This is a genomic window from Accumulibacter sp. (assembly GCF_023806625.1).
Classification (GTDB): domain Bacteria; phylum Pseudomonadota; class Gammaproteobacteria; order Burkholderiales; family Rhodocyclaceae; genus Accumulibacter.
Genome location: NZ_JAMTDX010000083.1, coordinates 1 through 57,671 on the forward strand (window position 1 = coordinate 1; position 57,671 = coordinate 57,671).

The 57,671-nt window shown below is 64.5% G+C and carries 48 protein-coding genes and 1 pseudogene (1 of these 49 running past the window's edge); 35 read left to right on the top strand and 14 right to left on the bottom strand.

What is annotated here, in order from left to right:
• Positions 1-248 precede the first annotated feature (248 nt).
• The 3 genes and pseudogenes from NFW05_RS13640 to ppk1 all read right to left on the bottom strand — a co-directional run.
• Positions 249-1,302: pseudogene (locus NFW05_RS13640) on the bottom strand (class I SAM-dependent DNA methyltransferase); the annotation flags it as partial.
• On the bottom strand, positions 1,272-1,667 hold the full coding sequence (locus NFW05_RS13645; protein ID WP_295307847.1) for a type II toxin-antitoxin system RelE/ParE family toxin: 396 nt from the start codon (positions 1,665-1,667) through the stop codon (positions 1,272-1,274). The pseudogene NFW05_RS13640 and the gene NFW05_RS13645, both read right to left, overlap by 31 nt.
• Positions 1,668-1,832: 165 nt before the next feature.
• Positions 1,833-3,953 carry a polyphosphate kinase 1 gene (ppk1, locus tag NFW05_RS13650; RefSeq protein ID WP_295307850.1) on the bottom strand — a complete coding sequence of 707 codons (2,121 nt, stop codon included), beginning with the start codon at positions 3,951-3,953 and terminating at the stop codon, positions 1,833-1,835.
• 220 nt (positions 3,954-4,173) lie between these two features.
• Here ppk1 and NFW05_RS13655 point away from each other — a divergent pair, with 220 nt between their 5' ends.
• From NFW05_RS13655 to NFW05_RS13685, 7 genes are all read left to right on the top strand, one after another.
• Entirely contained in the window at positions 4,174-5,706 is a 1,533-nt protein-coding gene (locus NFW05_RS13655) for a Ppx/GppA phosphatase family protein (RefSeq protein ID WP_295307853.1), read from the top strand.
• Between the two features lie 11 nt (positions 5,707-5,717).
• Positions 5,718-6,833: an ABC transporter permease gene (locus tag NFW05_RS13660; RefSeq protein WP_295307856.1), complete on the top strand. Its 1,116-nt coding sequence runs from the start codon at positions 5,718-5,720 to the stop codon at positions 6,831-6,833.
• Positions 6,830-7,627 (top strand): ATP-binding cassette domain-containing protein, encoded by a 798-nt coding sequence (locus NFW05_RS13665; RefSeq protein ID WP_295307859.1) that lies wholly within the window; start codon positions 6,830-6,832, stop codon positions 7,625-7,627. Before NFW05_RS13660 ends, NFW05_RS13665 begins: the two co-directional genes overlap by 4 nt.
• Before the next feature lie 2 nt (positions 7,628-7,629).
• Complete coding sequence (locus NFW05_RS13670; RefSeq protein ID WP_295307862.1) at positions 7,630-8,565, top strand: MlaD family protein; 936 nt, start codon at positions 7,630-7,632, stop codon at positions 8,563-8,565.
• Positions 8,562-9,197: an ABC-type transport auxiliary lipoprotein family protein gene (locus NFW05_RS13675; RefSeq protein ID WP_295307865.1), complete on the top strand. Its 636-nt coding sequence runs from the start codon at positions 8,562-8,564 to the stop codon at positions 9,195-9,197. Before NFW05_RS13670 ends, NFW05_RS13675 begins: the two co-directional genes overlap by 4 nt.
• A 14-nt stretch (positions 9,198-9,211) precedes the next feature.
• Positions 9,212-10,849, top strand: coding sequence for an acyl-CoA synthetase (locus NFW05_RS13680; protein WP_295307868.1), 1,638 nt, complete (start codon positions 9,212-9,214; stop codon positions 10,847-10,849).
• 120 nt (positions 10,850-10,969) lie between these two features.
• On the top strand, positions 10,970-11,770 hold the full coding sequence (locus NFW05_RS13685; protein ID WP_295307871.1) for an enoyl-CoA hydratase: 801 nt from the start codon (positions 10,970-10,972) through the stop codon (positions 11,768-11,770).
• A gap of 117 nt (positions 11,771-11,887) precedes the next feature.
• Here NFW05_RS13685 and NFW05_RS13690 read toward each other — a convergent pair whose 3' ends face one another.
• On the bottom strand, positions 11,888-13,360 hold the full coding sequence (locus NFW05_RS13690; protein WP_295307873.1) for a GGDEF domain-containing protein: 1,473 nt from the start codon (positions 13,358-13,360) through the stop codon (positions 11,888-11,890).
• A gap of 205 nt (positions 13,361-13,565) precedes the next feature.
• Positions 13,566-14,201, bottom strand: coding sequence for a hypothetical protein (locus tag NFW05_RS13695; RefSeq protein ID WP_295307876.1), 636 nt, complete (start codon positions 14,199-14,201; stop codon positions 13,566-13,568).
• A gap of 216 nt (positions 14,202-14,417) precedes the next feature.
• On the opposite strand from NFW05_RS13695, the gene NFW05_RS13700 reads away from it, so the two are divergent.
• The gene (locus NFW05_RS13700) at positions 14,418-15,512 is read left to right on the top strand and encodes a TrkA family potassium uptake protein (RefSeq protein WP_295307879.1); all 1,095 of its coding nucleotides are present in this window, start codon (positions 14,418-14,420) and stop codon (positions 15,510-15,512) included.
• Positions 15,513-15,573: 61 nt separating this feature from the next.
• The gene (locus tag NFW05_RS13705) at positions 15,574-17,043 is read left to right on the top strand and encodes a CYTH and CHAD domain-containing protein (protein ID WP_295307882.1); all 1,470 of its coding nucleotides are present in this window, start codon (positions 15,574-15,576) and stop codon (positions 17,041-17,043) included.
• A gap of 39 nt (positions 17,044-17,082) precedes the next feature.
• Here NFW05_RS13705 and mgtE read toward each other — a convergent pair whose 3' ends face one another.
• The gene (mgtE, locus tag NFW05_RS13710; protein WP_295307885.1) at positions 17,083-18,471 is read right to left on the bottom strand and encodes a magnesium transporter; all 1,389 of its coding nucleotides are present in this window, start codon (positions 18,469-18,471) and stop codon (positions 17,083-17,085) included.
• A gap of 307 nt (positions 18,472-18,778) precedes the next feature.
• Here mgtE and NFW05_RS13715 point away from each other — a divergent pair, with 307 nt between their 5' ends.
• Positions 18,779-20,518 (top strand): SulP family inorganic anion transporter, encoded by a 1,740-nt coding sequence (locus NFW05_RS13715; protein ID WP_295307888.1) that lies wholly within the window; start codon positions 18,779-18,781, stop codon positions 20,516-20,518.
• A 90-nt stretch (positions 20,519-20,608) separates the two neighbouring features.
• Here the strand turns inward: NFW05_RS13715 and NFW05_RS13720 are convergent, their stop codons facing one another.
• The 3 genes from NFW05_RS13720 to NFW05_RS13730 form a co-directional block, all read right to left on the bottom strand.
• The gene (locus NFW05_RS13720) at positions 20,609-21,682 is read right to left on the bottom strand and encodes a 3-deoxy-7-phosphoheptulonate synthase (RefSeq protein WP_295307891.1); all 1,074 of its coding nucleotides are present in this window, start codon (positions 21,680-21,682) and stop codon (positions 20,609-20,611) included.
• The gene (gene mfd / locus NFW05_RS13725) at positions 21,679-25,116 is read right to left on the bottom strand and encodes a transcription-repair coupling factor (protein WP_295307894.1); all 3,438 of its coding nucleotides are present in this window, start codon (positions 25,114-25,116) and stop codon (positions 21,679-21,681) included. Before mfd ends, NFW05_RS13720 begins: the two co-directional genes overlap by 4 nt.
• A gap of 227 nt (positions 25,117-25,343) precedes the next feature.
• The gene (locus NFW05_RS13730; protein WP_295308091.1) at positions 25,344-26,021 is read right to left on the bottom strand and encodes a Sir2 family NAD-dependent protein deacetylase; all 678 of its coding nucleotides are present in this window, start codon (positions 26,019-26,021) and stop codon (positions 25,344-25,346) included.
• A 408-nt stretch (positions 26,022-26,429) separates the two neighbouring features.
• On the opposite strand from NFW05_RS13730, the gene ompA (NFW05_RS13735) reads away from it, so the two are divergent.
• From ompA (NFW05_RS13735) to NFW05_RS13770, 8 genes are all read left to right on the top strand, one after another.
• A complete protein-coding gene (gene ompA / locus NFW05_RS13735; protein ID WP_295307897.1) occupies positions 26,430-27,098 on the top strand; it encodes an outer membrane protein OmpA in 669 nt (222 codons plus the stop codon).
• 70 nt (positions 27,099-27,168) lie between these two features.
• On the top strand, positions 27,169-28,485 hold the full coding sequence (locus NFW05_RS13740) for a TRZ/ATZ family hydrolase (protein WP_295307900.1): 1,317 nt from the start codon (positions 27,169-27,171) through the stop codon (positions 28,483-28,485).
• 77 nt (positions 28,486-28,562) lie between these two features.
• Positions 28,563-29,246: an outer membrane protein OmpA gene (gene ompA / locus NFW05_RS13745; protein WP_295307903.1), complete on the top strand. Its 684-nt coding sequence runs from the start codon at positions 28,563-28,565 to the stop codon at positions 29,244-29,246.
• A 212-nt stretch (positions 29,247-29,458) separates the two neighbouring features.
• Entirely contained in the window at positions 29,459-30,157 is a 699-nt protein-coding gene (ubiG, locus tag NFW05_RS13750) for a bifunctional 2-polyprenyl-6-hydroxyphenol methylase/3-demethylubiquinol 3-O-methyltransferase UbiG (protein ID WP_295308096.1), read from the top strand.
• A gap of 4 nt (positions 30,158-30,161) precedes the next feature.
• Entirely contained in the window at positions 30,162-30,803 is a 642-nt protein-coding gene (locus NFW05_RS13755; RefSeq protein ID WP_311104711.1) for an HAD-IA family hydrolase, read from the top strand.
• A gap of 3 nt (positions 30,804-30,806) precedes the next feature.
• Complete coding sequence (locus NFW05_RS13760) at positions 30,807-31,196, top strand: CbiX/SirB N-terminal domain-containing protein (protein WP_295307908.1); 390 nt, start codon at positions 30,807-30,809, stop codon at positions 31,194-31,196.
• Between the two features lie 66 nt (positions 31,197-31,262).
• Positions 31,263-31,985, top strand: a complete 723-nt coding sequence (gene tsaA / locus NFW05_RS13765) for a tRNA (N6-threonylcarbamoyladenosine(37)-N6)-methyltransferase TrmO (RefSeq protein WP_295307910.1) — start codon at positions 31,263-31,265, stop codon at positions 31,983-31,985.
• Positions 31,986-32,175: 190 nt separating this feature from the next.
• Positions 32,176-32,643 (top strand): hypothetical protein, encoded by a 468-nt coding sequence (locus NFW05_RS13770; RefSeq protein WP_295307913.1) that lies wholly within the window; start codon positions 32,176-32,178, stop codon positions 32,641-32,643.
• 52 nt (positions 32,644-32,695) lie between these two features.
• Here the strand turns inward: NFW05_RS13770 and pdxH are convergent, their stop codons facing one another.
• Positions 32,696-33,334, bottom strand: a complete 639-nt coding sequence (gene pdxH, locus NFW05_RS13775; RefSeq protein ID WP_295307916.1) for a pyridoxamine 5'-phosphate oxidase — start codon at positions 33,332-33,334, stop codon at positions 32,696-32,698.
• A gap of 12 nt (positions 33,335-33,346) precedes the next feature.
• On the bottom strand, positions 33,347-35,188 hold the full coding sequence (locus tag NFW05_RS13780; protein ID WP_295307919.1) for a PDZ domain-containing protein: 1,842 nt from the start codon (positions 35,186-35,188) through the stop codon (positions 33,347-33,349).
• A 269-nt stretch (positions 35,189-35,457) separates the two neighbouring features.
• Between NFW05_RS13780 and NFW05_RS13785 the strand changes: the two genes are divergently transcribed.
• From NFW05_RS13785 to NFW05_RS13805, 5 genes are all read left to right on the top strand, one after another.
• The gene (locus NFW05_RS13785; protein WP_295308099.1) at positions 35,458-36,327 is read left to right on the top strand and encodes a glutamate/aspartate ABC transporter substrate-binding protein; all 870 of its coding nucleotides are present in this window, start codon (positions 35,458-35,460) and stop codon (positions 36,325-36,327) included.
• 91 nt (positions 36,328-36,418) lie between these two features.
• Positions 36,419-37,159 carry an amino acid ABC transporter permease gene (locus NFW05_RS13790; RefSeq protein WP_295307922.1) on the top strand — a complete coding sequence of 247 codons (741 nt, stop codon included), beginning with the start codon at positions 36,419-36,421 and terminating at the stop codon, positions 37,157-37,159.
• A gap of 1 nt (position 37,160) precedes the next feature.
• Positions 37,161-37,841 carry a glutamate/aspartate ABC transporter permease GltK gene (gene gltK, locus NFW05_RS13795; RefSeq protein ID WP_295307925.1) on the top strand — a complete coding sequence of 227 codons (681 nt, stop codon included), beginning with the start codon at positions 37,161-37,163 and terminating at the stop codon, positions 37,839-37,841.
• Positions 37,842-37,877: 36 nt separating this feature from the next.
• On the top strand, positions 37,878-38,606 hold the full coding sequence (locus NFW05_RS13800) for an amino acid ABC transporter ATP-binding protein (RefSeq protein WP_295307928.1): 729 nt from the start codon (positions 37,878-37,880) through the stop codon (positions 38,604-38,606).
• A gap of 320 nt (positions 38,607-38,926) precedes the next feature.
• A complete protein-coding gene (locus tag NFW05_RS13805) occupies positions 38,927-40,381 on the top strand; it encodes an NAD-dependent succinate-semialdehyde dehydrogenase (protein ID WP_295307931.1) in 1,455 nt (484 codons plus the stop codon).
• 199 nt (positions 40,382-40,580) lie between these two features.
• Here the strand turns inward: NFW05_RS13805 and NFW05_RS13810 are convergent, their stop codons facing one another.
• The 3 genes from NFW05_RS13810 to NFW05_RS13820 form a co-directional block, all read right to left on the bottom strand.
• Positions 40,581-41,993: a DASS family sodium-coupled anion symporter gene (locus tag NFW05_RS13810; protein WP_295307934.1), complete on the bottom strand. Its 1,413-nt coding sequence runs from the start codon at positions 41,991-41,993 to the stop codon at positions 40,581-40,583.
• Complete coding sequence (locus NFW05_RS13815; protein ID WP_295307937.1) at positions 41,990-42,454, bottom strand: hypothetical protein; 465 nt, start codon at positions 42,452-42,454, stop codon at positions 41,990-41,992. Before NFW05_RS13815 ends, NFW05_RS13810 begins: the two co-directional genes overlap by 4 nt.
• A 368-nt stretch (positions 42,455-42,822) precedes the next feature.
• Positions 42,823-43,266 (bottom strand): universal stress protein, encoded by a 444-nt coding sequence (locus tag NFW05_RS13820; protein ID WP_295307940.1) that lies wholly within the window; start codon positions 43,264-43,266, stop codon positions 42,823-42,825.
• 287 nt (positions 43,267-43,553) lie between these two features.
• On the opposite strand from NFW05_RS13820, the gene NFW05_RS13825 reads away from it, so the two are divergent.
• The 12 genes from NFW05_RS13825 to NFW05_RS13880 all read left to right on the top strand — a co-directional run.
• On the top strand, positions 43,554-44,105 hold the full coding sequence (locus tag NFW05_RS13825) for a DUF2889 domain-containing protein (RefSeq protein WP_295307943.1): 552 nt from the start codon (positions 43,554-43,556) through the stop codon (positions 44,103-44,105).
• A gap of 57 nt (positions 44,106-44,162) precedes the next feature.
• Positions 44,163-45,323: an ADP-forming succinate--CoA ligase subunit beta gene (gene sucC, locus NFW05_RS13830; RefSeq protein ID WP_295307946.1), complete on the top strand. Its 1,161-nt coding sequence runs from the start codon at positions 44,163-44,165 to the stop codon at positions 45,321-45,323.
• A gap of 9 nt (positions 45,324-45,332) precedes the next feature.
• The gene (sucD, locus tag NFW05_RS13835) at positions 45,333-46,226 is read left to right on the top strand and encodes a succinate--CoA ligase subunit alpha (protein ID WP_295307948.1); all 894 of its coding nucleotides are present in this window, start codon (positions 45,333-45,335) and stop codon (positions 46,224-46,226) included.
• A 318-nt stretch (positions 46,227-46,544) separates the two neighbouring features.
• Positions 46,545-47,504 carry an ornithine cyclodeaminase family protein gene (locus NFW05_RS13840; RefSeq protein ID WP_295307951.1) on the top strand — a complete coding sequence of 320 codons (960 nt, stop codon included), beginning with the start codon at positions 46,545-46,547 and terminating at the stop codon, positions 47,502-47,504.
• 59 nt (positions 47,505-47,563) lie between these two features.
• Entirely contained in the window at positions 47,564-48,394 is an 831-nt protein-coding gene (locus NFW05_RS13845) for a Stp1/IreP family PP2C-type Ser/Thr phosphatase (protein WP_295307953.1), read from the top strand.
• 14 nt (positions 48,395-48,408) lie between these two features.
• Complete coding sequence (locus NFW05_RS13850) at positions 48,409-49,065, top strand: FHA domain-containing protein (RefSeq protein WP_295307955.1); 657 nt, start codon at positions 48,409-48,411, stop codon at positions 49,063-49,065.
• 97 nt (positions 49,066-49,162) lie between these two features.
• Positions 49,163-49,930: a 3',5'-cyclic-nucleotide phosphodiesterase gene (locus NFW05_RS13855; RefSeq protein WP_295307958.1), complete on the top strand. Its 768-nt coding sequence runs from the start codon at positions 49,163-49,165 to the stop codon at positions 49,928-49,930.
• A gap of 16 nt (positions 49,931-49,946) precedes the next feature.
• The gene (locus tag NFW05_RS13860) at positions 49,947-52,316 is read left to right on the top strand and encodes a GspE/PulE family protein (protein ID WP_295307961.1); all 2,370 of its coding nucleotides are present in this window, start codon (positions 49,947-49,949) and stop codon (positions 52,314-52,316) included.
• Between the two features lie 370 nt (positions 52,317-52,686).
• Positions 52,687-54,636: a DNA topoisomerase IV subunit B gene (locus tag NFW05_RS13865; RefSeq protein ID WP_295307964.1), complete on the top strand. Its 1,950-nt coding sequence runs from the start codon at positions 52,687-52,689 to the stop codon at positions 54,634-54,636.
• A 13-nt stretch (positions 54,637-54,649) separates the two neighbouring features.
• The gene (gene parC / locus NFW05_RS13870; protein WP_295307967.1) at positions 54,650-57,007 is read left to right on the top strand and encodes a DNA topoisomerase IV subunit A; all 2,358 of its coding nucleotides are present in this window, start codon (positions 54,650-54,652) and stop codon (positions 57,005-57,007) included.
• 100 nt (positions 57,008-57,107) lie between these two features.
• Positions 57,108-57,530, top strand: a complete 423-nt coding sequence (locus NFW05_RS13875; RefSeq protein WP_295308102.1) for a CreA family protein — start codon at positions 57,108-57,110, stop codon at positions 57,528-57,530.
• A 114-nt stretch (positions 57,531-57,644) separates the two neighbouring features.
• Positions 57,645-57,671 carry the start of a class I SAM-dependent methyltransferase gene (locus NFW05_RS13880; protein WP_295307970.1) on the top strand. It continues 1,215 nt past the right edge of the window, so 27 of the gene's 1,242 nt are visible here — the first part of the coding sequence; the start codon lies at positions 57,645-57,647; its stop codon lies beyond the right edge, outside the window.

The following is a 57,671-nucleotide window of genomic DNA, read 5'->3' on the forward strand; positions in this document are numbered from 1 at the left end:
CCCTGCCCAGGGCTTTCATGGTCGGGGGCGAGTGGGCCCACTCATGATTGGTTAGCTTGAGCGGCTACTCAGTGGCCAAAGTTCGGGCTAGCGGCGAAGGTCTGTGAGCGCCTGACGAAACCACTGCCGCCGAGCACCAGACCGAGCGTGACCGACGGACAGTCGCTGCGCTTCTCCTTCGACCGTCCGCGCCTGGCCTGGCGATTCGCGCCGGCGGGGCCTGCGAAGCAGGTGTTGATCAGGTCCGCGGGCGCCAGCTGGCGAACGATGTGCTGCACCGAGGCGAAGTTGGCGTTGCCCGCTGGTGGCACGCCGTACCGCCAGCGCTTGTCGCTCGCCAAGCGCTCGCCGTCCCGGTCGGAGATGTTGAAGGGCGGGTTGGCGAGGATGAAGTCGGCCTTCAGGTCCGCGTGGCGGTCGTTGTGGAAGGTGTCGCCGTGCGCGATCTGGTCGCTGTCGATGTTGCGTAGGCCAAGGTTCATGCGCGCCAGGGGCCAGTCGGTGTACTTCGACTCCTGGCCGTAGATCGAGATGTCGGCCCTGGCCTTTGCGCGGGTGTTGCCCCGTGGCCGTTGCCCTTGGCCTGGGCGCGGATGAACGCCACCGACTGCACAAACATGTCCGAGGAGCTGCAGAAGGGGTCGTAAACCCGGCCGCGGTAGGGCTCGATCATTTCGATCAGCAGCTTGACGACGCAGTGCGGCGTGTAGAACTCGCCGCTCGTCTTGCCCTCGGCGATGGCGAACTGCGAGAGGAAGCATTCGTAGACGCGGCCGAGCGCGTCCTTGGCGCGGCTGGCCTGGTCGCCGACCCTGATGTTGCTGATCAGGTCGATCAGCTGGCCCAGGCGCCGCTTGTCGAGCGCGGGGCGAGCGTAGTCTTTCGGAAGCACGCCCTTGAGCGCCGGATTGTCGCGCTCGATGCCGGCCATCGCGTCGTCGACGAGCTGGCCGATGGTGCTCTGGCGCGCTTGGCGCTTCAGGTGCGGCCAGCGCGCCTCGGGCGGCACCCGGAAGATGCTCTGGGCGCGGTACTCGTCGGGGTCTTCGGGGTCTGCCCCTTCAGCCGTCTCCGCCAGCAGAGCGGCGTGCCTTTCCTCGAAGGCGTCGGAGATGTACTTGAGGAACAAGAGGCCCAAGCAGACGTGCTTGGACTCGGTGGCGTCCATGCTGCCGCGCAGCGTGTCGGCCATCGGCCAGAGCCGAGTTCAGTGTAGCCGACCGTTGCGTCGCCGGCGCTTCCGCCAGACTTCCTCCTCGTGGTTCTTGCCCTTACACGTCTTCTTGCCCCGCTCCAGACCACCGCCTCGCGAAATCGAAACTCGATTGCCTGTGCTGGCGGATCGACAGCTGTACGGTGGCGTTCGTCCTGTCCTCGGCGTACAGGATCAGGTAGTCATCGCTGCCCAGTACCTGCAGGCCGTCGGCCGCACTCGCGGGCAGCTCGCCGAGCTGCGCGATCGCTTCGGCGGACTGCGGTGGTTGGTCCAGGTAGCGCCGGCCGATGTGCGAAAAAGGCCGCAGGTTGGGGATGACCGTGCCCCGCAGCGTCGCCAGCAGCGCGTCGCAGGCGTCTGGCGCGTCGGTTTCCGCGAGCAAGGCTTCGCTGGATTCCAGCCGTTCCAGGAAGCTCGCGGTCAGCTCGACCCGGTAGACCGGATCAGCCACGCCTTGCGGCCCGGGACGGCGACTTCCTCGCCGCGGCGCGCGGGGCGCTTGGGTTCGACGATCCAGTCATGTCTCGTCGTTCGCTTGCGGAGGGAAGGGACCCGTCCCCTCCCTTGCCTGGCGCCGTGCATCCTGGCCTGCTCGCGACGATTTCTTCACGACCTCTCAGGCCTTGAGCAGTTCGATGAGTTCTTCCTGCGAACAGTGCGGGCTCGTCCGCGAGCCCCGCCGCTGGTGGTAGACGCCGTCGGCGCCGAGGTCCCAGGCGAGCGTGTTGTCGTTGAGGTAGACCTGCAGGCCTTCGCTGATCACCCGCCGCTTGAGCTTGCGGTCGAGAACCGGGAAGGCGAGTTCGATACGCCGGAAGAAGTTGCGCTCCATCCAGTCTGAGCTCGACAGATAGAGTCTTTCCTCGCCGCCAGCATAGAAATAGAAGACACGGTGGTGTTCGAGCTGGCGGCCGATGATCGAGCGAACGGTGATGTTCTCCGACAGGCCCTTGACTCCGGCGCGCAGGCCGCACACCCCGCGAACGATCAGGTCGATCTTGACGCCCGCCTGAGAGGCTTCGTAGAGCGTGGCGATGGTCTCCGGTTCGAGCAGCGAGTTCATCTTGGCGATGATTCGCGAGCGCTTGCCGGCACGCGCAGCTTCCGCTTCGGCGCGGATCGCCGCCACGACGTTCGGCTGCAGCGTGAAGGGCGCCTGCCAGAGGTGCTTGAGGGTCTGCGCGCGACCGAGGCCGGTGAGCTGCTTGAAGACCTCGTTGGTGTCGGCGCCGATTTCCTCGTTGCAGGTCAGCAGACCGAAGTCGGAGTACAGGCGGGCAGTTTTCGGATGATAGTTGCCGGTGCCGAGGTGCACGTAGCGGCGCAGGACGCTGCTGCCAGCCTTGCTTTCCTCGCGGCGGACGATCATCAGCATCTTGGCGTGAGTCTTGTAGCCGACGACACCGTAGACGACGTGTGCGCCAACCTCCTCGAGCCTGGTCGCCCAGCCGATGTTGGCCTCCTCGTCGAAGCGGGCCATCAGCTCGACGACGACGGTCACGTCCTTGCCGTTCTGCGCCGCGCGCAGCAGCGACTGCATGAGCACCGAGTCGGTTCCGGTGCGGTAGACGGTCATCTTGATCGCCACGACCTGGGGATCGACGGCCGACTGTTCGAGCAGGTCGATCACCGGGTTGAAGCTCTGGTACGGGTGGTGCAGCAGGATGTCGCCGGCGCGGATGCTGTCGAAAATGCACTGGCACTTCTGCAGCGACTTCGGGATTCCCGGGGTAAACGGGACGAACTTGAGATCGTTGCGCAGCACCCAGTCGGGGACCTGCATCAGGCGGACCAGATTGACCGGACCGGCGACCCGGTAAAGGTCGGTCTCGGTCAGGTTGAACTGGCCGAGCAGGAACTGGGTCATCGCATCCGAGCAACTGTTGGCGACTTCGAGACGAACGGCGTCGCCGAAGTGGCGCTGGGGCAATTCGCCCTGGATCTTGGCGCGCAGGTTCTTGACTTCCTCCTCGTCGACGAAGAGGTTGCTGTTGCGGGTGACCCGGAACTGGTAACAGCCGAGAACCTTCATGCCAGCGAACAGTTCGCCGACGAACTCGTGGACGATCGACGACAGGAAGACGAAAGCGTACTCGCACTCGCCGAGTTCGCGGGGCAGGCGGATGACCCGTGGCAGTACGCGTGGCGCCTGGACGATGGCCGCGCCCGAACTCCGCCCGAAAGCGTCGCGACCTTCGAGTTCGACGGCAAAGTTGAGGCTCTTGTTGAGCACGCGCGGAAACGGGTGTGAGGGATCGAGCCCGATCGGTGTAATCACCGGCATCACTTCACGGAAGAAGAAGTCGCGGATCCATTCGCGCTGCTCTACGTTCCAGTCCGACCGCTTGAGGAAGCGGATGCCTTCGGATGCGAGCGCCGGGAGGATTTCCTCGTTGAGCAGCGCATACTGTTCCTTGATCAGGGCGCGCGTTTCGTCGCTGACCATCCGGTACACTTCCTGGGCAGTTTTGCCGTCGGTGGTGATCGCGACCGACCCGAGCTTGATCTGCTCCTTGACTCCGGCGAGGCGAATCTCGAAGAACTCGTCGAGGTTGCTGCTGACGATGCACAGGAAGCGCAGACGTTCGAGGAGTGGCGTCCGCGGGTTCCTCGCCTGCCACAGAACACGTCGCTGGAAAGCCAGCAGGCTCATCTCACGATTCTGGAAGTACTCCGGAGGAAAGCTCGCCGGGGCCTGTCGGGCCGGGGCTTCGCTGGTCGTGGCGACTAGGTTCATGGTTCGTTCCGTCAGAAGAGATTGATCTGGAAATCCGTCCAGGCGAGGAGAAATATTACACCGATCACCCGTGCGTCGACCCGCTCGATGACGATTGCGTGTCTGCCGGCAGGTTGGCAGGTCGGCGCTCGCCGGTCCGGGGTGGGGTGCCAGTACGGTTGCCGGCGGTGGTAAGATAGCGATCCAGACAGAGGACCGCGGGTCCGCGGAACAGACTGCCATGAGTTACGAACTGATTGCCGGTGTCGATCTGGGATCGAACAGCTTTCGCCTGCAGGTCGGCCGTATCGTCGGGGACCGGATACACCCGCTCGACTATCTCAAGGAGACCGTCCGGCTGGGCTCCGGCCTGACGCGCGAGAAACTCCTCGACCACGCGTCGCAACAGCGCGCTTTCGAAGCCCTGCGGCGCTTCGGTGAGCGCCTACGGGGATTCGACCCGGAAACGGTGCGTGCCGTGAGCACCGACGCGATGCGCGTGGCGAGGAACGCCCACATGGTCCTGCAGCAGGCCGAGGCGGCTCTCGGCTTTCCGATCGAGGTGATCGGCGGGCGTGAAGAGGCGCGACTGATCTACATCGGTGCCGCGAATGCCCTGCCAGCGGCTGCGCATCGCCGCCTGGTCGTCGACATCGGCGGCGGCTCGACCGAGTTCATCATTGGCGAAGGGGCCGAGCCCTTGATGATGGAATCGCTGTTCATGGGCGGAATCAGCTATCGCCAGCGCTTCTTCCCGGAAGGCCGGGTCGACAAGAAGCGCTTCTACGCCGCCGAGGTGGCTGCCGCGCGCGAGATCGAGGCGATTGCTGCCGACTATCAGCGTTTCGGCTGGGAGGAGGCGGTCGGATCGTCCGGTTCGGCTCAGGAACTCGCCGAGATCATCGAGAGCAACGGTCTGAACCCTGAAGGACTGAACGGGATCACTCGCGAGGGATTGGCGAGCCTGCGCCAGCTGATCATCCGGGCGGGCTCGGCGGAGGCCATGAAGCTCGAGGCGATGCGCGCCGACCGTCTGCCGATCCTTCCCGGCACCCTGGCGATCATGTCGGCGGTCTTCTCCGAACTGGGAATCGAGCGGATGACGTACTCCGACGGCGCGCTTCCTCTCGGCGTGCTCTACGATCTGCTCGGACGTTTCGAGCATCATGACACCCGCGACGAAACGGTCGTCCAGTTCCGGACGCGTTACCAGGTCGACGCCAGCCAGGTCCGGCGTGTCGAACGCACGGCGCTGCTGCTGCTCGGGCAACTGATCAGGCTCGATTCTCCGGAACACGAGAACGACGTGCACTTCCTGCGCTGGGCGGTATCGCTGCACGAAATCGGCGTTTCCGTCGCCCACACCGAGTTCCACAAGCACGGTGCGTACATCATCAGCCACGCCGACATGCCGGGTTTCTCGAAGCGCGATCAGGCCCGGCTTGCGCTGCTCGTCCTCGGGCAGCGCGGCAAGCTGCAGAAGCTCGCGTCGATGCCGGCCGGCGATCCGAACTGGCGACTGATTTTCTGTCTGCGCCTCGCCGTTTTGCTGCATCGCCCGCGTGATGATCAGCCGTTGCCCGAACTGTCGGTCAGGGAGTCGGCGGTCGGTTTCCAGATCGACGTGCCTTCCGGCTGGCCGGACGCCAACCCGATCACCGCTGCTGCGCTCGGTGACGAGGCGCTTCTCTGGCGGCGGATCGGCATCAGGTTGCGCGTCCGGGCCGTGCCCGCCGACGCTGCCGTGCAACCGGAGCTCTTGCAGAAGGCCTGATCGGGAAACGGATGTCGCTGGCGGCCATCGAAACCGTCGAGCAGGCCGGCGGGCTTCAGGTCCTGCTCTCGGGGGACTGGACTCTGGCGACGATGCCCGAGCCGCTCTCCAGCCTCGAAGCGCGCCTCCGCGAGATCGGAGCGGGGGCAAAGGCGTGGGACCTCCGTCCGATATCGCGCCTGGACAGCGCGGGCGCGATCGTCGTCTGGCGGGCCTGGGGCCGTTGCTGGCCGGCTGCGCTCGCCGTGTCGACCGAGCATCGATCGCTCCTCGAACGCGTCGTGGCGATTCGCGTCGAGCGCAAGGAGGCCGGATCGCGCGCTGCGCGGCCAGGCCTGGTTTTCCTCGGCGAGCAGGCGCTGGCCGCTCTGGATCATTTTGCCGGTCTGCTCGGACTGCTCGGACAGGGGGTTCTCGACCTCGCCTATCTCGCGCGACAGCCGGCCCAAATCCCCTGGCGAGAGTTCTCGGCGAACGTCTACAAGGCCGGCGCCCTGGCCTTGCCGGTGACCGCGCTGATCGGCTTCCTGATCGGCATCGTCCTTTCCTATCTTTCCGCCCTACAGTTGAAGACCTTCGGTGCCGACGTCTTCATCGTCAATCTTCTCGGTATCAGCATCGTCCGCGAACTGGGCCCGGTTCTCGTCGCGGTACTCGTCGCCGGCCGATCGGGGTCGGCGATGACGGCGCAGATCGGCGTCATGCGGGTGACCGAAGAGATCGACGCGCTGGCCACGATGGGCGTCTCGCGCAGCCAGCGTCTCGTTCTGCCAAAAGTGCTCGCACTGGCCGTGACCATGCCGTTGCTGGTCGTCTGGTGTTCGGCGGCCGGACTGGTCGGCGGCATGGTCTCGGCGAAGCTGCAGATGGGGCTGTCTTACGCCTTCTTCATCGACACGCTGTCGCGGGTCGTGCCGGTGGCCAACGTCTGGATCGGCGTTGGCAAGGGGGTTGCGTTCGGTTTTCTGATCGCCCTGATCGCCTGCCATTTCGGGTTGCGTGTCCGCCCGAACACGGAAAGCCTGTCCTCGCGAACGACCACCTCGGTGGTCACCTCGATCACCGTGGTGATCCTCGTCGACGCGGTGTTCGCGATTCTCACGCGCAACGTGGGGATCCCCTTTTGAATGCACTGGCGAGCGGCGGCCACGCACCCGGTCCGGTGATCGAGATTCGCAATTTGAGCACGCGCTTCGGCGACATCGTCGTGCACCAGGACATCGATCTCGAACTCGAGCGGGGGCAGGTCCTCGGTCTCGTCGGGGGTTCGGGTAGCGGCAAGACGACGCTCTTGCGCGAGATCGTCGGGCTGCTGAGACCGAGCGCCGGAACGGTCAGGCTGTTCGGCCAGCCGGTCCTGGATCCCGATCCAGCGCGTCAACGAACGTTGCGTCGTCGCTTCGGGATGCTCTTCCAGCAGGGGGCGCTCTTTTCGGCGCTCTCCGTCTATGACAATATCGCCTTTCCGCTGCGGGAACTGCGGACTCTCGACGAAGCGATGATCGGCGAGCTGGTGATGCTCAAGCTGGCCATGGTCGAGCTCGAGGCCCGCCATGCGTGGCTGATGCCGGCCGAGCTCTCGGGGGGGATGACCAAACGGGTGGCCCTGGCGCGAGCCTTGTCGCTGGAGCCCGAACTGCTCGTCCTCGACGAGCCGACCGCCGGTCTCGATCCGGACCGCAGCGAGAGTTTCGTCAGGCTGATCAGGATGCTGCAGATGGCGCTCGGCTTCACGGTGGTGATGGTGACTCACGATCCAGAGACGCTGGGGGGGCTGGCCACGCGTTTCGCCGTCCTCGCCGACCAGCGGATCGTCGCCTTGGGGAGCGCAGCAGACGTGCTCGCGGTAGACCATCCGTTCATTCGCAACTTCTTCGGTTCCGGGCGGGCAGCAGCGGCGATCGGAAAGGCGGCGGCCTAGCGATGGAAGACCGTTCGCATGCCCTGCTGGCAGGTTTGTTTACGCTTCTTCTCGGTTTGGCTCTGGTCCTGTCGATCTGGTGGTTCGGAGGCAGCCATGAATCGACGCGCGACTACACGGTGATTTCGAGGCAGAACGTGACCGGCCTGAGCGTCCAGGGCCAGGTCCGTTACCGGGGCATCCGGGTGGGCAAGGTCGAGGCCATCGAACTCGACCCCGAGGATGTCCGCAACATCATCATCCGCATCAGCGTAGACAGCTCGCTGCCGCTGACCCGAGGAACGACCGCCAGGCTCGGTTATCAGGGGGTCACCGGCATCGCCCACGTGTTGCTCGAAGATGCTGGAAGCAACCCGGAACCTCTGGCCGGTGGCCAGGGTTCGCCGCCGATCGCCATGCAGCCGTCGCTGGTCGAGGAACTGTCCGAGGCCGGTCCGGCGACTCTCCGGGAAGCGCGAGAGTTCGTCGGCCGAGCGAGTCAGGTTCTCGACGACGAAAATCGCCGGCATCTGGCGGCGATTCTAGCCCGGCTCGAGGCGACGACCGGCAATGCCAACCAGGTGGCCGTCCAGTTGCAAGAGGCGCTGTCTCGCGAGAACCTCAAACTGCTCGGTGCGACCCTGAGCCATGCCGAGCGGGCATCGGCGGAACTGGTACCCCTGCTGATCGAGGCACGCCGCCTCCTCTCTGGTCTGCAGTCGGTCAGCGCGAGGCTCGATGGCCTGATCGGCGATCCTTCGCCGGAGGGCTTTGGCGCGCTCGCTCCGCGCCTCAACGAACTCGGCGGAGAATTGTCGGCGACCTCGCGCCAGCTGAACCGGGTTCTGCAGCTGATGGAAGAGTCCCCGCAGAGCTTGCTCTTCGGGCCGCCACCTGCAGTTCCCGGTCCGGGCGAGCCAGGCTTCGTTGCCCCGTCGGCGAGCGAGCGAAGCTCATGAAGCCGTTGCCGATCGTGATCGTGCTGCTCGCGCTCGGGGCTTGTGCCAGCGGACCGCGCGGGTCGCCGCCAGTCGAGGTCTACGACTTCGGATCGGCTGTCGAGCAGTCCGTTAGAGAGGCCGGCTGGTCGAGCATCGCGCTCGAGGTCCGGGCTCCCTCATGGCTGGACTCGTCGGCAATCGAGTATCGGCTACTCTACGACAGTCCGTTCAGACTGCGCAGTTATTCGCTGAGCCGCTGGGCGGGTGGACCGGCCCAGTTGCTGGCGCAACGCTTGCGCCAGCAACTGGGCATGGCCGGCTCGAGCGGCCGGGTGGCGGTCAGTTGCGTGTTGCGCTTCGAGCTGGAGGAATTTGCCCAGCTGTTCGACACGCCCGAGCGCAGCCGGGGCTCCGTGCGGGGCCGGGCGAAGCTGCTCGACGCACGACATCGGATCGTCGCCGAGCGCGCGATGAGCAGCGAGCAGCCGGCGGCAACGGGTGACGCGCGAGGGGCAGTCAGGGCGATGGTCGCGGCCGGCGATTCGCTGGCTGGGCAGTTCGCGAGCTGGTTGAACGATCTCGACAAACGTGGCAGGCTGACAATTTGCCGGCCTTCTGCCGGGGACGATCAAGAGCACTCACCACTGTAGAGGAGAAGCCGGGGATGAAAAACATTTATCAGGAAGGTCTCGACAAGAATGCCGCCAACTACGCACCGCTGACGCCGCTGACCTTTCTTGCCCGTTCGGCCTACGTATACCCGGAACGCTGTGCGGTCATCCATGGACAGCGTCGCTACACTTGGCGGGAGACCTTCGAGCGTTCGCGTCGTCTCGCCTCGGCGTTGGCTGCGCACGGCGTCGGCCTCGGCGACACCGTGGCGGCGATGCTCAACAACACGCCGGAGATGGTCGAGTGCCATTTTGGCGTGCCGGCCACCGGCGCCGTCCTGAATACCCTGAATACCAGGCTCGACGCGGAGACGATCGCCTTCATGCTCGATCACGGCGAGGCCAGGGTGTTGATCACCGATCGGGAGTACTCGCCAACGGTGAAGAAAGCGCTGGCCGCGTTACAACGAACGATTCTCGTCGTCGATGTCGATGACCCGGAATACAACGGTCCGGGAGGGAGGCTCGGAACGATCGAGTACGAGTCGTTCATCGCGGCAGGCAGCCCCGACTTCCCGTGGGGTGGGCCGGCTGACGAGTGGGACGCGATCTCGCTGAACTACACATCGGGAACGACGGGGAATCCGAAGGGTGTGGTCTACCATCATCGTGGCGCTTACCTGAACTCGATGAGCAACATCGTCAGCTGGGGCATGCCGCCGCATTCGGTCTATCTGTGGACCTTGCCGATGTTCCATTGCAACGGCTGGTGTTTCGTGTGGACGATGGCGGCCAATGCCGGCACCAACGTCTGCCTGCGCCGGGTCGATCCGAAGCTGATCTTCGAGGCGATCCGCGCGCACGGGGTCACCCATTACTGCGGCGCGCCGATCGTTCACAGCCTGATGGCCAACGCCCCGGCCGAACTGCGCGAGGGGATCACGCACAAGGTCTCCGGGTTGATCGCCGCGGCGCCACCGCCGGCCGCGGTAATCGAGGCAATGGCGGGAATCGGCGTCGACCTGACGCACGTCTATGGCCTCACCGAGACCTACGGTCCTGCTGCCGTGTGCGCCAAACACGGCCACTGGACGAGTCTGCCGCTGGCCGAACAGGTCGAACTCAACGGCCGGCAGGGCGTCCGCTACCACGCGCAGGAAGCGATCACCGTTCTCGATCCGGCGACCATGGAGCCGGTGCCGTGGGATCGCGAGACGATGGGCGAGATCATGTTCCGCGGCAATCTGGTGATGAAGGGCTATCTCAAGAATCCCAAGGCCAGCGCGGAGTCCTTCGCCGGTGGCTGGTATCACACCGGCGACCTCGCGGTGATGCATCCGGACGGCTACGTGAAGATCAAGGATCGCTCGAAAGACGTGATCATCTCCGGGGGCGAGAACATCTCGTCGATCGAGGTCGAGGACGTTCTCTACAAGCATCCGGCGGTGATTGCCGCGGCCGTCGTGGCGACTCCCGATCCGACCTGGGGCGAAGTCCCCTGTGCCTTTCTGGAATTGCGCGACGGAGCCAGTGCCAGCGAGCCGGAAATCATCGATTTCTGCCGCCAGCACATGGCGCGTTTCAAGATTCCCAAGCGCGTCGTCTTCTGCACGCTGCCGAAGACCTCGACCGGCAAGATTCAGAAGTACGTCCTGCGCGAGCAGGCGAAGTCGGCCGCCGCGATCGAGTGATACCTGCTGGCCGGCGGGCAGCCGCGCCGACGCGGAGCCCTGTCCTATCGGCCGATGACCCAACCCCGGTGCGAGCGACACGCTGTTGGCGCTCGCCACGACAGATCAGGAGAGACACCGATGCAAACCCCGACGATGGCTCCGGAGGAGGCCTACGTTCTCCGCCACGATGACCAGGGAATCGTCACACTGACGCTCAATCGCCCCAGCCAGTTCAACGCGCTGTCGCAGGCGATGATCGCTGCCCTGCAGGCCGAGCTCGAGGCGATCGCCGCGGATCCCGCAGCGCGCGTCGTCGTTCTCGCTGGTGCCGGCAAGGCCTTCTGTGCAGGCCACGATCTCAAGGAGATGCGTGCCAACTGCGAGAAGGCGTTCATGCAGGAGTTGTTCCGGAGTTGCGGCAGGCTGATGGTCACGCTGACGCAAATCCCGCAACCGGTGATCGCCCGCGTGCACGGCATTGCCACGGCGGCCGGTTGCCAGCTGGTGTCGATGTGCGACCTTGCCGTGGCGGCGGAGACGGCGCGCTTTGCTACATCGGGGATCAACGTCGGTCTGTTCTGCGCGACGCCGGCCGTTGGGCTGGCGCGCAATCTTGGCCGCAAGCAGGCGCTCGAGATGCTCCTCACCGGTGATTTCATCGATGCACGGACGGCGATGGATCAGGGGCTGGTCAATCGCGTCGTGGCGAGCGAGGCGCTCGACGCCGAGGTGTCGAGGCTGGCTCGCTCGATCGTCGCCAAGTCGTCGGTGGCGATCGCAATGGGCAAGCAGATGTTCTACCGGCAACTCGAGATGGGGCTCGATGCAGCCTATCAGTACGCTTCCGAGGTGATGGCCTGCAACATGATGACCGAAGACGCGGCAGAGGGAATCGATGCCTTCGTCGGCAAGCGCAAGCCCGAATGGCGGGGCAGATGATCGACGGTCGGCAGGTCCATGCGAATAGTCCGGCTCTCGCCTGGCCCGGCCGAATGCCGCACGTGTTTCCCACTGGAGCTTGGTCAGGAGTGTCGCGGGCAGCTGTTTGACCGAAACTCAGCCGGTCGCGACGTGGTCGTGACCTTCGAGGCGGGCGCCGTGCAACGCCGCTGTGGCGCGTCTGAGCAGTTCGTCGATCGACTGGTCGGCCGCGTTTGCCGCCGTGGCGCCGACGCTGGCGGTGAACTCGACGGTGCCGTTGTCGCTCGGAATCGATATCCTGGCAATCTCGGCGCGGATGCGTTCGGCAACGACCAGCGAGTCGTCGAGATCCGTTCCGGGCAGCATGATGGCGAATTCACAGGCGCCGATCCTGCCCACGAGGTCCTCGTGGCGAAGGCAGTTTCTCGCCGCCTCCGCGAATGCGATCAGGACCTGGTCGCCAATCGCGTGTCCGTAGCCGTCGTTGATCCGTCTGAAAAAGTCGATCGTGAACAGGAGCACGCTCAACGGCGTGTGCTCGGCCTGTGAACGGCGCAAGGCGCCGTCCAGGCGATCGGCGAAATGCTGCCGATTGCTGGCTCCCGTCAGGCTGTCGCCGGTCGTCAGACGGTGCAGTGCCGCATCACGGATGGCGATTGCCTGGAGCAGCCGCAGGGACCGCCAGGCGACGATCACCAGCGGTACGGTGACACCCAGGGCGAGCAGGACAACCCAGAGCATCTGGGCAAACCAGGGGGCCAGTGCCTCCTCATAGTCCTGGCTGACCACGACCAGCAACGGGAAGTCCCTGACTGTCGAATAGCTCACCAGTTGCCTGGTTTCTCCTGCTTCCCGCTCGTCGATGAACACGAACGAGTCCTGCGCCTGATCCACCTGCCGTTGAACCACCTCCGCGGCGATTGTCGACGGCCAGAGCGCTCCGCTGCTCTCGGGAACGGTTGCCAGCGTGCTGCCGTCGAGGCGGAGAAGCGCGACTGTGCCACCGGGCACGGGACGCTGTTCCTCGTAGGAACCCGCCAGGGCAGTAAGTTCGACAAGCGCAAGAAGCGACACAATGCCGCGAACTGGCTGGTGAAGCGGAAAGGACGCGAGCAGTTCGCGGCGGTTGCCGGCTGGGTTGACGGCGACGTTCCCGATGTACAGCCCGGCCGCTGGCCGGGCGCCCTTCAGGGGATCGTATTCGGCCGCTGCGCCTCGGGTCTGGTCAGCGACTCCCGCCTCGTCGAGGATTCGACCGTCGACATCGACAAAGCGGATGTCGACCGATCCGCCGGTGCTCACCCGAAACGTCTCGATCCGTTCCCGTAGAGTCAGGTCCTTCGCCAGCTCGCGCCGCTCGCGCTGCAGCCAGTGCGCGCTGTCGAGGAGAAAGAAGTTGAGCAGACGAAAGTGCTGCCGCGTCTGTTCTTCGAGACCGCGGACCGTCCGTTGCAGAAGTTGAACCGAGTTCTCGATGCTTTCGCGTCGAGCGGCGAGAGCCGAGGTGATGACCACTGTCCACAGGGCGCCGAGGAGCAGCAGCGTCAGGATGACGACTGTCCGTGGGTTCGCCCATTCTTCGAGGTGCCTGATCGCGTCGCGTGTCATCTCCCCGTTTCCCTCGCTGCTCGTTCGACGGCATTCTAACAGCCTCGGGTGACGCGGAGCGGAGGGGCGGCCGGAACAGAGCTGGCCGTCGGACTGGAGGACCCCTGCTCCGGATCGGTTCGATCGCTGAGTCTGGTCGCACCGCTTTGCACAGGCGACCGCTCGTCAGGCGCCGCTGTGCTCAGCGCCGCCCATCCCCGGCGGGTCAATCCGGAGCGACGCCAGCGTCGACGACCTCCCCTTCGACGACCCTTTCGCTCGCAAAGAAGTCGCACGCAGTGCGCGCGACCTGCCAGGTGTCGTAATACGCGTAGGCGCCGGCGCCTAGCGCACCAAAGACCGGGATCCAGCGCGAGACGCCTCGACTGACCAGTCTCTGCGATAGGTGAATGGCGATCTTCAGGGCTACCGACTCGATCTTCGGCCGCGCCGCGCGTTGAACGACGATTCGCCTGCCGACCCTGGCGGCGAGATCGCGCACGGCGCGCGGATCGGTGTGCCGGAAGAGGCAATAGAGCATTTCTTCGCGCCCCAGGTCGTCCGTCTTTCCGAAGCAGCCAGCGATGTCGGCGACCATCTGCGTCTGCAGTCGCCAAAGCGCGCGCAACTCCGGGAGAACGGTCAGCCAGCCGAGCGGGCCGGGTGGCAGAGTCAGGCTGCCGGCAGTGACTGCCGCTTGCCGGGCTGTCGCTCGAGCGATCGTTTGGGCATGCATTGGCGCTTCCCGTCGATGGCCCTCGCCGGTCGTCGGTATATGGCCGACATAATCGAGGATCGCTTCGGCGATCCGCTGGCTCGCCCGGAAGCTTCCCGCGGGCCGGCGGTGGTGTCTTTGGTTCATCAGCGGTCCCTGATCTGTGCAGTGGCCAAGCGGTGGATGGCCCACCTGCATGGCGGATTGGTCAACGATGGTGCGGTGGACAATTGCCGCCGGATGTGCGAATCTCGCCCGGTCAGCATACCCCGGTCTCGGGCGGCTGGGCGCTTGTCAGAGCCCTCGCCATCGCCTGTGTGACGCCAATGTCGGTCATCTCCCTGCCGGTCTGTCGTCCGACGCATGTTCGATAGTCCGCCGCCAGCGCGGCGACGGGCCCGTCGACGTCGTCTGTCCGACTCGGAGCTCACCGTAGCGACCCAGCTGCGCCGGATCGTCGTCAGGATCGCCTGGGCGGGGATGGTCGTCCTGGCTCTGGTCGGTGTGGGGACGGTCGGCTTCTTCCAAATTGGTGGTGACGACGCGACGTGGTCCGACTCGCTGTACATGACCCTGATCACCATCTCGACGGTTGGATACGGCGAAATCGTTCCCCTGCACGGGATCGAGGACCGCCTCTTTGCCGGTCTGATAGCCATTTCGGGGCTGGGTGCGCTAACCTTTCTGTTCACCACTCTTTCAGTGTTCTTTCTCGAAAAGGACCTCGACTACTCCCTGCGGAGGAGGCGGATGGAAAAGCGCATACAGAAGTTGCGGCAACATTTTGTCATCTGCGGCTTCGGACGGGTGGGTCGAAGCGTCGGCCGCGAACTGCAGAATACCGGCCGCCACTTCGTCGCCATCGACATCGAGGAGCAACGCTTCGAGGAGAATCTCGAGAAGTACCCAGGCCTGCTCTACCTCCAGGGTGACGCTTCGGACGACGATCTGCTCGATGCGGCGGACATCGAGGATGCCCGAGGCCTGTTTGCGGTGACCGGCGATGACTCGCGCAACCTGATGATCATCATCACTGCCCGGCAGCTCAATCCGGGGCTGCGCATCGTCGCGCGGGCGCAGGAACTGCGCAACGTCGAGAAGATGCGCAAGGCCGGTGCCGATGCAGTGATCTCGCCGGACTTCACGGGCGGCATCCGGCTGGCATCGGCAATGGTCAGGCCGCACGTCGTCGGTTTTCTCGACGAGATGGTCAGGTCGGACAAGAATGTGCGCATCGAGGAAGTGCCGGTTCCGGCGAGTTTCCCGCCAACCCGCGTCGGCGACCTCCGTCTGCGTAGCCCCGATTACATCCTGCTTGCGGTGCGCGAGGAGGACGGGGCCTGGATCTTCAATCCGAAGGTCGATGAGTTGATCTTCGCCGGAAGCACGATCATCGCGCTCGCCAACCCGTCCGGGCGTGCCCAGCTGAAGGCGCACCTGATCGAAAAGATGTCTTAGTCACACCTGATCCGGAGAACACGGCCGTTCCCTGGCAAGACCAACGCTGACCAAAAAGATCATGACCATCGAAAGCGAAATCAAATTGTCCCTTTCTGCGCGAAGCGCGCGCGAGTTGGCCGAGCATGCCACGCTCAGCGACGTCCAGCCACGCCGGCAACGGTTGCAGAGCACCTACTATGACACGCCCGATCGCCGGCTGAGGCACGAGCGGATTCTCGTCCGGTTCCGGCGCAGCGGCCGGCAATGGATGCTCGGGGTGAAGACCGTCCGGCCGCTGACGGTGGGTTTGGCGGAGCGTGGCGAGTGGGAGGTCGTCGCCGAGCCGGGACACTTCGATTTCTCGCACGTCGATGACACGCGGCTACGGGGAATCCTTGAACAGATCGTCGACGAGTTGCAGCCCGCGTTCTCGATTCGCTCTCGCCGCGACAGCTGGTTGCTCGAGCCGGATCAGAAGGTTCGCGTCGAAGTGTCGCTCGACCGCGGCTGGATCGAGGCCCAGGGACAGCGGCAGCGTCTCCGGGAGGTGGAGATCGAACTACTCGCTGGCACGGTCAGCGACCTGTTCGAAGTCGCCAGCGCCCTGCAGGCCAGCCTGCCGCTGCACCCCGAGGTCAGCAGCAAGTCCGACTGGGCTTATCGCCTGCTTGACGGAACCCCCTTGCTGCCGGTCAAGGCACAGGCGGTCAGCCTGGACGGGGAAATGCCGGCGATGTCCGCTTTCCGGGGGATCGCGCTGTCCTGCCTTCAACAGCTGCAGAGCAACGAGCAGGGCGTGTGCGAGACCGAGCAGCCGGAATTCGTCCACCAGGCAAGAGTCGCGATTCGCCGGCTCCGTTCGGCCATTCGCCTTTGGGAACCGATCCTGCCCGAGCCGTTCGTGGCCCGCTACGAACCGTTGTGGCAGGGACTCGCGACGAGACTCGGCGACACCCGCAACTGGGACGTCTTTCTCTCCGAGACGCTGCCGGCGATCGCCGGGGCATTCACGGACCGCGGGGTGATCGATCAGCTTTCGCGCCGGGCTCGACGGCACTGCGCCCGCAGCCGTCGGGCGAGCCGCAAGGCCCTGAGTTCACCCGAATATTCGCGCCTGCTGATCGACTTTGCCGGTGAGCTGATGGCCTTGCCCGAGAACTCGGCCGGGACGCTCGCTGCCTTCGTGCCGCGTTGCCTGAGCAGGCGGGCGAGGCGGGTCACCGAGCGCGCGGTCGAGGGTATCCTCGCCGATGCGGCGGCCCGCCATCGCCTGCGGGTGGCCTTCAAGCAGTTGCGTTACGCACTGGAATTCTTCTCCCCGATCCTTTCCGGGCCGTTGCTCGTCGACTACCATGGGTCGGCGACGATGCTCCAGGAGCTGCTCGGCCGACTCAACGATCTCGCAGTGGCGAGGCAGCTGACCGCGGCCGCGTTGCGGCGCCGGAAGGCGGAGGCGATCGATGTCTGGCTGGTTGCTCAGACGGAGACGCTGCTGCCGGAATTCGCCGGACTGCTCGCCGAATTCCGGGGTCGCGCCGAGCCGTGGTGAGCCGACGGCCGCGGCTTCGACCGCGGCCGTCGGGTGAGGTCAGAGGTTGTAGATCCAGCTGGCGATGACGAAGTAGTTGAGCACGCCGAGGATGTCGATTGCGGTGGTGACGAAGGGACCCGTGGCGACGGCCGGGTCGACCTTGAGGCGCTGAAAGATCATTGGCAGAAGAACGGCGAGCAGAGCCGCGCCAGTCATGTTCCCGAGGATCGTCAGGCCGACGACTTTGCCCAGCGACATGCTGCTGTGCATCAGGTAGCCGTAGGTGCCGAGGATTACCCCGTAGAATCCGCCGAGCAGCAGTCCGACGCGCAGTTCCTTGAGGACCAGCGGGAGCGTGTGACGCGTGTCGATCGCGCCGGTCGCCAGCCCGCGAACGGCAACCGTCGCCGACTGCACGCCGACGTTGCCGGCCATGCCCATGATCACCGGCAGGAAGGCGCTGAGCACGAGAACCTCGCCGAGGATCGCCTCGTACTGGCCGATCACCCCGGTCGCCGCCAGTCCGCCGATGAATGCGGCAAGCAGCCAGGGGAGACGGATCGTGGCGATCTTGAAGGCCGAGTGGGTGAGCGTTTCCGACTCGTTGGTTCCGGCCATCTTGAGCATGTCGCGGGTCGTTTCCTCTTCGATGACGTCGATCACGTCATCGACGGTGATCATCCCGACCAGCACGTTCTCTTCGTCGACCACCGGGATGGCCAGCAGCCGGTACTTGTCGACCAGCGTGGCCACGGTCGTTTGGTCGGCATCGGTGGTCACTTTCAGAACCCGCCGGTTCATGATGCTATGCAGCGTCGTCTGCGGCCGGTTGAGAAGCAGCTGGCGCAAAGAGATGACCCCGACCAGGCGCCCGTCCTCGTCGGTCAGGTACAGATAGAAGACCATCTCGACGTCCTCGCGGCTGCGAATGCTTTCGATCGCCTGCTCGACCGTCAGTCGGTGCGGCAACGAGAAGAAGTCGGTGGTCATGATCCCGCCCGCGCTGTCCGGGGCGTACTGCAGCAGGCTCTCGATCTCGTCCTTGCTGTCGCGGTCGAGCAGGGCCATCAGCTGTTCGCGCTGCTCTTCAGGGAACTCGCCGATCAGGTCGGTCAGGTCGTCCGGGGCCAGGTGCTGGAGGATCGAGGCGAGCTTCTCGACCGGCGATTCGCGGGTCACGCGGCTACGGATATCTGGTGACAGCTGGCTGAACACTTCGGCAGCCTGAGCGGTATCCGAGATCAGGTGAAACACGTCGACTACGTGCTCGGGAGGGAGATCATCGAGGATCGCCGCCATGTCGGCCGGATGAACTCGCGCGAGCATCTTCTGCAGCGGCGCGCGCGCGTCGCGATGATAGAGCCGGTCTATCGTCTGGACGAGGCGCTTCTTCCTTGCGTCGTAGGCCGCTGGAGCGGCCGGCTTCGCTTCCACACTGATCTGCATGACATGGTCTCCCGCGGTGATCGGCTATAAGATGGCAGTTCCTTTTACATTCAGTTTACATGGCAAGTGTTCCTCGGTCTATCATGGCGGGGCTTTCGGCGAGGCTGCGAGGCGAGAGTTTCGGCGAGGAATTGCTTCCATGGACCAAATCGGGCCATACTGGAGCCGTTTGAACACTTCGTCATTGGCAGCGCCGGCTTCCCGCGGACCGCGCACATCGCGCCAGCGACCGCATCACGGGGCTGCGCGCGGGGGCTGCGGGCGGTCCTGAGCGGCCCCCGGTGACCTCTGCCCAGGAGTCCGACCGATGAACTCTGCCACGCGCATCAAGTACCTGCTTTCGGGTCTGCCGCTGCTCGCGACGCTCCGCGAGTACCGGCCGGCCTGGCTGAGCAGGGATGCGATCGCCGGTCTCTCGGCATGTATCGTGTCGATTCCCTCGGTCATCGCCTACGCCGAACTCGTCCACCTGCCGCCGATCACCGGACTCTACGCAGCCCTCGCGGCAGCGATCGGCTATGCGCTCTTTGCCAGCTCACGGCACGTCATCGCGGGGCCTGATGCAGCGATCGGCCTGCTTGCCGGATCGGCCATCCTGCCATTGGCTGGCGGTGACCCGGGGCGAATAGTCGTGCTCGCTGCCCTGCTGAGCATCCTGTCCGGATTCGTTCTGTTGATCGCCGCGCGTCTGAAGCTCGGGGTGATCGCCGACCTGCTCTCGCGGCCAGTGTTGATCGGCTATCTGAACGGTGCGTCGCTGGTGCTGATCGCCACCCAGCTTGGCAAGATGTTCAAGATCAGGACCGAGGGCGAGGAGTTCTTCCATCTCGTGTGGACGGTCGTCGAGAAACTGCCCGAGACGCACCTGCCGACTTTCCTTTTCGGAACCGGCCTGATTCTGCTGCTGCTCGGACTCGCGCGCTGGTTGCCGCGCGTACCTGGCGCGCTGGCCGTCTGTGCGGTGGCGATCGTCCTGACCTATCTGCTCGACTTCGGGAGCTACGGGATTTCACTGGTCGGCGAAGTGCCCTCGGGGATGCCGCAGCTGACGATTCCGAAGTTCGGTTGGACCGACATCGCCGTGCTCGCTCCGGCAGCCGTGGCGATTGCCTTTCTCGCCTTCTCCGATGGAATTCTGCTCGCGCAGACCTTCGCCGAGAAGAACGGTTATGAGGTGAGCCCGAACCGTGAGCTGGTGGCCCTGGGCTCGGCGAACATCCTGGCCGGGGTCTGGCAGGGGTTCCCGGTTTCGGCCAGCCAGTCGAGAACGTCAATCGTCGATGCCGCCGGCGGACGGACGCAGGTGGCTCAGCTGGTGGTCGCCGTCGGGCTGCTGCTCTTCCTCTTCTTCCTGACCGGGCTGATCGCCCTGCTGCCGAAAGTCGCTCTCGGCGCGATCCTGATCGTGACCGCCTTCGGGATGCTCGAGGTCGCTTCGCTAATCGCGGTGTACAAGATCGACCGCGTGGAGTTTGCGATTGCCCTCGGGGTGACCTTGGCCATCCTGCTGGCCGGCGTCGTCCCCGGGATCATTCTCGGACTGCTGCTTTCGCTGATCTCGGTGCTCGTCCAGATCTCGCGGCCCGATGACGCGGTGCTGCGCCGCCGGGTCAGCGACGGAAAGTTCCACGACTGCCGCGACAACGAGGAGGCCGAGAGCGTTCCAGGGCTGCTGATTTATCGCCTGTACGCTCCGCTGCTCTTTGCCAACGCGCGGCACGTGATGACACGGATCAGGAAGCTCGTCGACGAGACCCAGCCACCGGTCAGGTGGCTGATCATCGACGCGCAGGCGATTCACGACATGGACGTCACCGCTGCGCAACGCTTTGCCGAACTGCACAGGGAACTCGCCGCGGAGGGGGTCGACGTCAAGATTGCCGACGCGCCCCGTCCGCTGCTCGAGGAACTGGCCCGTGTCGGGCTGTCAACCGAGATTGGTCGCCAGGATTTCTTCGTCTCGGTGAAGAAGGCGGCCGAGGCGTACGAACAGCATTTTCCGTACCTGGAGAAGGAAGCCGTTCAACCCTCGGCGCGAGCTTCGTAAGCCCCCTGGACGGCCGCCACCTCGCATTGGCAGCGGCGCTGCCGGAAATCGCCCGCACACAGCCGAAACCGACGACGGGCATCGGAGGGTTCAGCCGTTGCGGCCGGGCAGAACGTCACGCAACAGGTGGGCGGCGTCAAGGATCATCTTCCGGGTGGTTTCCCAGTCGACACAGGCGTCGGTGACCGAGCAGCCATAACGAAGCTGCGCGAGGTCTTCCGGGATCGGCTGATTGCCAGCGGCCAGGTTCGATTCGATCATCATTCCGACGACCGAGCGATTGCCCAGACGCACCTGGTTGACGACATCGCCCATGACTAGCGGCTGCAGCTCGTGTTTCTTGTAGCTGTTGGCGTGCGAGCAGTCGACGACGATGTTCGTCGGCAGCCCCGCCTTGCGCAGCGCCTGCTCGGCGATCTGGACACTGACCGTGTCGTAGTTGGGTCGTCCGTCGCCACCGCGCAGGACCAGGTGCCCGTAGCGGTTGCCACGCGTGCGAACGATCGACGTTCGCCCCTGGCTGTTGATTCCCAGGAAGCTGTGCGGTCGAGACGCCGAGAGGATGGCGTTGACGGCGATGACCATGTCACCGTTGGTACCATTCTTGAACCCGACCGGCGTCGACAGCCCTGAGGACATCTCCCGGTGGGTCTGGGATTCGGTCGTCCGGGCGCCGATCGCGGTCCAGGAAATCAGGTCGCCAAGGTATTGCGGCGAGATCGGATCGAGCGCCTCGGTTCCCGCGGGCAGGCCGAGCTCGGCCAGTTCGAGGAGAAAGCGACGCGCTTTCTGCATGCCCTGGTCGACACGGAAGGAGTCGTCCATGTCGGGGTCGTTGATGTACCCCTTCCAGCCGGTCGTCGTGCGGGGTTTCTCGAAGTAGACCCGCATGACGAGGTACAGCGTGTCGGCGACCTCGTCGGCGAGTGCCCTGAGGCGTTGCGCATAGTCGAGCCCGGCGACCGGGTCATGGATTGAGCAGGGCCCGACGACGATGAACAGGCGATGATCGATGCGGTCGAGAATGTTCCGCAGCGCCTCGCGCCCCTTCATGACCAAGCGGGCTGCAGCCGGTGAAAGAGGCATCCGGGCAAGGATGTCGTCCGGTGTGGGCATCGGATCGAAGGCGCTGACGTTGATGTTGTCTATATTCAGAGTGCTCATGATCGGCTCTTGCAACTGAGTTGGCGGACGACGTCCCTGACCGCGGCGACACGGTCGGCGAGGGTGGCACAGTTCCGCCGGACGAGCAGCCTGTCCGGTCCCGCCAGGCGGAAATTGCGATCCTTCTGGATCAGTTCGATGATTCGCTGCGGATCGATCGGTGGATCGGCGGTGAACTGGATGAGCAGTTGCTCGCTGCCCGCGTCAACCCGGGCAATCCCGAGGGGTTTGCAGAGCAGGCGCAGGCGATGACTGTCGAGCAGCGCTTCGGCCTGCGCTGGGAGTTCACCGAAACGGTCTATCAGCTCTTCCTGAAGTTCTCCGAGGGCCTCGGCGGTCTGGCAGTCTGCCAGTCGCTTGTACAGGCGCAGGCGTTCGTGGACGTCGGGTGCGTAGTCGTCAGGCAGCAGCGCCGGCGTGTGCAGCTTGATTTCCGTGGCGATCGCCAGCGGCTCCGTCAGGTCTGGCTCGATGCCCTCCCTCAGGGCTGCGACGGCGCGAGCGAGCATTTCGCTGAACAGGTGGAAACCGACCTCCTGCATTTCTCCCGACTGGCGCGCGCCGAGGACTTCGCCTGCCCCACGGATTTCCAGGTCGTTCATCGCCAGGTAGAAGCCGGCGCCGAGTTCGTCCATCGCCTCGATCGCCTCGAGGCGCTGTCTGGCCTGCTTGTTGAGCATGGCTTCGCCGTCGATCAGCAGGTAGGCGTAGGCCTGATGGTGGGAGCGTCCAACCCGCCCGCGCAACTGGTGCAGCTGTGCCAGGCCGAACTTCTCGGCGCGGTTGATGACGATCGTATTGGCGTGCGGATTGTCGATGCCGGTTTCGATGATCGTCGTGCAAAGCATCAGGTTTGCCCGCTGCTGGGTGAAGTCACGCATCACGCGCTCGAGTTCGCGTTCCCTCATCTGGCCGTGGCCGACGACGATGCGCGCCTCGGGAAGCAGTCTGGCAAGCCGCTGGCGCATGTTCTCGATCGTCTCGACCTCGTTGTGCAGGAAATAGACCTGGCCTCCGCGTTTGAACTCGCGGAGCAGCGCCTCACGGATGATTCCTTCCGAGAAACGGGTGACGAAGGTCCTGATCGCCAGACGTTTCTGGGGTGCCGTGGCGATGACCGAGAAGTCGCGCAGGCCTTCGAGCGACATCGCCAGCGTGCGCGGGATCGGTGTCGCCGTCAGGGTCAGCACGTCGACCTCCGCACGCAGCGCCTTGAGCGCTTCCTTCTGGCGAACGCCGAAGCGGTGCTCCTCGTCGATGATCACCAGGCCGAGTCGCTTGAAACGGACGTCCTGCTGCAGAAGCCGGTGCGTCCCGATGACGATGTCCAGTCGGCCATCGGCCAGTTCGGCAAGTGAGCGGCTGGCCTCGCGAGCGCTCCGGAAGCGCGATAGTTCGGCGATGCGCACCGGCCATTCGGCGAAGCGGTCGCTGAAGGTCTGGAAGTGCTGTTCGCATAGCAGCGTCGTCGGACAGAGCACCGCTACCTGTCGGCCGCCGGCGACGGCGCAGAATGCGGCGCGCAGCGCCACTTCGGTCTTCCCGAAGCCGACGTCGCCACAGACCAGACGGTCCATCGGCTGGCCAGAGCGCATGTCGTCGATGACCGCGGCGATCGCCGTCGCCTGATCGGTCGTCTCCTCGAAGCCGAAGCCGTCGGCGAAAGCCTCGTAATCGTGGGAGCTGAACTTGCACGCGTGGCCCTGCCTCGCGGCCCGTGCGGCGTAAAGCGCGAGGAGTTCTGCGGCCGTATCGCGGGCCTGGAGCGCGGCTCGGCGCCTGGCCTTCTCCCATTGCTGGGAACCCAGTGCGTGCAGGGGAGCGCTGTCCGGGTCGGCCCCGGAGTAGCGGGAGATGAGGTGCAACTGCGCGACGGGAACGTAGAGCCGTGCGTCGTTCGCGTAGTGCAAGGCGAGGAACTCCATCGGCCCCTCGCCGAGGTCGAGATGGACTAGCCCCTGGTAGCGTCCGACTCCGTGCTGCTCATGAACGACCGGTGATCCGGCCTTGAGTTCGCTGAGATCGCGTAGCCAGTGGTCAACAGACGTCTTGCGCTGCGCGGCTCGCTGCGTTCGCCGCGTCGGGCTGTCTGCGAAAAGCTCGGCTTCGGTGATGATCGCCAGGTCGTCGAGCACGAATCCCGAGTGAAGCGGTGAGACGGCCAGCGCCACTCGCTGCTCGCTGGCCAGGAACTCCGCGAAGCTGCTGGTTCCCGGCGTAACTAGTCCGTACTCCCTGAACAGTGCGGCGACAGTCTCGCGACGGCCGGGCGTTTCGGCAAGCACCAGCACGCGTCCGGTGAATCCCGTGAGAAAGGCGTGCAGCCGGGCGAGCGGGTTGTCCGCGCGACGCTCGACAGCCACCTGTGGTATGGCCTGCGCCGGGCCATCCTCGCCAGCGCGCAGGGCAACACGCCCGTGGGAGCGGGCGGCGACGAAGAAGGATTCCTCGGAGAGGAAGAGCTCGGCCGGCGGAAGCAGGGGCCGTGTCCGGTCGCCGGCGAGGAGATCGTACCGCGATCGCGTCTCCTGCCAGAACGCATGGATGGCCTCCGGGACATCCCCATGCAGCCAGAGCACGGCTCCTTTCGGCAGGTAGTCGAAGAGAGTCGCTGTCTGCTCGAAAAACAGCGGCAGCCAGTACTCGACACCAGCTGCCGGAATCCCGTCCGATACGTCCCGATAGATCATCGATCGGGCAGGGTCACCTTCAAACACTTCGCGAAAGCGCTGGCGGAACCGGGCGCGTCCCTTTTCATCGAGAGGGAACTCGCGCGCCGGGAGCAGACGGACTTCTGGAACAGGGTAGAGGCTCCGCTGGCTATCCACATCGAAGGTCCTGATGCTCTCGATTTCGTCGTCGAAGAGGTCCAGGCGGTAGGGCAGGGCCGAGCCCATCGGGAAGAGATCGACCAGCCCGCCGCGGATCGAATACTCTCCGGGCGCGACGACCTGCGTGACGTGTGTGTAGCCGGCTAGAGTCAGCTGCGAGCGGAATCGAACGGCATCGAGCCTCTCTCCCTGCTTGAGGAAGAACGTGTAGGCAGCGAGATACGCGGGGGGTGGCAAGCGATAGACCGCAGTGCTGGCCGGCACGAGGAGGACGTCACACTCCTCGCGCATCACTGCGTACAGAGTCGCCAGGCGGTCGGAAACCAGATCGTGGTGCGGCGAAAAGCTGTCGTATGGCAACGTCTCCCAGTCGGGCAGCAGGCGGACACGCAGCCGTGGAGTGAACCAGGGGATCTCCTCGAGCATTCGATGGGCGTCGCCGGCGTTCGCGGTGATGACGGCGAGCAACCGCGGGGAGGCGCTGTCGGTCTCCCTGCTGGCGCTGTCGGCCAGCAGCAGGGCGTCGGCAGAGCCGGCAAACGACGGGAACTGGACCCGGTCACCGGGTTTGGGCAGCGGCAACCGTGCAAGTGCTAAGGTCAACGGGGCAACTCGTGAAGCGGCTGCGTGACGAGCCATCGCGATGGCAGGCCGGTCAGCCTGGCCGACGAAAACTCGAAATTATATCGGACTCGGCCGTCAGGTCGGGCAACGCATCAGCGTTGCGAGGGTCACGCCGAGGCTGAGTACGGCTCAACCAGCCCCCTGTCATTCCACGCCGTTTGCTCGTCCGGCAGGTCTGGGGTGGCGGGCAACAGGGAGGACCGAGATCATGCATTGGGTTCGATGACCCGGCACAGCGCCTCGAAGAACTCCAATGCGCCGCTGCGAATCGAGAAGTCGGCCAGGCCTGACAGCGCCGTCGGATGCGGGTTGACCTCGATCACCCTGGCCCCTGAGCTCTTCGCCCAGACCGGTGGACGTGCAGCGGGCTGCGCCGTAAAGGACGTTCCCACGGAAAAGAATGCGTCAGCACGGAGGCTCTCGTTTTCGGCAGCGCTGAAGACCTCTTCGTCGAGCATCTCGCCGAACATCACCAGGTCGGGATGCACCGGGGCGCTGCATGCCGGGCAGTCGAACGGCTTGCTGGAGTCCGGATCCCAACACTCTGCGAAACCGCAGCGCAGGTGGCAGCGAACACGGTGGATGGTTCCGTGTATTTCCAGCACGCGCTGGTTGCCAGCGTTGGCGTGATAGCCGTCCACATTCTGCGTGATGACCGTGAAGCGCCTGCCCGCGGTCAGTTCTTCGAGACGGGCAAGCGCGCGGTGGCCGGCGTTGGGACTCCGGTCGTCGACGAGGCCCTTGAACTGTCGCAACCACTCCCAGGCGCGCTGCGGATTGCGGAGGAAGCCGGCGATACTGGCGACCTCGTCCGGATCCACATTGTTCCAGAGACCTGTCGCGCCATCGCGGAAGGTCGGAATGCCGCGGTCGGCGGAGACAATCCCGCGCCGCCAAAGACGACGATCTGCCGGGCCTTGTGCAGAATGTCGGCGATCGGTTCAAGGCCTCGTCGTGCCACGCGTGCCTGCCTCGGTCAGCGATTCGCGTCGAGTCTGGATTGTCGCACGCAATTGGCATGCCCAGCACCGGCGACAGCTCAGGGCCGGCCGCCGCCGGTGCCCCGGTGAGCCGCCGGGCCGCGGGTCAGAGCCAGACGGGCGGGCTCGGGGCGGTCGCGAGATGGTCCGCGTGGGCCGGTTGGGCCGTGCGATCGTTGTATAAATGCGACACAATGTCGGGTCAATGCTTGAAGCAAATCAAGTTTGTATGCTTAAATCTCCCGACTGCGCAAAAATCGCATCGCGTCACACGCATTCGGACCTAACAGAGATTACTCGAGGAGGAACATCTTGAAATCGACAATCATTACTACCCTGCTGGCCTCTATCGGCCTGTTCGCAGCGGCTGGCGCCGTGCGTGCCCAGACCGCTGGTGATCGCGTCTACGTGATCGACCAACGCGGTGAAGTCGTGCTAAGCGGCACCGGCCTGTGCTGGCGGACCGGTTTCTGGACTCCGGCTGCCGCGGCGAAGGATCCTGCCGGTTGCAAGTGCGACAAGGACCTCCTGCCGAAGGAAGTCTGCGAGCCACCAGTGGCCCAGGCTACCCCGCCGGTGGCCAAGCCTTCGGGTGACAAGATCACCATTGCCGCCGATGCGCTGTTCGACTTCGACAAGGCGACGCTGCGTCCGGAAGGCAAGAAGAGGCTCGACGAAGTCGCCGCCAAGTCCAAGGAAATCAAGCTCGAAGTGATCATTGCCGTGGGCCACACCGACCGCATCGGCTCCGACGCGTACAACCTGAAGCTGTCTGACCGCCGCGCGGCGTCGGTCAAGCAGTACCTGGTGAGCAAGGGCATCGATGCGAACCGCATCTACACCGAAGGCAAGGGCGAGAGGAATCCGGTCACCGGCGACAAGTGCAAGAACATGGGTCCCGAGACCGGCAAGAACAAGAAGCTGGTCGAGTGCCTGCAGCCCGACCGTCGCGTCGACATCGAACTCATCGGCACCAAGTAAGCCCGGTGCGACACCCGAAAAACCCCGCTCCGGCGGGGTTTTTTTTAGGCCAGACTGATTCATCAGGGACATGACCCAGGCCGTCGACCTGATCATCGAGGCACGCTGGACGGTTCCCGTCGATCCGCCAGGGCGGGTGCTCGAGAATCATGCGGTTGCGGTAGACGGGGGCAGGATCGTCGCGCTGGCACCGATCGCCGAAGTCGCCGGGCGCTTCATCGCGCGCAGCCGACAGAGGCTGACGCAGCACGTGCTGATTCCCGGTCTCGTCAATCTGCATACCCATGCAGCGATGACCCTCCTGCGTGGGCTCGCCGATGACCTGCCGCTGATGGAATGGTTGCAGCAGCACGTCTGGCCGGCTGAAGCGCAGCACGTTTCGGCACAATTCGTTCATGACGGCACGCGGATTGCCTGCGCGGAGATGCTTCGCGGGGGCATCACCTGTTTCAACGACATGTACTTCTTCCCTAAGGCTGCTGCCAGAGCGGCGCTTGCTTCGGGGATGCGGGCCGCGATCGGTCTGATCGTCGTCGATTTCCCGAGCAATTACGCGGCAGACCCGGACGACTACCTGGCCAAGGGGCTGGCGGTTCGCGACGAACTGCTCGACGAACCGCTCCTCGCTTTCTGTCTCGCGCCGCATGCTCCGTACACCGTTGGCCAGCGCAGTCTGAGCCGCGTTCTGACGCTCGCCGAGCAGATCGAACTGCCGATTCATCTGCATCTGCATGAGACCGTCCAGGAGATTGCCGACAGCATCCAGCGCTTCGGCGTGCGGCCGATCGAACGCCTGCGCCGGCTCGGCTTCCTGTCTCCGGGCCTGATTGCCGTGCACGCCGTGCACCTCGACGATTCCGAAATCGGTCTGCTTGCCGAACACGGCTGCTCCGTCGCGCACTGCCCGAGTTCCAATCTCAAGCTGGCCAGTGGTCTGGCACCGGTCACTGATCTGGCAGCGGCCGGAGTCAATCTCGGGCTCGGGACCGACGGGGCGGCCAGCAATAACCGGCTGGACCTGTTTCAGGAAATGCGCCTGGCCGCGCTGCTTGCCAAGCAGCAGGGTGGGCGTGCCGACGCGCTGAATGCCCATGCCGTGCTGCGCATGGCCACGCTCGGCGGTGCTCGAGCGCTCGGCCTGGATGAGAGTATCGGCTCGATCTCGCCGGGCAAATGGGCCGACCTCTGCGCCGTCAGGCTCGACGACGTCTCGCTCGCGCCCTGTTACGATCCGGTTTCCCAACTCATCTATTCGGCAGGACGTGAGCATGTCTCGCATGTCTGGGTGGCGGGGTGCTTGCGCGTCGGAGACGGCCAACTCCTCGACCAGGACTCGGCCGCATTGATCAAACTGGCCCTCCTGTGGCAAAATAAAATTCGTCCGTAATGAAGTCCGGTCGACAACGAGGCACAACAGGCCATGCGGACATCTGCCGCAGGCTCCAACTAACGAGGGAAACACAGATGAACAAGACTGCAAGAAACTCCATCATGGCCGTGCTCGCCGTTGCCGCTGTCGGCTTCGGCGCCTCGCTCGCCCAGGCCCAGACCTCGATTCCTCTCGATCGCGTCTATGTCATCGATCAGCGCGGTGAAGTCGTGATCAGTGGTAACGGCTTGTGCTGGCGGACCGGTTTCTGGACTCCGGCTGCCGCGGCCAATGACCCGGCGGGCTGCAAGTGCGACAAGGATCTGCTGCCGAAGGAAGTCTGCGAGCCACCAGTGGCCAAGGCTACCCCGCCGGCGGCCAAGCCTTCGGGTGACAAGATCACCATTGCCGCCGATGCGCTGTTCGACTTCGACAAGGCGACGCTGCGTCCGGAAGGCAAGAAGAGGCTCGACGAAGTCGCCGCCAAGTCCAAGGAAATCAAGCTCGAAGTGATCATTGCCGTGGGCCACACCGACCGCATCGGCTCCGACGCGTACAACCTGAAGCTGTCTGACCGCCGCGCGGCGTCGGTCAAGCAGTACCTGGTGAGCAAGGGCATCGATGCGAACCGCATCTACACCGAAGGCAAGGGCGAGAGGAATCCGGTCACCGGCGACAAGTGCAAGAACATGGGTCCCGAGACCGGCAAGAACAAGAAGCTGGTCGAGTGCCTGCAGCCCGACCGTCGCGTCGACATCGAACTCATCGGCACCAAGTAAGCCCGGTGCGACACCCGAAAAACCCCGCTCCGGCGGGGTTTTTTTTGCCCGCGCGGGCGAAGCGAGATGGCGGCGGGGATCCTCGGTCGGGCCTGAACGGCAAGAGCGGGGCGGCATTCATGCGTCTGCTCGGGTGACGAGAGGACGATGACCCACATCCTGTGCCACGAAGCCGTAAAATGCGCACGATCGCCACGCCCTGCACCGATCCGATGACCAACGCCGACCAGAGCGAACTCGACAAATTCAGCCAGCTGGCCCATCGCTGGTGGGACCCGAACAGCGACTTCAAGCCGCTGCACGATATCAATCCGCTGCGTCTCGCCTGGATCGACGGATGCTGTTCCCTGGCCGGACGGCGCGTGCTCGACGTCGGTTGCGGCGGGGGATTGCTATCCGAGGCGATGTCTGCTGCCGGGGCGACGGTGAGCGGAATCGACCTGTCGGACAGGGCGCTGAGCGTGGCTCGCCTCCACCTTCTGGAAAGCGGACGATCAGTCGACTACCGCAAGATTTCTGCGGAAGACCTGGCTGTGCGGGAAGCGGGAAGCTACGACGTCGTCACCTGCATGGAACTGCTCGAGCATGTCCCTGATCCGCGAAGCATGGTTGGCGCGTGCGCTGCGCTGGTCAGGCCAGGAGGCGATGTCTTCTTTTCGACGATCAACCGCAATCCGAAGGCCTACCTGCTCGCGGTCATTGGCGCGGAGTACCTGCTCAGGATGTTGCCCAGGGGAACCCATGATTACTCGCGATTCATTCGGCCGTCGGAGCTGGCGCGCTGGGCCAGGCAGGTCGGTCTCGATCCCCGTGAACTGCGCGGAATGAGCTACAACCCTCTCTCGGGCCGTTATTCGCTGGTCGCCGATACGCAGGTCAATTTCCTTTTTCGCGCCGTCAGGAATGCCTGACGCGGTGCTCTTCGATCTGGACGGAACCTTTGCTGACACGGCTCCGGATCTGGCAGCAGCGCTGAACCGTCTGCGCTCGGACCTGGGCCTGACGGCCGTGGATTCCGCCCGGCTACGCCCATTCACTTCGCAGGGTGTTCGCGGCATGCTCCGGGCGGGACTCGAGATGTTTCCTGGGGATCCCCTCTATGCCGATTTTTACGAGCGTTTCCTGGTTTATTACAGTCAGGATCTGTGTGTCGACACGATTGTCTTTCCGGGCATCGAGGAACTGCTCCGGCGCTTCGAAGCCGTCGGCTCACCCTGGGGAATCGTGACCAACAAGGCTCAGCGCTTCACCTTGCCGCTGCTCAGCCGGCTCGGTTACGCGAAACGCGCTGCCTGTGTGGTCAGTGGCGATTCGGCACGACGAGCGAAGCCGGCTCCGCACCCGATGCAACTGGCCTGCAGGCTGATCGGCAGGGATCCCGAACAATGCCTGTATGTTGGCGACGACCTGCGCGACATCCAGGCGGGCCGGGCGGTCGGGATGGTCACCGTCGCAGTGCGCTACGGTTACCTCGGCGACGGCGAGCCGATCGAGTCCTGGGGGGCCGACCACGTGGTCGACGATGCTGGCGAGATCGCTGTCCTGGCGGGCATGTAACGGATGCGGGCGTCAGAAGTGCCGGGAACGGCGCTGATCCTTTTTGCGCACGGCGCACGCGACCCTGAATGGGTGGAGCCCATTCGCCGCGTTCGCGCGACGCTTGCTGCTCGCGCTCCGGAAGTTCGTGTCGAACTCGCCTTCCTCGAATTCATCGCCCCGAACCTGCGCGATTGTGCGGAATTCCTGGTCGCGGGAGGCGTCGAGCGCATTCTCGTCCTGCCGATGTTCATCGCCCGGGGTGGGCATCTCAAGCGCGATATCCCACGACTCATCGAGGATCTCCGGGCGCGCCATCCGCAGGTGAGCTTCGAACTCGCTCCAGCGATTGGCGAGGTCGAGTCGGTTATCCAGGCAATGGCCAGTTACGCCCTGGCATTGGCCACGCGGTGACCCGCGGCGTGACGAGGGCCGTTCCCAAAGGCGGCGGAGCGGCTACGGTGCCAGCAATGGCCGTCTATGGGTTCAGGTAGCTACGGCATGGGTGACTACTCATGCTCACCGATCGGCTACATGGCGACGCCGTTCCGCGACCGCTTTGGTATCCCCCGGCAGCCACGACTGGCACCGCACGCCCACGGTGAACTGCGCCTCTTGCGACCCTATGACCGACCCGAGGCCGTGCGCGGGCTCGAGGGCTTCTCGCACGTCTGGCTGAGCTTCGTATTCCATCAGACCGGCGCCTGGTGGAGCCCGACGGTTCGTCCGCCGCGGCTTGGCGGAAATCGGCGCGTGGGCGTGTTCGCCAGTCGCAGTCCTTTTCGGCCCAATCGTCTGGGCCTTTCCCTGGTCGAGTTGCTCGGCGTCGACACCCGCGATGGCGTTCGCCTGACTTTCGGGGGAGTCGATCTGCTCGACGGAACTCCGGTGCTCGACATCAAGCCTTACCTGCCGTCGATCGAGAGCGAGCCGGCTGCACGCAGTGGCTTCGCCGATCGCGCACCGCCGCAGTTGGCCGTCGAGCTGAGCGCGGCCGCGGCTCGCCAACTGTCGCAGTACCAGTCGAACTGGCCAGATCTTGCGCCGCTGCTTGCCGAGGTGCTGGCCCAGGATCCACGGCCCGCGTATGCCGACGATCCGTGTCGGTCCTATGGCTTTCGTCTCTTCGACCTGGAGATCAGATGGCGCTGCTCCGGTGGCACGGCCATCGTCGAACAAATCTTCGAGGTGCACGGCGTTTGATCGCCCGGTCGTGCCCGGCTTCTTCGGGCTGGTTGACCGACCGCCCTGTCGGCGTGGATCGTCCCTGTTGCGTTAAGATGAAAATCGAGTGAGCGGCGCGGATCCTTGTGGCTGCGCAGCGCTGGCGCGTCGTCTGCGCCGGCAGACCAACCTTCTGGTGGCCCAATCTCGTCAGCTGGAGATCATCGTGATGAAATGGACCTGCAGTGCGCTTGTGCTGCTCGTCGCCGGTCTGGCCCAGCCGGCGCTCAGTGAGGCAGGCGGTGGCTATGTCGCCGGGTCGGTGGTCGTGGGTGCGCCGGGTCCGCCACCCGGGCCGCCGCGCGCAGGGTATTATGGGCCGCGCGGATACTACGGGCCACGCGGCGGATACTACGGGCCGGGCGTTGGCGTGTACCTGGGAGGGCCATGGGTATGGCCCTGGGTCTGGGGCCCCCCGGCGTACTATCCGCCAACGGTCGTCTATCCTCCGGTCGTGACTGTCCCGCCACCCGTCGTCTACATAGAGAAAGGGACCGGTAGCCCCTCGACGATCCCCGAAGGTGGTAGTGGTCTCGAACCGGGCTACTGGTACTACTGTCGCGAGCGCGGGGCGTATTACCCGGCCGTCCTGCAGTGCCCGGGGCCGTGGGAGAAGGTTCCGCCGCTCAAGGATTAGGCGAGGGCAGCCTGGACTCGGGTGGCGGCCGCAGCGGAATCGCTGCGGAGAGTCAGGGAGCGAGACGTTCGCGTATCCATCGCTGGCTGTCGTCGAGCCGATAGCGCAGGCGGTCGTGCAGACGGCTTTTCCGACCTTGCCAGAATTCCCAGGTATCCGGCTGCAGGCGGTAGCCACCCCAGTGCGGCGGTCGCGGCGGCTGGAGGAGGAACTTCGCGCTGAAGCGAGCCGCGTTGCTGATCAGCACGCCGCGGCTGCCGATCACCTGGCTTTGCGGACTGGACCAGGCGCCAATCCTCGAATCGAGGGGGCGTGTGGCGAAGTAGGCGTCGCTCTCGGCCTCGCTGACCTTTTCGACCCGGCCCTCGATGCGCACCACACGCTCGAGTTCGACCCAGTGAAACTGCAGCGCTGCCCACGGGTTGCCCGTCAGCTCGCGGCCCTTGCGGCTTTCGTAGTTGGTAAACCAGGTGATTCCCCGTTCATCATACCCCTTGATCAACACGACTCTCGTCGAAGGGCGTTGATTGCTGCCGACGGTGGCCAGGGTCATCGCATTCGGCTCGGGGACGCGCGCGCTGATCGCTTCGTTGAGCCACCGGGTGAACTGTCTGAGCGGGTCAATGTCTGCCGATTCCTCGCTGAGTTCGGCGCGCTCGTAACTTTTTCGCAGATCGGAGAGTCGGGTCATGCTGATCGTCGATCAATCGGGGGAGGGGCAATCCGTCCCGTATAGCCAGCCCCGCCGCAAGGGGTTGCTCTTCGTCGCGATCATCAGTCTGTGACAGTCACGAGGTGGTGCAGCGAGCCTGACCGTAAAGTCCATGAGTTCGTCACGGCGGAAAACGTGGACAGTAAACTCATCTCCTGCCCGGTGTCGACCGAGCAGTCGTTCGAGACTGGCGGGCGTGACACGCAAGCCGTTGACCGCCACGAGGAGGTCATTCGCCGACAGGCCGGCAGACTGGGCAGCACCACCATCGTAGACCGTCGTCAGTCGAAGCTCGTTGCCTTCGCTCGCGGTGCGTATGCCCAGTGAAGGCGCCCTCGACGAAGGACTGCGCTTGAGGCGTATGCCGAAGGGCCTGAGCAGGCGAGCCAGGTCGATGTCGCTTGTCCCGTGCACCGCATCGGCAAAGAAAGCTTCGAGATCGAGGCCGGAAAGCTCTTCGGCGATCAGGCGGATGTCGTCGTCGCCGACGCCACGCATGTCTTCCGGTGCGCCGTGGCGTAGCCAGAGAGCACGCATCACGTCGTCGAGCGAGACACGCCCCGCTGTCCCGGCACGCAAGGTGAGGTCCAGTGCCAGAGCGACCAGAGCGCCCTTGGCGTAGTAGCTGACCGACGTGTTCGGAGTATTCTCGTCGGGACGGTAAAACTTCGTCCAGGCGTCGAAACTGGCTTCGGCGAGGGTCTGTCGCTGCCGGCCGGGTTCGCGGTGAACCCTGTCGATCGTTCTGGCCAGCCCGCTGAGCCACTCTTTCGCGGGGATCAGGCCGCAGCGCAACAACGCGAGTTCGTCGTAATAGGAGGTGAAGCCCTCGAATGCCCAGAGCAGGCTGGTGTAGTTCTCCACATCGAGGTTGTAGCTGGCGAAGGCTTGAGGTCTGATCCGCTTGACGTTCCAGGTGTGGAAGTACTCGTGGCTGCACAGACCGAGGAAGCCGCGGTAGCGTTCCGGCAAGCCGCGCATGCCGAGGTAAGGCAGGTCGTCGCGCGCGCAGATCAGGGCGGACGATGCGCGATGCTCGAGCCCGCCGTACGCGTCTCCTACGGCAGTGACCAGGAACAGGTAGCGGGACATCGGAGCCGGTTCCCCGAAGAAGCGTATCTGCCATTCGCAGAGACGCCTCAGATCGGCGGTCAGACGTTCAACGTCGCAGTCGTGGCGCCCGGTGATCGCGACCTCGTGGACGACGCCACAGGTCGGAAAGCCGGCCAGGGTGAACGTGCCCATCTCGACGGGATGGTCGATGAGTTCTTCGTAGTCGGCTGCGCGGTAGAGACCGAAACCATTCTGCCTCGCTGCTCCACTTTCACCATCGGCGGGAGGAAGGGTCGTCGCTACCCGCCAGTTCTCGTATTCCTTGCCCACAGGTCTGCGGAGATCGACCAGGCAGGCTGAGCCCTCGCGGCCGACAACGCGGAGGAACACGCTCGTCCCGTTGAAGAACGCGTGCGTCGGATCGACGTGTGCCCCGCGTACCGACAGATCTGCGGCATAGACCTCGGAGACCACGCTCAACGCGGCACCGCTGGCCAGCGGCGGAGCTTGCCAGGTGTGCTTGTCGATCTTGACCAGCGGTACATGTTTACCCGCGCATTCCGCACGGATGCTCACGATGTGTCGGGCGAAGTCACGGATCAGATAACTGCCCGGAATCCATGCCGGGAGAGCAAAGCGCTGCCCAGCCTCGTCCGGGTTGTCGACGGTGCATCGGACTTCGAGCCGGTGGGCTGCGAGCTTGCTGGGGACGATGCGGTAACGGACGCTGGCGGACTTCATCAGGCACGCGGCTACGTGGTGTTGGCGGCAGATGCGCATTCTACGACCTCGGCAGGGCGCGGTGCCGGGTCGTCACCCGGCGCCGGCGGGCGACGGGTGACGACCCGCGCCTCGCGCGGTGGGTCATCGACTAGGCAAGCCAGACCGATCGGTGGTGCAATGTCCCGAGTCGAGTCGGGGATTGCTTGGCTATCCGATTAAGTCGTGACACAATCGAATGCTGACAGATCTTGCCGAAGCAGGCTTGCCCACGCCACGAGAAAGGAGACCCCATGTTCAGGCTCACCAGACCCCTTGCCGTCGCCACCATGCTTTCCGCTGCGATGTTCTCGGCATCGGCCATCGGCCAGGAACCGACCGGGACGCTGAAGAAGATCAAGGACAGCGGAGTCATCTCTCTGGGCCACCGCGAGTCGTCGATCCCTTTCTCGTATACCGATGACAAGCAGCAGGTCATTGGCTATTCGCACGAACTGATGCTCAAGGCCGTCGAGGCCGTCAAGGCCGAACTGAAACTCGCCAAACTGGATGTCAAGCTGATTCCGGTGACCTCGCAGAACCGGATTCCGCTGGTCCAGAACGGCACGGTGGACATTGAATGCGGGTCGACGACGAACAATACCGAGCGGCAGAGGCAGGTCAGCTTCTCGAACAGCATCTTCATCATCGGCACCCGGCTGATGACCCGGAAAGACTCGGGAATCAACGACTTTCCCGAGCTGGTGGGGAAGAACGTGGTGACCACAGCCGGGACGACCTCCGAGCGTCTGCTGCGCAAGATGAACGAGGAAAAGCAGATGAAGATGAACATCATCAGCGCCAAGGACCACGGCGAGTCTTTCCTCACCCTGGAGACGGGTCGCGCGGTTGCGTTCATGATGGACGATGCGCTGCTCTACGGCGAAATGGCCAAAGCCAAGCGTCCGTCCGACTGGGTCGTCGTCGGGACTCCGCAGTCATACGAGGCCTACGGCTGCATGATGCGCAAGGATGATCCGGCGTTCAAGAAGGTCGTCGATAATGCCCTGGCCAAGGTCATGACTTCGGGCGAGGTCGAGAAGATCTACGAGAAGTGGTTCCTGCAGCCGATCCCGCCGAAGGGACTGAACCTCAACTTCCCGCTGTCGACGGCGGTTCGCAACCTCTACAAGTCGCCGAACGACAAGGCCTTCGAGTAGATGTTAGCGTCCCTCTCGACCGAGATTCGGCCGCAGCCGGGGCGACTCGAGGGATAGGGGGCCGGTCGCCTCGTCTCCTGGAGAAGTACGAATGGCTTACAACTGGCACTGGGGGGTGTTCCTTCAGCCGACGGCGACCGGCGACGGTGCGACGTATCTGGACTGGATGATCCAGGGGCTGAAGATGACCGTCGCACTGTCGCTTTCGGCCTGGCTGATCGCCCTGGTCATCGGCGCCGTGATCGGTGTTCTGCGCACAGTCCCGGGCGTCTGGCTGTCCGCCATCGCGACTGCCTACGTCGAGTTCTTTCGCAACATCCCGCTGCTGGTCCAACTCTTCCTGTGGTATTTCGTCGTTCCCGAACTGCTCCCCGAGAGCCTCGGAACGGCGTTCAAACAGACGCACCCGGTTCTGCAGCAGTTTCTCGCGTCGATGGTCTGTCTGGCGCTGTTCACCAGTGCACGCGTCGCCGAACAGGTGCGTTCGGGAATCAATTCGCTGCCGCCGGGGCAGAAGAACGCGGGGCTCGCGCTGGGCTTCACGCTTGCCCAGACCTACCGCTATGTCATGCTGCCGATGGCCGTGCGGCTGATCGTGCCGCCGTTGACCTCCGAGTTCCTGAACATCTTCAAGAACTCCGCAGTCTGTTCGACGATCGGCCTTCTCGAGCTGGCTGCCCAGGGACGGCAACTCGTCGATTACACGGCGCAGCCGTACGAGTCGTTCATCGCGGTGACCGTCGCCTACCTGCTGATCAACGTCGTCGTGATGTTCGGAATGCGCTGGGTCGAAGGTCGCGTGCGCGTCCCGGGATACATCGGAGGCAAGTGACATGCACGAGTTCGACTGGTCCTCGATTCCCGGCTCTCTCCCCTTCCTCTGGCAGGGGATGAAGGTCTCTCTGGAGATCACGATCAGCGCCGTCGTCTTCGGCATCGTCTGGGGGACACTGCTCGCCCTGATGCGCCTGTCCGCGATCGGTCCTCTGGCGTGGCTGGCAGCCGGCTACGTCAATCTTTTCCGTGCCGTGCCGCTGGTCATGGTTCTGCTGTGGTTCTTCCTGATCGTTCCGCATCTGCTCGAGAGCCTTTTCGATCTGCCGCGTGGAGCGGATGTCAGACTGATCTCGGCGATCACCGGTTTTGCCCTATTCGAAGCCGCGTATTACTCGGAGATCATCCGCGCGGGGATCCAGTCGGTTCCAAAGGGGCAGATGGCGGCGGCCAGTGCGCTCGGCATGACCTACGCGCAGGCCATGCGCCTGGTGGTCCTGCCCCAGGCGTTCCGCAACATGGTCCCGCTGCTCCTGACACAGGGAATCATCCTCTTTCAGGACACCTCACTGGTTTACGTCTCGGCGCTGGCGGACTTCTTCGGCGCGGCCTACAAGGTCGGCGACCGCGACGGGCGGCTCGTCGAGATGCTGCTCTTTGCCGGTGCGATCTATTTCGTGCTCTGTCTCGGAGCCTCGCGGATCGTTCGTCACTACCAGAACAAGCTGAAGACAGCCTGAGGCCGGCATCGCCGCCACGTTGAGGAAAGACTGCCGATGATTTCGATGAACAAGGTCAGCAAGCATTACGGAACGTTTCAGGTGCTTGCCGAGTGCACGACGCAGGTCCAGAAGGGCGAGGTGATCGTCGTCTGCGGTCCCTCGGGGTCCGGGAAATCGACGCTGATCAAGTGCGTGAATGGTCTGGAGCCTTTCCAGAGCGGCGAGATCATCGTCAACGGGATATCGGTCGGAGACCCGAGGACCAACCTTTCGAAGCTGCGCTCGACCGTCGGGATGGTCTTCCAGAACTTCGAGCTCTTCCCGCACATGAGTATCATCGACAACCTGTGCATCGCCCAATTGAAGGTGCTCGGACGAACCCGGGAACAGGCGCGCGACAAGGGTTGCAGGTTGCTCGACCGGGTCGGTCTGGGGGCGCAGGCCGAAAAGTACCCAGGTCAGCTCTCCGGCGGACAGCAGCAACGCGTGGCGATCGCCAGGGCGCTGGCCATGGATCCGATCTGCATGCTCTTCGACGAGCCGACTTCGGCTCTTGATCCCGAGATGGTCAACGAAGTGCTCGACGTGATGACCGAACTGGCCCAGGAGGGGATGACCATGATGTGCGTGACGCACGAGATGGGCTTCGCCAGGCGGGTGGCCAATCGAGTGATCTTCATGGACCAGGGACGGATCGTCGAGGATGACAGCAAGGAAGCGTTCTTCGAGCATGCCCGTTCCGAGCGGGCACAGCAGTTCCTGGCCAAGATCCTGCATCACTGATCCCCACCTCACGGGGCGAATCGGCACTCGGTTGCCGTATCGTGTGCCGGCCCGGTTGTCGTCCCACCGGTCGGGCGTACGACGGGGCGGGCAGGGTTGTCCGTCGGTCGCGAGCGCTGGCCTGCCGGAGGCGGGATTTGGCGTCGCCCGGGACGATTTTTTCGGTAACGCGCGCAAACCGCCCAATGTTCAGGATGGCTGTTTGCGGCAGGCGGTGCCAAGGCGAGTAGAGTGGACTCTGACGCGCTGTCCGCGGAAAGCCGCCTACGGCAACCCGCGGGGAGGCGCGCCGATGGACCACGTGCCAGGGAGACAAGCCAATGGACCTTTCCGACAAGTCGCTGCTGAAGCAGTTGTGCTACATCGATGGGCAATGGGTCGGTGCCGACGGTGCGAAAACCTTCGCGGTCGTCAACCCGGCGACCGGTGAACAACTCGCCGCCGTTCCCGACGCGGGCGCAGCCGAGACGCGGCGGGCAATCGAAGCGGCGCGGCTAGGTCAGTCGGGCTGGCGCGCGAGGACCGCCGGAGATCGGGCGCGGATTCTCCGGCGCTGGTACGAGCTGATCCTCGGGAATCAGGAGGATCTGGCGCGACTGATGACTGCGGAGCAGGGCAAGCCGCTCGCCGAGTCACGCGGCGAGATCGCCTACGCGGCGTCGTTCATCGAGTGGTTCGCCGAAGAGGGCAAGCGTACCTATGGGGACGTGATTCCGCCGCATCAGGCCGACAAGCGAGTGCTGGTGGTGAAGGAACCGATTGGCGTCTGTGCGGCGATTACCCCTTGGAACTTTCCGGCGGCGATGATCACGCGCAAGGTTGGCCCGGCGCTGGCGGCTGGCTGTACGGTCGTCCTCAAGCCGGCGGAGGCGACGCCGCTATCGGCCCTCGCGCTTGCCGAGCTCGCGGCCCGCGCGGGGGTTCCCGGGGGGGTGTTCAACGTGGTCACCGGAGACCCGGTGGCCATTGGTCGGGAGCTTTGCGCCAATCCTGTCGTGCGCAAGCTCAGTTTCACGGGGTCTACCGAAGTCGGCCGAATCCTCATGCAGCAGTGCGCACCGTCGATCAAGAAGCTGTCGCTCGAACTCGGCGGGAACGCGCCGTTCATCGTTTTCGACGATGCCGACCTCGACGCCGCGGTGCAGGGCGCGATGGCCTCGAAGTACCGCAACTCTGGCCAGACCTGTGTCTGCGCCAACCGGCTTCTCGTTCAGCAGGGAATCCATGACGCGTTCGTCGAACGGCTGGCCACGGCCGTCGCCGGGCTGCGTGTCGGAAATGGTGCCGAGGAAGGCGTCAGTCAGGGACCGCTGATCGACGTCGCTGCCCTGGCCAAGGTCGAGGAACTGGTCGAAGACGCCCGCGCCGCGGGCGCACGACTGGTTTGCGGTGGCCGGCGCCACGGCCTGGGCGGCACCTTTTACGAGCCGACGATCCTGGCGGGTGTGACGCCACAGATGCGCATTGCCCGCGAGGAGGTATTCGGGCCCGTCGCCCCGGTGTTCCGTTTCGCGACCGAGGCCGAGGCAGTGGCCTTGGCCAACGATACCGAGTATGGCCTGGCTGCGTACTTCTATACGGCGAATCTGGCGCGCAGCTTTCGCGTGTCCGCCGCTCTCGAGTACGGCATCGTCGGCATCAATACCGGACTGATCTCGACCGAGGTTGCCCCGTTTGGCGGCATGAAGTCTTCCGGCCTCGGGCGCGAGGGTTCGAAGTACGGTATCGAAGACTATCTCGAGATCAAGTACCTCTGTATCGGCGGAGTTGGCTGAAGGGCGCCGAGAACTCTCGCGGTGAGCGGCGCACGACGCGAGAACCGAGCCGGCCGACGAGTCGAACTGCCGAATCGTCGGGAGACGGCCGAGGCCAGGTGTCGTGGGGAATGGCGCACGCTACCGTGGTCGGTCTCTCGTACGCCGGCATGTGCGGGCTGGTTCGCTGGGCTGGAGTTCGTGGGCCAGCCGCGACCGTTCAGCCGATCCAGAGGATCCACGGTGTGCCGACGACGAGAAAGATCAGCGCGGCGAACAGGGTCGTCAGCAGACCGAGCCGGTACAGTTCGCCCTGCGTGAGATAACCGGCGGCGACGAAGATGATGTTCTGGCTGCCGCCCTGTGGCGTGATCGTCGAGAAATAGCTGCTGGCGAACATCAGCGCAAAGGCCATCAGCTGCGTTGGAACGCCGGTCTTCACGCCGACGTCGAGAAAGACCCCAAGCAGCGCGAGGATGTGTGCTCCCTGGCTGACGAACAGGTAGTGGAACAGGATGTAGATGCCGAGTAGCGAGACATACGCGACCGGCCAGGAAACTTCGCTGAACGCCGAGGCCAGGCGTTCGCCCACGTAGCTCATGAACCCCAGTTCGTTGAGCTGTGCGCTCAGGCCGAAGAGGACGGCAAGCCAGATGAAGGTGACCAGCGTACCCCCCTGCTCGTGGATGTCGTTCAGGGTCAGCACGCCGGTGACGAGGGCGACCGCGAATCCAGCGATGGCGATCGCCGTCGGGTTGATGTTGAACGGCGCAGCGAGAATCCACGCGACGATCATGCTGACGAAGGTGGCCGCGGTGATCCACTCGTGGCGAGACATCGGTCCCATCGTGTGCAACTGTCGGCGCGCCGCTTCGGGTGCTTCCGGAGTGTCCGTCACTCCCGGTGGGAAAAGGCGGTAGAGGAGCAACGGCAGAAGCGCGATGGTCAGCAGCGCGGGAATCGACGAGACGAGCAGCCACGAGCCGAAGGTGATCTTCAGGCCGTATTCGGCGGCGATCGACACCGCGACCGGATTGCCTGATGTGGCGGTCAACCACAGCGCCGAGGTGATGGCCAGGCTGGCCATTCCACAGAACATCAGGTAGCCGCCGAGCCGTCGTGTGCTTTCTTCCTCGGGCATCGACCCGCCTCCCTGTGCGAGGCCCAGAATGACCGGGAACAGCACACCTCCGCGCGCGGTGTTGCTGGGGAACCCCGGAGCGATCAGCGTATCGGTGATGAAGATGCTGTACGCCAGACCCAGGGTGGACCCGCCAAATATCGATACGACCTGCAGACTGATCCGCCTGCCGAGTCCGCACTTGACCACCGCCTGCGCGACGAGGAACGCGACGACGACGAGCAGGACAGTCGGATTGGCGAATGCGGCGAAAGCTTTGGCCGGAGTCAGCGTGTAGGTCAGGACTACGATTGCCGCAGCGAGCAGCGCTGCGGTCAGCAGCGGCAAGGCATTGACGACGACAGCGGCGATCGCCGCCGCGAAGACGGCGAAAAGATGCCAGGCCTCGCGGGTCAGACCCTCGGGAACGGGGAGGAACCACAGGCCGAGAAAGAAGACGACGATGCCCAGCAGCCGCGCGTGCCTTTTCCACCAGGGGGTCGCTGCGCTCATCGCGGATTTTCCCGACTGCCGCCTGCTGCGGCGTCTTTCGTCGCGTCGGGTTCAGGCAACTGCGCCCAGCCATTGAGGCCGACGACCCTGCCGACGACCTCTCCGGATTCCCCGTCATCGATACGCTTCCACTTGAAGCTGTAGCCGCCGCTGATTCCGGTCCAGCGGCCCGTTCCGCCGGTGAACCTTCCTTCGATCGCCTTCCCGGCGCCGACGTGTTCTCCGTGCAATTCGCTGAACACCTTGTCACCCCGTTCGTCGGTCCATACGCTGCGCGCCTCGAGGCCGCTGGCGCTGTCAGTGAAACCGATCGCCTCGGCGCGGAAGCCGATGTCGAGCCGCTGCTTTCCGCTGAGCATCAGGGCGCCACTCAAGGCGAAGATTCCCGCCTCACGTCCGTTCTCCAGACCGAGGACCTGCCTGCTGCCCGTTGCCGTCCAGTTGCCGGTGAAGTTGCGCATCTCCCTCGCCGGCACCACCGGCGAAGGATCAGGCGGCCCGCAGCCAACGAGGAGGAGAATCCCCAGTGCTGCGCCGCATCGCGCAAAAAGGAATCCGGACGAGCCGGTTGACCGAGGCATGGTCGTATCCCAGTTTGTCAGGCGAACGGACCCGTGACGGCCTGCCGTTTCGTCGTCCGCCGATTCGTCGGGCAACTTGCCCGTGCTTCCCTTTGAGCCTAGCAGCTTGCCAGCGGCTTGCCTAGCCTGCGTCGTGTCCGGTTCGTCAGTTCGCCGGCGCAGCAGTCGTGCGTGGAGGCTGCGAAATGCATTTGCTCGGGGCAGTTCGCGCGCACCCGTCGTCGCTCGGCGTGGAGCGAGATCCGCATTCAGCGATAAACGAGAACGGGGATCTTCGATGAAGACAGCACCTTGTAGGTCTCGCTGCCCAGGAACAGCGCCTTGACCCCGCTGCGCCCGTGGGAGGCCATGAAGATCAGATCGCAGCCAGCCTTGTTCGCCGCGTCAATGATCGCCTGGTACGGCGCGTCGCTGGTCGCCGTGCGACTGTCTGCCGGAACCCCCGCCTTCCGGCACAGGTCGAGGACGGAATCGAGTATCCGCTTCGCGTGCCGGTCGACGAGCCCGGCAAACCTTTCGGGTTTGGCCGGTCCCGAAGGCGCGCCATCGTCGTAGAAGCTTTCCGGGTAGGGTGGCTTGACATGGAAAGCGGTGATCCGCGCACCGGTGTCCCTGGCCAGGGCGACCGCGGCGCGCGCAGCTGCCATGGACAGCTCGGAGCCGTCGCTGGGAACCAGAATGTGTCTGTACATCAAGCCACCTCCGGGAATCGGACGCTCACTCGCCCACTTCAGCCTGACAGTCCATATTCACGCAAATCGGGTCGCCGATCAAGCTGCGGAGGACGTCCTGGGCGTCGCCCGGCCTGCTTTCTTTCCATTCCGACCAGGCGCTTCGGACGTTCCGGGCCAACCTGCCCTGGTGACCGAAACCGGGCTCGTAATTATGAATTTTCCAGGGAGGTGGCCCGCGTTCTGTAGTAGAATTTCTCACCGGCCGCGAGGCTTTCGCACGCTCGCCGAGCTCCCCAGGATCCGCGATGCCGCTCCCACCGCCCACTGCTGAACGCACCCGTCTGCACGTCCGCAGCGTTCAGCTTGGCGGCTACCGGCGAAGCGACGGTCGCTATGACATCGAAGCTCGCCTGACCGACAGCAAGGATCACGATTACCATCTGTCCTCGGGCCTGCGGCGCCGGGGAGAAGCGGTTCACGACATGTGGGTGCGGGTGACGATCGACGGCCAGATGAACGTCGTTGACGCCGTGGCCTGTATCGACGCGATGCCTTACGCCGGCTATTGCGATCGGATCGCTCCGGACTATGCGCAGCTCGTCGGCCTGAATCTCTTCCACGGCTTCCGGACGGCCGTCAGGACTCTCTTTCGCAGCACGCGTGGATGCTCGCATCTCAGCGAACTGCTGATGTTCCTCCCGACCGCAGCGCTGCAGACCTTCGCCAGCGAAGTTCGCGACAACCAGGACACCGGGCACAAGCCCTATCAGCTCGACCGGTGCCACGCGCTGGACTCGCATTCGGAAGCGGTACGGCGCTACTACCCGCGCTGGTACCGCAGCCAGAAGCCTGGGTAGGCCCTCCTGCCCCAGGTCGATTACCTTTCGCAACCTCAACTCGAGCAAGGAAAACGCATGAAAATTCACGAATATCAGGGCAAGGAACTGCTCAGGAAATTCGGCGTCGTCGTGCCGCGAGGCGTGTTCTGTCCAACCGTCGCCGACGCGGTGAAGGCAGCCGAAACCCTGGGTGGCAGCGTCTGGGTGGTCAAGGCCCAGATCCACGCCGGTGGTCGTGGCAAGGGCGGCGGAGTGAAGGTGGCCAAGTCGCTCGATGAAGTGCGCAAGTATGCCGAACAGATTCTCGGCATGCAGCTGGTCACGCACCAGACCGGGCCGGAAGGGCAAAAGGTCCGCCGGCTCCTCGTCGAAGAGGGCGCAGACATCCGGAAGGAGTACTATGTTGCGGCGCTGACCGATCGGGCGAGCCAGAAGGTGGCGATGATGGCTTCTTCGGAAGGCGGAATGGATATCGAAGAGGTCGCGCACAAGACTCCGGAAAAGATTCTCAAGGTGTTCATCGACCCCGAGGAAGGGTTGACCGACGAGCAGGCGGCGCAGCTGGCCAACGGCATCGGCGTTCCCGCCGGATCGGTCGACCGGGCCATCGCGACCTTCAAGGGGCTATACCGGTGCTACATGGAGACCGATGCCTCGCTCGCCGAAATCAATCCGCTGATTCTTGAGGGCAATGGCAACATCAAGGCCCTCGACGCCAAGTTCAACTTCGATTCGAATGCCCTGTATCGCCAGCCCGAGATCGTGGCCTTCCGTGATCTGGACGAGGAAGACCCCGACGAGCTCGAGGCTTCGAAGCACGACCTCTCGTACATCTCGCTCGACGGCAACATCGGCTGCCTGGTCAATGGGGCGGGTCTGGCCATGGCGACGATGGATACGATCAAGCTGTTCGGCGCCGAGCCGGCCAACTTTCTCGACGTTGGCGGCGGTGCGACGACCGAGAAGGTCACCGAAGCTTTCAAGATCATGCTCAAGAATCCCAAGGTCAAGGGCATTCTGGTCAACATTTTCGGCGGGATCATGCGCTGCGACACGATCGCTACCGGCGTCGTCGCGGCAGCCCGCGAGACGCATCTGTCCGTCCCGCTGGTCGTGCGCATGAAGGGGACCAACGAGGATATCGGCAAGAAGATCCTCAGCGATTCGGGACTGCCGATCATCACTGCCGATTCAATGGCGGATGCCGCCACCAAGATCGTCGCTGCGGTCAGTTAAGGAGCCACCATGTCGATTCTGATCAACAAAGACACCAAGATCATCACCCAGGGGATCACCGGCAAGACCGGCCAGTTCCATACCGAGAAATGCCTCGAGTACGCCAACGGCAGGAACTGCTTCGTCGCTGGGGTGAATCCGAAAAAGGCTGGGGAGAGCATCTTCGGCGTTCCGATCTTCGCGTCGGTCAAGGAAGCCGCAGCGACCACCGGAGCGACGGTCTCGGTCATCTATGTGCCGCCTCCGGGCGCCGCTGCGGCGATCTGGGAAGCCGTCGAAGCCGACCTCGACCTGGTCATCTGCATCACCGAGGGAATCCCGGTTCGCGACATGCTGATCGTGCGCAACAAGATGAAGAAGCGCGAAGCAGCCGGCGGCAAGAAGACTCTCCTGCTTGGGCCGAACTGCCCTGGCCTGATCACTCCCGAAGAGGTCAAGATCGGCATCATGCCGGGCCACATCCACCGCAAGGGGCGTATCGGCGTCGTCTCGCGTTCCGGTACGCTGACCTATGAGGCAGTGGGCCAGCTCACCGAAATCGGTCTCGGCCAGTCATCGGCGGTCGGCATCGGTGGCGACCCGATCAATGGACTCAAGCACATCGACATCATGCGCCTGTTCAACGACGATCCGGAAACTGATGCGGTGATCATGATTGGCGAGATCGGTGGCCCTGACGAGGCCGAGGCTGCCCTATGGTGCAAGGCGAACATGAAAAAGCCGATCGTCGGTTTCATCGCCGGTGTGACGGCTCCGGCCGGCAAGCGGATGGGCCATGCCGGGGCGCTGATTTCCGGTGGGGCCGACACGGCGGATGCCAAGCTGGCGATCATGGAGGAATGCGGCTTCAAGGTGACCCGTGATCCGTCGGAAATGGGCAAACTGATCAAGGCGATGATCTAGACTGGTCGGTACTGCTGTGCACTCCCGGGAAGGGGAGGCCACGGCCTCCCCTTTTCGTCGCTGCCGGTTCGCCGTGATTTCCCGGTAGAATCTGCGTCCGTACGGGTGTCCGGAATGGTGTCTCGGCTTTGGAGGGGCTTGCCGGGGCGGGCCCGTGATCGGGCGACAGGCCTGTCGGCCACGATCGCTGGCTTGTTCACCTGGCGCGGTCGGCGCGAGAGCGTCGGGTCGACCAGCGGGCTCACAGCATGTGGCCCCGTTCGGCAGGTCACTGTTCCTGATTCCCGAGCTCCGCCGGACGGTCGAGATGAGGAAACGATGTCACTGTTTCTGCGTGAAGAAGACGTTGCAAGGCTGCTGAGCATGCGTCTGGTCCTCGACGCGGTCGAGGAGGCACATCGGGCGCTCGCGCTCGGCCATGCCTGCGACGTGCCGCGCCAGCGTACGCGCCTGCCACAGACGACGTTGCACGTTTTGCAGGGGGCCTTGCCGCAGCTTGACGTGATCGGCTACAAGGCTTACACGAGCAATCGCTCCGGCGTCCGTTTCCTGGTACACCTGTACCGGGCGTCGACCGGTTCCCTGCGCGCGGTGATCGAGGCCGACCGACTCGGAATGATGCGCACCGGCGCTGCGTCGGGGGTTGCGACGCGCTGGCTGGCGAGGCCGGATGCGTCGGTACTTGGCGTGTTTGGTGCCGGTTGGCAGGCCGAGGGACACATCGAGGCGATCGCTGCGGTGCGTCCTCTGCAGCGGGTCAAGGTTCATGCGCGCCGCGCCGGGCCGCTGGCGGCCTTCTGCAGGCGGATGTCCGAACGGCTGGCGATCGAGGTCAGTCCCGCATCCTCGCCTGAAGAAGTCGTCCGGGGTAGCGACATCGTGAGCACGATCACCTCGTCGGCTACTCCACTGTTCTCGGCGGACTGGCTGGCACCCGGTACGCACATCAACGCGGCGGGGTCGAATTCGCTAATCCGTCGGGAACTCGGCGAAGACGTCCTGAAGCGCTGCTCGCGAGTATTCGTCGACAGCGTCGAGACGGCCCTTCGCGAGGCGGGCGACTTGCTGCCCCTGCTCGAGAAGGGCCGTATTCAGGTACGGGAACTGGTCGAAATTGGCGACGTTTTGTGCGGCCGTCAGGCCGGAAGGCTCAACGCGGAGGAGATTACCCTGTTCGAGTCGCAGGGGATGGCCATTCAGGACCTGGCGGTCGCGGTGCGCGTCGAGGAGATGGCCCGTGAGCAGGGCATTGGCAGTGAATTGCCTTATGGGCTGTGATCTGGTTGCCAAGGTAAGTCGGTCTGAGCAGGTCGGCCGGTGAAGGGTGTGGACAGCGGGTGACGAACGGTCTTTCGGGAGCGCTGGAGATCGCGGTCCGGACCGACAGTGGTCTGGTACGGAGACAGAACGAAGACTCGGTCTTTGCCGATGCGCAGTGGGGTCTGGCGATCCTTGCCGATGGCATGGGCGGCTACAACGCAGGCGAAGTGGCCAGCAGCATGGCGACGGGTCTGCTGTCGAGCGGCCTCGAGGCGGCTTTCAGGAGAACCGCGGCGCACGAGATCGATCCCTGGAACGGGCAACCGTTTGCCCGCCGCTGCCTCGCCGAACAGATTCGTGAGGTCAATTCGACGATCCATCGGGCTGCCGAGGCTCAGGCGAGTCTGGGGGGGATGGGCACGACGCTCGTCGCGGTCGTCTTCTGCGACGACCATGTCGTCGTCGCGCATGTCGGCGATTCACGGCTGTATCGGCTTCGCGGCGAGAAACTCATCGCCATGACCCGCGATCATTCGTATCTCCAGGAGCAGATCGACAATGGATTGATTTCCGCTGAGGAGGCGCGCCATTCGCTTGATCGCAACCTGGTGACCCGAGCCGTTGGCGTCGATGCCGATGTTGAAGCGGAAATCCACGTTTATCCGGTGCGCCCGGGGGACATCTATCTGCTGTGTTCGGACGGGCTTTACGATATGGTCGATGAAGGGGAGATTCAGCACGCACTCGAGATGTGCGGAGCCAACCTCGAGCGGTCGGCGAGTCAGCTGATCCAGATGGCCAACGACAATGGCGGGGCGGATAATGTCTCGGTGGTTGTCGTCAAGGTGTTGCGGGCGTTTCCTGCGGTCAGAGGGGCATGGTCCAGGCTCTGGTCGTGGATGGGTTGAGGAAGAGAAAGACGATGGCAAAACTTGTACTGAGCATGGATGGTCTGGTTCTCAAGGAAATACCGCTGGTCAAGGAGCGGCTGAGCATCGGGCGCAAGGCGCACAACGATATCCAGATCGACAACATGGCGATCAGCGGCGAGCACGCCGTGGTGGTCACGATTCTCAACGATTCCTTCCTAGAAGACCTGAACAGCACCAACGGGACTCTGGTCAACGGCCAGCCGATCAGGAAGCACTTCCTCAAGGACGGCGATGTCATCGAGTTGGGCAAGTACAGAATGAAGTACATCACCGGTTCGAGCGAGAGTACCGACGATCTTTGGCAGACGACGTCGATCGGCTTCTCGGCGGGGGTCACAGGTCGTCCCGCGCCAGCGCAAGGCGGGCAGGCGGGCGGGACGACGTTGCCTGCAGCGACCATTCGACTGCTCAGTGGCGCCAATGCAGGTCACCAGTTGAAGCTGACCAAGACGCTGACGACGCTCGGCAAGCCCGGGCAGGTCGCCGTGATCGCCCGGAAGCCACAGGGCTATTTCCTCACCCATGTCGAGGGAGGCGAGTTTCCGCTGCTCAATGGCCAGGCGGTCGATGTCCGCCCACGTCGTCTCGAGAACCACGACCTGATCGAGATTGCCGGCGTGAAAATGGAGTTCTTCTTCAACAACTGACGGCCCGTCCTTTCTCGACTCGCCGGGAGCAGAAGGTCCTCGATGCTCCGGTGTCTGCGTAAAGGTCCAGGGAAAGTACGGTACGGCCGGAGCGACTATGAGACTCAGGGTGCTGGGCTGCAGCGGCGGAATCGGCGGCCGGGATTTGCGGACGACGTCGCTGCTCGTCGACGATGACATCCTGATCGATGCGGGCACGGGGGTCGCCGACCTCGTGCTCGCTGACCTGGCGCGCATCGACCACATCTTCCTGACCCACGCGCACCTCGATCATCTCGCCGCGCTTCCGCTGCTGGTCGACTCGGTCAGCGATCTGCGCGATACGCCGATCACCCTCCACGCGACGGCTGCGACACTGACGAGCATCGGCAAGCACATCTTCAACTGGGTGATCTGGCCGGATTTCACGGTGATTCCGAGCTTCGAGCGGCCAGCGATGCAGTATCGGGAGGTCAGCGTCGGCCAGCCACTGCGCCTCGGTTCGAGGACGATCACCGCCCTTCCAGCCGAGCACACCGTGCCTGCGGTAGGCTATCAGCTCGACTCGGGTGCAGCGAGCCTGGTTTTCACGGGGGATACGACGATCAATCCGGCGTTCTGGCCGATCGTCAATCGCATCGCCAACCTCCGATATCTGCTCATCGAAACGGCCTTCCCGAACCGTGGAAGGCGGCTTGCCGAGGTTTCCAGGCACCTGTGCCCGAGCATGCTGGCCGCCGAGCTGAAACAGTTGAAGGTCGATGCGGAAATCTACATCAGCCACCTGAAGCCAGGGCAGATCGAGCTGACGATGTCCGAAATCGAGAGTTGCGCGAGCAGGTATCGGCCAAAGATGCTGCGCCACGGTCAGAGCTTCGATTTGTGAGCCGGTGGCCAGCGTGATGGAAAGCATTTGGCCGATCGACAGCAACCTGGGCGACATGAGCCGGCGCCTCAGCTTCTTCAGAAACCTTCAACGAGTTACCAACAGGATTCACGCTGCAGACAACATCGACGAGATCGTCGTCGAGATGTCGGAGGACATCTGCGAGCTGTTTCACTGCGATCGCCTGACCATTTACCTGGTCAGTGACGACCGTCAGCATATCGTTTCCAAGCTCAAGACCGGGCTGACGTCGTACCGCGACATCCGGCTGCCGATTTCCGAGCAGAGCGTCGCTGGCCACGTGGCCATCTCCGGCAAGGTGATCAACATCCGGGATGTCTACGACGATCGTGAACTGGCCAGCTTCAGTCCGCGTCTCCGTTTCCTCAAGGACGTCGACCAGCGCACCGGTTATCGTTCGAAGCAGATGCTCGCTGCCCCGATCGTCAACGCCCAGACCGCTGAACTGACGGGGGTCGTACAGCTGATCAACAATCGCTCGGACACTCCTTTTCCGGCGCTTGCCGAGGAGGGCATCCAGGCGCTGGCGCAGACGCTGGCCGTGGCCTTCGCCCAGCGCCAGAAGGTTCCTCCGGTGCTCAAGACGAAGTACGATGCGCTGGTCAGTGGGGCGGTGATCTCGGCTGCCGAACTCGACCTGGCGCAACGGGCCGCGCGCCGCAAGGGCGCCGACATCGAGGACATCCTGGTCGGTGAATTCCAGGTGCCGCTGGCGTCCATCGGCAACGCGCTGTCCCGTTTCTTCGGCGTTCCCTACGAACCGTTCCGGCCGGGTCGCGCACGGCCGATGGATCTTCTGAAGAACCTCAAGCGCGATTATGCTGAGGCGAATCACTGGCTGCCCGTCGAGGAATCTCCCGCGGGGGTCATCGTCGTGGCCATCGACCCCGAGCGGATCCGAAGCTCGCGCACGGCCCAGAACATCTTCCCGAAAAGCCGGATTGCCTTCCGGGTGACCACGCGCCGCGAATTCGAGCAACTGGTCGCGCAATTCTTCGGCGCCGGTTCCGAACTCGACTCGATCGGCAACATGCTCTCCGTGCTCGACGAACACGATTCGGGTGACGTGGCAGCGGGCAGCGGTGCCGAAGTGCTCAGTGCGGCGGCGGACAACGAACTCGTTCGCCTGGTCAACAAGATCATTGTCGATGCGTGCCAGTCGGGGGCTTCCGACATCCACATCGAACCGAGGCCCGGCGCCGAGAAGACGCTGATCCGCTTTCGTCGGGATGGGTCTCTGGCCCCGTACATCGAAGTCCCGGCGGCGTACCGCAACGCTTTGATCGCGCGACTCAAGATCATGGCCGACCTGGACATCTCGGAGAAGCGGCGGCCGCAGGACGGGAAGATTCGCTTCAGGCGATGGGGCCCTCTGGACATCGAGCTGCGCGTCGCGACGCTGCCGACGGCCGGCGGTCTCGAGGACGTCGTTTTGCGCATCCTCGCAGCCGGTGAGCCGATCCCGATCGACCAGCTCGGAGTGAGCGCGGTCAACCTCGAGCGGCTGAAGGCTCTGCTCAGCCGACCCTACGGCCTTTTCTTCGTCTGCGGTCCAACGGGTTCGGGCAAAACGACGACCCTGCACTCAATCCTGAGTTACCTGAACCGGCCCGAGACAAAGATCTGGACCGCCGAGGATCCCGTCGAGATTACCCAGAAGGGCCTGCGGCAGGTGCAGGTCAACAAGAAGGCGGGCCTCGACTTTGCGACGGTCATGCGCGCCTTTCTGCGGGCCGACCCGGATGTGATCATGGTCGGCGAAATGCGCGACCGCGAGACGGTGTCGATTGGCATCGAGGCCTCGTTGACCGGCCACCTGGTTTTCGCCACGCTGCACACCAACAGCGCGCCTGAATCGATCAATCGCCTGCTCGACATGGGGATGGATCCCTTCAACTTTGCCGACGCGCTGCTCGGCATTCTCGCGCAGAGGCTGGCCAAGCGGCTATGCCCATCGTGCCGGCAGGCTTATCAGCCGGCTGCAGAGGAAATCCGGCTTCTTCTCGACGAGTACTGCGGCGAACTGAAGCAGACGACCGCCTGGCAGGCCGATCCCGCCGCTGCCAGTGAGCGCGTGCATGGCGAGTGGCTTGCCCAGTTCGCAAGGCAGGGTGTGTTCACCCTCCATCGCCCCCGGGGCTGCGAAGCGTGCGCTCATACCGGCTACTCCGGGCGCGTCGGATTGCACGAATTGCTCGTCGGGAGCGACCTGCTCAAGCGCCAGATCCAGGAGCGCGCGCGAGCCTCAGACATCCTGGTCACTGCGCTGGGCGAGGGCATGCGCACGCTCAAGATGGACGGCATCGAAAAAGTCCTCTCCGGGATGACCGACCTCAAGCACGTGCGCGCCGTTTGCGTCAAGTAAGAACTCGGGCAGCAGGCTGCCGGCTCGGTGAGCCTGCGGCGATCGGCCATGGGGCCATCCCCCGAAGGATTCGGACCGGGGCTGGCCGGCGTCGTCGTTGCTGCGTATTCAGCGCGTGAAGAAGCTGCTAGCATGCCGGATGTTCCGGGTTCGGGCGACCGGCCGAGGCCGGGCGTCCATTCCGCCGGTCAGCTTGCCCGGTGTCACGGCGCAGCAATCGGCCAGGAGGTCCTTCGGTAGTACGCTGCTGGCGGGCTGAACGCGAGGCCGAGGCTGTCCCGGTGTGGCCGCGGGGTGGCTGCAGCATCGCGGGCTCTGCCGGGGCGGTAGCGAGAGGCCTCGGCGCCGGGTTGCCGGAAACTTCCAGATCATGACTTACAACGCAGAATCGATTGCCGTTCTCAAGGGGCTCGAGCCGGTTCGTCATCGGCCCGGGATGTACACGCGGACCGATTCCCCGCTGCATATCGTCCAGGAGGCAATCGATAATGCGGCTGACGAGGCACTGGGCGGTTACTGCCGGCACATCGTCGTCACCGTTCACCGCGACCATTCGGTTTCCGTCGAGGATGACGGGCGGGGTATTCCGGTCGAAGTCCATCCACTCGAGAAGGTGTCGACGCTCGAGGTCGTGTTCACCCGCCTGCACGCCGGCGGCAAGTTCAACAAGGACGCTGGTGCCTCGGCCTACCGTTTCTCGGGCGGCCTGCACGGCGTCGGCGTCTCGGTGACCAACGCGCTGTCGACCCGCCTCGAGGTCGAGGTGGTCAGGAACGGCGCACGCCATCGGATGGCCTTCGCCAGCGGCGCGGTCGTCGAGCCGCTGCAGCGTGTCGGCGACGCTCCGCGGAAGCTCAGCGGTACCCGCTTGCGCGTCTGGCCTGACCCCACCTTCTTCGACTCGGCGGTGATTCCGCTCGGTCAGCTCGAACGCCTGCTGCGCAGCAAGGCGCTCCTGTTGCCGGGCCTGCACGTTTCGCTGAGCATCGAGGACGGGGCGACCAGCGAGTGGTGCTTCGCGAACGGCATGCTCCAGTATCTCGCCGAGCAGATCGATGGCGAGACGGTCGCTCCGCTGTTTGCCGGCGAGAACTATGCGCCGCAAGGTGACGAGAATTTCCCGGTCGGCTCGGGAGCCGCGTGGGCAATCGGCTGGACGGCCGAGGGCACCGTCGCCCGTGAGTCTTACGTCAACCTGATTCCGACTCCGGCCGGCGGTACCCATGAGGCCGGGTTGCGTCAGGCGGCGCTCGAAGCGGTCAAGTCCTTCGCCGAGCACCACGCTCTGCTGCCCAAGGGAATCAGGCTCACGGCCGAGGACGTGCATTCACGGTTGAGCTTCGTGCTGGCCATCCGTATGCTCGATCCGTCGTTTCAGGGGCAAACGAAGGAACGGCTCAACTCGCGTGACGCGCTGGCTCTCGTCGTGCGCATGCTCCGCGATCCGCTCGAGCTGTGGCTCAACGAGAATCCGGACCCGGGGAAGCGGATCACCGAGCTGGCGATCCGTGCGGCGCAGGCACGCACACGCGCTGCGCAGAAGGTCGAAAAGCGCAAGCAGTCGGCAGTGGCGATCCTCCCCGGCAAGCTCTCCGACTGCCAGAGCGAGGACACGCGGCGCAACGAGATCTTCCTCGTCGAGGGTGATTCCGCCGGCGGCTCGGCCAAGGCCGGACGGGACAAGGACCTACAGGCGATTCTGCCGCTGCGTGGCAAGGTGCTGAATACCTGGGAAGTCGATGCGGCGAGCCTGTTCGCCAATCGCGAGGTGCACGACATCGCCGTGGCTCTGGGCATCGATCCACACCCGGCGAGCGCTCCGGACTCGGTTCTCGCCAACCTGCGTTATGGCAAGGTGGTGATCATGACCGACGCCGACGTCGACGGTTCGCACATTCGTGTGCTTTTGTGCACGCTGTTCTACCGTCACTTCCCGAGGCTCGTCGCTGGCGGTCATCTCTACTTTGCCCAGCCGCCGTTGTATCGCCTGGACGTTCCGGGACAGGGCAGGACGCGCCTGCCGCGCAAGATTTATGCGCTGGACGACGGCGAACTCGAAGCGGCGATCGATCGATTGCGCCTGGATGGCGTCAGGCGCGAAGCGATCTCGATTTCGCGCTTCAAGGGACTCGGCGAGATGAACTCCGAGCAGCTCTGGGAGACGACGATGTCGCCCGATACACGCCGGCTGGTGCGCGTGCGCATGCCTGTAGCCGAAGTTGCCCGGCCGGTGATGAACATGCTGATGGGCCGGAGCGAGTCCGCTGGCCGCCGCGCCTGGATGGAAGAGAACGGCGCGCTGATCGGCGCCGAGAGCTGAGGAGGTCCCGATCGTGAACAAGGATTCGACGCCGGACCTCTTCTCCGGTCTGCTCGAGGAGGCTGGCGGGGGCCCGCCAGGACCGCCCGGACCACCTCCGCCGCCAGTGGAATCCGGCGACGACGACAGCATCCTGCTCCACGATTCGGCTGCTCGCGACTACCTCGAATACGCGGTGGCCGTGGTCAAGGGACGCGCTCTCCCCGAGGTCAAGGACGGACTCAAGCCGGTGCAGCGTCGCGTCCTCTTCGCGATGCGCGAACTCGGCCTGTCGGCAACGGCCCGGCCAGTCAAATCGGCCCGTGTCGTCGGCGACGTGATCGGCAAGTTTCATCCGCACGGGGACGCCTCGGCCTACGATGCGATGGTCCGAGTCGCGCAGCCGTTCGTTCTGCGTTACCCGCTGGTTGACGGTCAGGGCAATTTCGGTTCGCGCGACGGCGACAACGCGGCGGCGATGCGCTACACGGAAGCGCGCCTGACGCCGATCGCCGAACTGCTGCTCGGCGAACTCGGCGAGGGTACCGTCGATTTCCAGTCGAACTACGACGGCTCGCTCGAGGAGCCGGCATTCCTGCCGGCACGCTTGCCCTTCGTGCTGCTCAACGGGGCTTCGGGGATCGCTGTCGGCATGGCCACCGAGATCCCGTCGCACAACCTGCGCGAAGTGGCCGCAGCGGTGATTCACAAGATCGAGCACCCGGCGGCCGGGGTCGATGAGCTGCTCGAACATCTGCCGGGGCCCGACTTCCCCGGAGGCGGACAGATCATCTCGCCGTCCGCGGACATCGCTGCCGCCTACGCGAGCGGGCGCGGATCGTTGCGCGTCCGCGCGCGCTACGAGATCGAGGAACTGGCCCGCGGTGCCTGGCAGCTGGTGTTCACCGAACTGCCTCCGGGCGTCTCGACGGCCAGGGTGCTCGCCGAGGTCGGTGCGCTGCTCAATCCACAGCCCAGACCGGGCAGGAAGACGATCGAGCAGTCGGCCGCGCAGCTCAAGGCCCTGTTCGCCTCTCAGCTCGATCGCGCTCGCGACGAATCGGGCAAGGACGACGACGTCCGGCTGGTCTTCGAGCCGGCGAGCTCGCGGATCGACCGCGGCGAGTTCATCGGCCTGCTGCTCGCGCACACGAGTCTCGAAACCTCGGCCCCGATCAACCTGGTCGCCGTGGGGATCGATGGCCGTCCGTGTCAGAAGTCGCTCGCCGACCTGATCGGCGAATGGTGTTCGTTCCGTATTCGCATCGTCGAGCGGCGAACCCGTCATCGCCTGAACAAGGCCGAAGAAAGGATCCACATCCTTGAAGGCCGGCTGATCGTCTTGCTGAACATCGACGAGGTCATACGCCTGATCCGCGAGTCGGACGACCCGAAGGCCGCGCTGATCGCCCGCTTCGCGCTATCCGATCGACAGGCCGAGGACATCCTCGAAATCCGCCTGCGCCAGCTGGCGCGGCTGGAGGGCATCCGCATCGAGCAGGAACTCGGCCGGCTGCACGCCGAGCGGGAAGGGCTTGTCCGCCTGCTCGGCAGCAACGCGCTGCTGCGCCGGCAGGTGATCCGGGAAATCCGGGCCGACGCAGACAAGTACGGTGATCCGCGCCGGACGCTGATCCAGGCGGCTGCGACGGCCTCGCGCTCCGAGGTGGCGACCGTCGCCGACGAGCCGGTGACGGTGATCATTTCCGCGAAGGGATGGGCACGGGTCAGGCAAGGTCACGGGCTCGACCTTTCCGGAGTCGTTTACAAGGAAGGCGATCGCGCCGGATCAGCCCAGGAGTGCCGCTCGGTCGACTCGCTGATCGTCGTCTCCAGCGAGGGACGCGCCTTCACTGTCGCGATCGCCGGTCTTCCCGATGGGCGTGGCATGGGCGCCCCGCTCTCTTCGTTTGTCGACCTGGCCGGGGGCAGGATCGCCCACGTTCTCACCGGTCGTCCGGAAGACGAGATTCTCGTCGCCAAGACCTCGGGCTACGGCTTCATCTGCCGTTTCGCCGACCTGCTCTCGCGACAGAAGGCGGGCAAGGCTTTCCTCTCCGTCGAGGAGGGCGCGACGATCCTGCCACCGCTGCGGGTCGCCGGTCGGGACCACTTGGCCGCCCTCTCGGAGGATGGTCGCCTGCTCGTCTTTCCGCTCGATCAGATGAAGCGGCTGAGCGCCGGCAAGGGTGTGCAGATCATCGGCTTGCGCGAGGGAGAAGCGCTGCGCTCGGTGTGCGCGATCAGCGGCACCCGGGTCGCGGTTCGCGGCATGCTGCGCAACCGGACGAAGACGCTGGTCTCGGACGACCGGCACCTTGGCCAGCGTGCTCGCCGCGGAGCGCCGATCGGGCCGCTCGTGCACGCGACGCTCGAAGCCTCGGCCGGTTGAAGCTGCCGGAATCACCAGGAAGGAGGAACGGGCGATGGCCGAAGGGCAAGGATCGAAGGCAAGGGGGCGGCGGACCGTCGCCGGACTGTTGTGCACACTGATGTGCCTGCCGGTTGTCGCCGAAGAGGTCGGGTGCGTGACCACCGAGTGGAAACTCATCGGTGCCAATCACCGGGTCTGCGTCGCCAGTTTCCACGACCCGAAGATCCCCGGTGTCACCTGCCACGTGAGCCAGGCGAGGACCGGGGGGGTCAGCGGATCGCTCGGGCTGGCTCAGGATCCTTCGCAGTTCTCGCTCGCCTGCCGACAGACCGGACCGATCAGCCTGCCGGCCAAGCTTCCGAAAGAGGCGACGGTGTTCACCGAGGACACGTCGATTGTCTTCAAGGAAACACGCGTCGTCAGATTGTGGGACGAGGCGAACAGGACGCTGGTCTATCTGGCGATCAGTCGCAAGCTGATCGATGGCGCGCCGGCGAACAGCGTTTCGACGGTGCCGGTGATGCCCTGGGGTGGGCAGTGAGTCCGGAGGAAGGCAGTCGTGCTGCCGAGCGGCGACGACGCCACCCCGGGGGCCAGCGAGAGCCTGCCCCCGAGTGCTGCCGCTGGCCGCGACGCTGACCCCGGGAGCCCATCGATGGCCGTAGCCGGCGTCGGCGAGAAC

Excerpts from the sequence above, each read along its gene's own strand:
- NFW05_RS13690 (WP_295307873.1), bottom strand. The coding sequence starts at position 13,360 with ATGACACGCGACGCGATCAGGCACCTCGAAGAATGGGCGAACCCACGG.
- NFW05_RS13860 (WP_295307961.1), top strand. The coding sequence starts at position 49,947 with ATGGAAAGCATTTGGCCGATCGACAGCAACCTGGGCGACATGAGCCGG.
- NFW05_RS13685 (WP_295307871.1), top strand. The coding sequence starts at position 10,970 with ATGCAAACCCCGACGATGGCTCCGGAGGAGGCCTACGTTCTCCGCCAC.
- NFW05_RS13785 (WP_295308099.1), top strand. The coding sequence starts at position 35,458 with ATGCTTTCCGCTGCGATGTTCTCGGCATCGGCCATCGGCCAGGAACCG.
- NFW05_RS13855 (WP_295307958.1), top strand. The coding sequence starts at position 49,163 with ATGAGACTCAGGGTGCTGGGCTGCAGCGGCGGAATCGGCGGCCGGGAT.
- NFW05_RS13695 (WP_295307876.1), bottom strand. The coding sequence starts at position 14,201 with ATGAACCAAAGACACCACCGCCGGCCCGCGGGAAGCTTCCGGGCGAGC.
- ompA (WP_295307903.1), top strand. The coding sequence starts at position 28,563 with ATGAACAAGACTGCAAGAAACTCCATCATGGCCGTGCTCGCCGTTGCC.
- NFW05_RS13740 (WP_295307900.1), top strand. The coding sequence starts at position 27,169 with ATGACCCAGGCCGTCGACCTGATCATCGAGGCACGCTGGACGGTTCCC.
- NFW05_RS13715 (WP_295307888.1), top strand. The coding sequence starts at position 18,779 with ATGAACTCTGCCACGCGCATCAAGTACCTGCTTTCGGGTCTGCCGCTG.
- NFW05_RS13820 (WP_295307940.1), bottom strand. The coding sequence starts at position 43,266 with ATGTACAGACACATTCTGGTTCCCAGCGACGGCTCCGAGCTGTCCATG.
- NFW05_RS13865 (WP_295307964.1), top strand. The coding sequence starts at position 52,687 with ATGACTTACAACGCAGAATCGATTGCCGTTCTCAAGGGGCTCGAGCCG.
- NFW05_RS13815 (WP_295307937.1), bottom strand. The coding sequence starts at position 42,454 with ATGCGCAACTTCACCGGCAACTGGACGGCAACGGGCAGCAGGCAGGTC.
- NFW05_RS13660 (WP_295307856.1), top strand. The coding sequence starts at position 5,718 with ATGTCGCTGGCGGCCATCGAAACCGTCGAGCAGGCCGGCGGGCTTCAG.
- NFW05_RS13780 (WP_295307919.1), bottom strand. The coding sequence starts at position 35,188 with ATGCGCATCTGCCGCCAACACCACGTAGCCGCGTGCCTGATGAAGTCC.
- sucD (WP_295307948.1), top strand. The coding sequence starts at position 45,333 with ATGTCGATTCTGATCAACAAAGACACCAAGATCATCACCCAGGGGATC.
- mgtE (WP_295307885.1), bottom strand. The coding sequence starts at position 18,471 with ATGCAGATCAGTGTGGAAGCGAAGCCGGCCGCTCCAGCGGCCTACGAC.
- NFW05_RS13760 (WP_295307908.1), top strand. The coding sequence starts at position 30,807 with ATGCGGGCGTCAGAAGTGCCGGGAACGGCGCTGATCCTTTTTGCGCAC.
- NFW05_RS13800 (WP_295307928.1), top strand. The coding sequence starts at position 37,878 with ATGATTTCGATGAACAAGGTCAGCAAGCATTACGGAACGTTTCAGGTG.
- NFW05_RS13655 (WP_295307853.1), top strand. The coding sequence starts at position 4,174 with ATGAGTTACGAACTGATTGCCGGTGTCGATCTGGGATCGAACAGCTTT.
- NFW05_RS13875 (WP_295308102.1), top strand. The coding sequence starts at position 57,108 with ATGTGCCTGCCGGTTGTCGCCGAAGAGGTCGGGTGCGTGACCACCGAG.
- NFW05_RS13805 (WP_295307931.1), top strand. The coding sequence starts at position 38,927 with ATGGACCTTTCCGACAAGTCGCTGCTGAAGCAGTTGTGCTACATCGAT.
- NFW05_RS13700 (WP_295307879.1), top strand. The coding sequence starts at position 14,418 with ATGTTCGATAGTCCGCCGCCAGCGCGGCGACGGGCCCGTCGACGTCGT.
- tsaA (WP_295307910.1), top strand. The coding sequence starts at position 31,263 with ATGGGTTCAGGTAGCTACGGCATGGGTGACTACTCATGCTCACCGATC.
- NFW05_RS13770 (WP_295307913.1), top strand. The coding sequence starts at position 32,176 with ATGAAATGGACCTGCAGTGCGCTTGTGCTGCTCGTCGCCGGTCTGGCC.
- NFW05_RS13675 (WP_295307865.1), top strand. The coding sequence starts at position 8,562 with ATGAAGCCGTTGCCGATCGTGATCGTGCTGCTCGCGCTCGGGGCTTGT.
- NFW05_RS13705 (WP_295307882.1), top strand. The coding sequence starts at position 15,574 with ATGACCATCGAAAGCGAAATCAAATTGTCCCTTTCTGCGCGAAGCGCG.
- NFW05_RS13720 (WP_295307891.1), bottom strand. The coding sequence starts at position 21,682 with ATGAGCACTCTGAATATAGACAACATCAACGTCAGCGCCTTCGATCCG.
- pdxH (WP_295307916.1), bottom strand. The coding sequence starts at position 33,334 with ATGACCCGACTCTCCGATCTGCGAAAAAGTTACGAGCGCGCCGAACTC.
- NFW05_RS13825 (WP_295307943.1), top strand. The coding sequence starts at position 43,554 with ATGCCGCTCCCACCGCCCACTGCTGAACGCACCCGTCTGCACGTCCGC.
- ubiG (WP_295308096.1), top strand. The coding sequence starts at position 29,459 with ATGACCAACGCCGACCAGAGCGAACTCGACAAATTCAGCCAGCTGGCC.
- gltK (WP_295307925.1), top strand. The coding sequence starts at position 37,161 with ATGCACGAGTTCGACTGGTCCTCGATTCCCGGCTCTCTCCCCTTCCTC.
- NFW05_RS13850 (WP_295307955.1), top strand. The coding sequence starts at position 48,409 with ATGGCAAAACTTGTACTGAGCATGGATGGTCTGGTTCTCAAGGAAATA.
- NFW05_RS13670 (WP_295307862.1), top strand. The coding sequence starts at position 7,630 with ATGGAAGACCGTTCGCATGCCCTGCTGGCAGGTTTGTTTACGCTTCTT.
- NFW05_RS13790 (WP_295307922.1), top strand. The coding sequence starts at position 36,419 with ATGGCTTACAACTGGCACTGGGGGGTGTTCCTTCAGCCGACGGCGACC.
- NFW05_RS13680 (WP_295307868.1), top strand. The coding sequence starts at position 9,212 with ATGAAAAACATTTATCAGGAAGGTCTCGACAAGAATGCCGCCAACTAC.
- NFW05_RS13810 (WP_295307934.1), bottom strand. The coding sequence starts at position 41,993 with ATGAGCGCAGCGACCCCCTGGTGGAAAAGGCACGCGCGGCTGCTGGGC.
- ppk1 (WP_295307850.1), bottom strand. The coding sequence starts at position 3,953 with ATGAACCTAGTCGCCACGACCAGCGAAGCCCCGGCCCGACAGGCCCCG.
- sucC (WP_295307946.1), top strand. The coding sequence starts at position 44,163 with ATGAAAATTCACGAATATCAGGGCAAGGAACTGCTCAGGAAATTCGGC.
- NFW05_RS13840 (WP_295307951.1), top strand. The coding sequence starts at position 46,545 with ATGTCACTGTTTCTGCGTGAAGAAGACGTTGCAAGGCTGCTGAGCATG.